The sequence below is a fragment of the Novosphingobium naphthalenivorans NBRC 102051 genome, assembly GCF_001590985.1.
Lineage (GTDB): Bacteria > Pseudomonadota > Alphaproteobacteria > Sphingomonadales > Sphingomonadaceae > Novosphingobium > Novosphingobium naphthalenivorans.
Genome location: NZ_BCTX01000018.1, coordinates 1 through 56,929, shown reverse-complemented (window position 1 = coordinate 56,929; position 56,929 = coordinate 1). Strand labels below are relative to the sequence as shown.

The 56,929-nt window shown below is 64.7% G+C and carries 53 protein-coding genes and 1 tRNA gene; 22 read left to right on the top strand and 32 right to left on the bottom strand.

The window, feature by feature from the left end; translation table 11 throughout:
* The first annotated feature begins 242 nt into the window (after positions 1-242).
* Positions 243-611 (top strand): hypothetical protein, encoded by a 369-nt coding sequence (locus NN5_RS25735; RefSeq protein WP_157081057.1) that lies wholly within the window; start codon positions 243-245, stop codon positions 609-611.
* 94 nt (positions 612-705) lie between these two features.
* Here the strand turns inward: NN5_RS25735 and NN5_RS08030 are convergent, their stop codons facing one another.
* The 9 genes from NN5_RS08030 to infA all read right to left on the bottom strand — a co-directional run bounded on the left by NN5_RS08030 (position 706) and on the right by infA (position 6,820).
* Positions 706-1,494: a hypothetical protein gene (locus NN5_RS08030; RefSeq protein WP_067733716.1), complete on the bottom strand. Its 789-nt coding sequence runs from the start codon at positions 1,492-1,494 to the stop codon at positions 706-708.
* 13 nt (positions 1,495-1,507) lie between these two features.
* Positions 1,508-2,236, bottom strand: a complete 729-nt coding sequence (locus tag NN5_RS08025; protein ID WP_245656344.1) for a TorF family putative porin — start codon at positions 2,234-2,236, stop codon at positions 1,508-1,510.
* Positions 2,237-2,386: 150 nt separating this feature from the next.
* Positions 2,387-3,448: a YeiH family protein gene (locus tag NN5_RS08020; RefSeq protein ID WP_067733692.1), complete on the bottom strand. Its 1,062-nt coding sequence runs from the start codon at positions 3,446-3,448 to the stop codon at positions 2,387-2,389.
* Positions 3,449-3,655: 207 nt separating this feature from the next.
* On the bottom strand, positions 3,656-4,546 hold the full coding sequence (locus NN5_RS08015) for a LysR substrate-binding domain-containing protein (protein ID WP_067733690.1): 891 nt from the start codon (positions 4,544-4,546) through the stop codon (positions 3,656-3,658).
* Between the two features lie 106 nt (positions 4,547-4,652).
* Positions 4,653-4,728, bottom strand: a tRNA-Phe gene (locus tag NN5_RS08010).
* 99 nt (positions 4,729-4,827) lie between these two features.
* Positions 4,828-4,995 carry a DNA gyrase inhibitor YacG gene (gene yacG, locus NN5_RS25035; protein ID WP_084384809.1) on the bottom strand — a complete coding sequence of 56 codons (168 nt, stop codon included), beginning with the start codon at positions 4,993-4,995 and terminating at the stop codon, positions 4,828-4,830.
* Positions 4,992-5,978 (bottom strand): Rne/Rng family ribonuclease, encoded by a 987-nt coding sequence (locus NN5_RS08005; protein WP_067733689.1) that lies wholly within the window; start codon positions 5,976-5,978, stop codon positions 4,992-4,994. The genes yacG and NN5_RS08005 overlap by 4 nt, the downstream gene beginning before the upstream one ends.
* A complete protein-coding gene (locus tag NN5_RS08000; RefSeq protein WP_245656342.1) occupies positions 5,971-6,594 on the bottom strand; it encodes a Maf family protein in 624 nt (207 codons plus the stop codon). Before NN5_RS08000 ends, NN5_RS08005 begins: the two co-directional genes overlap by 8 nt.
* Entirely contained in the window at positions 6,575-6,820 is a 246-nt protein-coding gene (gene infA, locus NN5_RS07995; protein WP_007014967.1) for a translation initiation factor IF-1, read from the bottom strand. The genes NN5_RS08000 and infA overlap by 20 nt, the downstream gene beginning before the upstream one ends.
* Positions 6,821-7,024: 204 nt before the next feature.
* On the opposite strand from infA, the gene NN5_RS07990 reads away from it, so the two are divergent.
* Together NN5_RS07990 and uvrC are read left to right on the top strand one after the other, a co-directional pair.
* A complete protein-coding gene (locus NN5_RS07990; RefSeq protein WP_067733687.1) occupies positions 7,025-9,937 on the top strand; it encodes a TonB-dependent receptor plug domain-containing protein in 2,913 nt (970 codons plus the stop codon).
* Between the two features lie 55 nt (positions 9,938-9,992).
* A complete protein-coding gene (gene uvrC / locus NN5_RS07985) occupies positions 9,993-11,936 on the top strand; it encodes an excinuclease ABC subunit UvrC (RefSeq protein WP_067733684.1) in 1,944 nt (647 codons plus the stop codon).
* Positions 11,937-11,965: 29 nt separating this feature from the next.
* Here the strand turns inward: uvrC and NN5_RS07980 are convergent, their stop codons facing one another.
* The 7 genes from NN5_RS07980 to hisG all read right to left on the bottom strand — a co-directional run bounded on the left by NN5_RS07980 (position 11,966) and on the right by hisG (position 19,874).
* Positions 11,966-12,832 (bottom strand): cupin domain-containing protein, encoded by an 867-nt coding sequence (locus NN5_RS07980; protein ID WP_067733682.1) that lies wholly within the window; start codon positions 12,830-12,832, stop codon positions 11,966-11,968.
* Positions 12,829-13,983: a GNAT family N-acetyltransferase gene (locus NN5_RS07975; RefSeq protein WP_245656340.1), complete on the bottom strand. Its 1,155-nt coding sequence runs from the start codon at positions 13,981-13,983 to the stop codon at positions 12,829-12,831. Before NN5_RS07975 ends, NN5_RS07980 begins: the two co-directional genes overlap by 4 nt.
* A 177-nt stretch (positions 13,984-14,160) precedes the next feature.
* The gene (locus NN5_RS07970) at positions 14,161-16,266 is read right to left on the bottom strand and encodes a sodium-translocating pyrophosphatase (RefSeq protein ID WP_067733680.1); all 2,106 of its coding nucleotides are present in this window, start codon (positions 16,264-16,266) and stop codon (positions 14,161-14,163) included.
* Positions 16,267-16,427: 161 nt separating this feature from the next.
* Positions 16,428-17,378 carry a thiamine-phosphate kinase gene (gene thiL / locus NN5_RS07965; protein WP_067733679.1) on the bottom strand — a complete coding sequence of 317 codons (951 nt, stop codon included), beginning with the start codon at positions 17,376-17,378 and terminating at the stop codon, positions 16,428-16,430.
* Between the two features lie 113 nt (positions 17,379-17,491).
* Positions 17,492-17,935, bottom strand: a complete 444-nt coding sequence (nusB, locus tag NN5_RS07960; protein WP_067733677.1) for a transcription antitermination factor NusB — start codon at positions 17,933-17,935, stop codon at positions 17,492-17,494.
* On the bottom strand, positions 17,932-19,221 hold the full coding sequence (hisD, locus tag NN5_RS07955; protein WP_067733675.1) for a histidinol dehydrogenase: 1,290 nt from the start codon (positions 19,219-19,221) through the stop codon (positions 17,932-17,934). The genes nusB and hisD overlap by 4 nt, the downstream gene beginning before the upstream one ends.
* Positions 19,221-19,874: an ATP phosphoribosyltransferase gene (gene hisG / locus NN5_RS07950; RefSeq protein WP_067733674.1), complete on the bottom strand. Its 654-nt coding sequence runs from the start codon at positions 19,872-19,874 to the stop codon at positions 19,221-19,223. Before hisG ends, hisD begins: the two co-directional genes overlap by 1 nt.
* Before the next feature lie 38 nt (positions 19,875-19,912).
* Here hisG and NN5_RS07945 point away from each other — a divergent pair, with 38 nt between their 5' ends.
* Entirely contained in the window at positions 19,913-20,995 is a 1,083-nt protein-coding gene (locus NN5_RS07945; protein ID WP_067733672.1) for a DUF2332 domain-containing protein, read from the top strand.
* Between the two features lie 12 nt (positions 20,996-21,007).
* Here NN5_RS07945 and NN5_RS07940 read toward each other — a convergent pair whose 3' ends face one another.
* Entirely contained in the window at positions 21,008-21,280 is a 273-nt protein-coding gene (locus NN5_RS07940; protein WP_174523882.1) for a BolA family protein, read from the bottom strand.
* Positions 21,281-21,319: 39 nt separating this feature from the next.
* Between NN5_RS07940 and NN5_RS07935 the strand changes: the two genes are divergently transcribed.
* Complete coding sequence (locus NN5_RS07935; protein ID WP_067733667.1) at positions 21,320-21,910, top strand: DnaJ domain-containing protein; 591 nt, start codon at positions 21,320-21,322, stop codon at positions 21,908-21,910.
* Positions 21,911-22,200: 290 nt separating this feature from the next.
* Here the strand turns inward: NN5_RS07935 and NN5_RS07930 are convergent, their stop codons facing one another.
* From NN5_RS07930 to NN5_RS07895, 8 genes are all read right to left on the bottom strand, one after another.
* Positions 22,201-22,677, bottom strand: a complete 477-nt coding sequence (locus tag NN5_RS07930) for a hypothetical protein (protein WP_245656338.1) — start codon at positions 22,675-22,677, stop codon at positions 22,201-22,203.
* Between the two features lie 120 nt (positions 22,678-22,797).
* Entirely contained in the window at positions 22,798-23,976 is a 1,179-nt protein-coding gene (locus tag NN5_RS07925) for a M48 family metallopeptidase (protein WP_067733663.1), read from the bottom strand.
* Position 23,977: 1 nt separating this feature from the next.
* Positions 23,978-24,721: a hypothetical protein gene (locus NN5_RS07920; protein WP_067733661.1), complete on the bottom strand. Its 744-nt coding sequence runs from the start codon at positions 24,719-24,721 to the stop codon at positions 23,978-23,980.
* A 312-nt stretch (positions 24,722-25,033) separates the two neighbouring features.
* Positions 25,034-25,525, bottom strand: coding sequence for a GFA family protein (locus NN5_RS07915; protein ID WP_067733659.1), 492 nt, complete (start codon positions 25,523-25,525; stop codon positions 25,034-25,036).
* On the bottom strand, positions 25,522-25,986 hold the full coding sequence (locus tag NN5_RS07910) for an SRPBCC family protein (RefSeq protein WP_067733657.1): 465 nt from the start codon (positions 25,984-25,986) through the stop codon (positions 25,522-25,524). The genes NN5_RS07915 and NN5_RS07910 overlap by 4 nt, the downstream gene beginning before the upstream one ends.
* Positions 25,987-25,997: 11 nt before the next feature.
* On the bottom strand, positions 25,998-26,651 hold the full coding sequence (locus NN5_RS07905) for a glutathione S-transferase family protein (protein WP_067733656.1): 654 nt from the start codon (positions 26,649-26,651) through the stop codon (positions 25,998-26,000).
* Positions 26,652-26,655: 4 nt separating this feature from the next.
* Complete coding sequence (locus NN5_RS07900) at positions 26,656-27,282, bottom strand: glutathione S-transferase family protein (RefSeq protein ID WP_067733654.1); 627 nt, start codon at positions 27,280-27,282, stop codon at positions 26,656-26,658.
* Between the two features lie 33 nt (positions 27,283-27,315).
* Positions 27,316-27,978 (bottom strand): glutathione S-transferase family protein, encoded by a 663-nt coding sequence (locus NN5_RS07895; RefSeq protein ID WP_067733652.1) that lies wholly within the window; start codon positions 27,976-27,978, stop codon positions 27,316-27,318.
* 65 nt (positions 27,979-28,043) lie between these two features.
* Here NN5_RS07895 and NN5_RS07890 point away from each other — a divergent pair, with 65 nt between their 5' ends.
* A complete protein-coding gene (locus NN5_RS07890; RefSeq protein WP_067733650.1) occupies positions 28,044-28,760 on the top strand; it encodes a winged helix-turn-helix transcriptional regulator in 717 nt (238 codons plus the stop codon).
* Between the two features lie 227 nt (positions 28,761-28,987).
* Positions 28,988-29,980 carry a cobaltochelatase subunit CobS gene (gene cobS / locus NN5_RS07885; protein ID WP_067733648.1) on the top strand — a complete coding sequence of 331 codons (993 nt, stop codon included), beginning with the start codon at positions 28,988-28,990 and terminating at the stop codon, positions 29,978-29,980.
* Positions 29,981-30,043: 63 nt separating this feature from the next.
* On the opposite strand, the gene NN5_RS27180 is transcribed toward cobS, so the two are convergent.
* Positions 30,044-31,753, bottom strand: a complete 1,710-nt coding sequence (locus NN5_RS27180; RefSeq protein ID WP_067733646.1) for a site-specific DNA-methyltransferase — start codon at positions 31,751-31,753, stop codon at positions 30,044-30,046.
* Between the two features lie 210 nt (positions 31,754-31,963).
* Between NN5_RS27180 and NN5_RS25730 the strand changes: the two genes are divergently transcribed.
* Positions 31,964-32,383 carry a hypothetical protein gene (locus tag NN5_RS25730; protein WP_157081056.1) on the top strand — a complete coding sequence of 140 codons (420 nt, stop codon included), beginning with the start codon at positions 31,964-31,966 and terminating at the stop codon, positions 32,381-32,383.
* A gap of 281 nt (positions 32,384-32,664) precedes the next feature.
* Here the strand turns inward: NN5_RS25730 and truA are convergent, their stop codons facing one another.
* Together truA and fmt are read right to left on the bottom strand one after the other, a co-directional pair.
* The gene (gene truA / locus NN5_RS07870) at positions 32,665-33,411 is read right to left on the bottom strand and encodes a tRNA pseudouridine(38-40) synthase TruA (RefSeq protein WP_067733644.1); all 747 of its coding nucleotides are present in this window, start codon (positions 33,409-33,411) and stop codon (positions 32,665-32,667) included.
* Complete coding sequence (fmt, locus tag NN5_RS07865; protein WP_067733642.1) at positions 33,408-34,316, bottom strand: methionyl-tRNA formyltransferase; 909 nt, start codon at positions 34,314-34,316, stop codon at positions 33,408-33,410. Before fmt ends, truA begins: the two co-directional genes overlap by 4 nt.
* Before the next feature lie 58 nt (positions 34,317-34,374).
* On the opposite strand from fmt, the gene recR reads away from it, so the two are divergent.
* Complete coding sequence (recR, locus tag NN5_RS07860) at positions 34,375-34,971, top strand: recombination mediator RecR (protein WP_067733640.1); 597 nt, start codon at positions 34,375-34,377, stop codon at positions 34,969-34,971.
* Here recR and NN5_RS07855 read toward each other — a convergent pair.
* From NN5_RS07855 to lepB, 4 genes are all read right to left on the bottom strand, one after another.
* Entirely contained in the window at positions 34,946-35,986 is a 1,041-nt protein-coding gene (locus tag NN5_RS07855; protein WP_067733638.1) for an SGNH/GDSL hydrolase family protein, read from the bottom strand. The genes recR and NN5_RS07855 overlap by 26 nt on opposite strands.
* The gene (era, locus tag NN5_RS07850; RefSeq protein WP_067733637.1) at positions 35,986-36,879 is read right to left on the bottom strand and encodes a GTPase Era; all 894 of its coding nucleotides are present in this window, start codon (positions 36,877-36,879) and stop codon (positions 35,986-35,988) included. The genes NN5_RS07855 and era overlap by 1 nt, the downstream gene beginning before the upstream one ends.
* 130 nt (positions 36,880-37,009) lie before the next feature.
* Positions 37,010-37,678, bottom strand: coding sequence for a ribonuclease III (rnc, locus tag NN5_RS07845; protein ID WP_067733636.1), 669 nt, complete (start codon positions 37,676-37,678; stop codon positions 37,010-37,012).
* Positions 37,679-37,691: 13 nt separating this feature from the next.
* The gene (gene lepB, locus NN5_RS07840) at positions 37,692-38,543 is read right to left on the bottom strand and encodes a signal peptidase I (protein ID WP_067733634.1); all 852 of its coding nucleotides are present in this window, start codon (positions 38,541-38,543) and stop codon (positions 37,692-37,694) included.
* 148 nt (positions 38,544-38,691) lie between these two features.
* Between lepB and pgi the strand changes: the two genes are divergently transcribed.
* From pgi to NN5_RS07775, 13 genes are all read left to right on the top strand, one after another.
* The gene (gene pgi, locus NN5_RS07835) at positions 38,692-40,212 is read left to right on the top strand and encodes a glucose-6-phosphate isomerase (RefSeq protein ID WP_067733632.1); all 1,521 of its coding nucleotides are present in this window, start codon (positions 38,692-38,694) and stop codon (positions 40,210-40,212) included.
* 131 nt (positions 40,213-40,343) lie between these two features.
* Positions 40,344-42,626: a S8 family peptidase gene (locus NN5_RS07830; RefSeq protein WP_084384811.1), complete on the top strand. Its 2,283-nt coding sequence runs from the start codon at positions 40,344-40,346 to the stop codon at positions 42,624-42,626.
* Between the two features lie 119 nt (positions 42,627-42,745).
* A complete protein-coding gene (gene gor / locus NN5_RS07825; protein ID WP_067733630.1) occupies positions 42,746-44,092 on the top strand; it encodes a glutathione-disulfide reductase in 1,347 nt (448 codons plus the stop codon).
* 52 nt (positions 44,093-44,144) lie between these two features.
* The gene (locus NN5_RS07820) at positions 44,145-45,200 is read left to right on the top strand and encodes a cytochrome c oxidase assembly protein (RefSeq protein ID WP_067733628.1); all 1,056 of its coding nucleotides are present in this window, start codon (positions 44,145-44,147) and stop codon (positions 45,198-45,200) included.
* A 152-nt stretch (positions 45,201-45,352) separates the two neighbouring features.
* On the top strand, positions 45,353-46,879 hold the full coding sequence (locus tag NN5_RS07815) for an acyl-CoA carboxylase subunit beta (RefSeq protein ID WP_067733625.1): 1,527 nt from the start codon (positions 45,353-45,355) through the stop codon (positions 46,877-46,879).
* 99 nt (positions 46,880-46,978) lie between these two features.
* A complete protein-coding gene (gene bktB / locus NN5_RS07810; protein ID WP_067733623.1) occupies positions 46,979-48,160 on the top strand; it encodes a beta-ketothiolase BktB in 1,182 nt (393 codons plus the stop codon).
* 4 nt (positions 48,161-48,164) lie between these two features.
* Complete coding sequence (gene mce / locus NN5_RS07805; RefSeq protein ID WP_067733621.1) at positions 48,165-48,602, top strand: methylmalonyl-CoA epimerase; 438 nt, start codon at positions 48,165-48,167, stop codon at positions 48,600-48,602.
* Positions 48,603-48,658: 56 nt separating this feature from the next.
* On the top strand, positions 48,659-50,797 hold the full coding sequence (gene scpA, locus NN5_RS07800) for a methylmalonyl-CoA mutase (protein ID WP_067733619.1): 2,139 nt from the start codon (positions 48,659-48,661) through the stop codon (positions 50,795-50,797).
* 17 nt (positions 50,798-50,814) lie between these two features.
* The gene (locus tag NN5_RS07795) at positions 50,815-51,621 is read left to right on the top strand and encodes a heme-dependent oxidative N-demethylase subunit alpha family protein (protein ID WP_067733617.1); all 807 of its coding nucleotides are present in this window, start codon (positions 50,815-50,817) and stop codon (positions 51,619-51,621) included.
* A 13-nt stretch (positions 51,622-51,634) separates the two neighbouring features.
* The gene (locus NN5_RS07790) at positions 51,635-52,909 is read left to right on the top strand and encodes an O-acetylhomoserine aminocarboxypropyltransferase (protein WP_067733706.1); all 1,275 of its coding nucleotides are present in this window, start codon (positions 51,635-51,637) and stop codon (positions 52,907-52,909) included.
* Between the two features lie 4 nt (positions 52,910-52,913).
* The gene (gene bioB / locus NN5_RS07785; protein ID WP_067733615.1) at positions 52,914-53,966 is read left to right on the top strand and encodes a biotin synthase BioB; all 1,053 of its coding nucleotides are present in this window, start codon (positions 52,914-52,916) and stop codon (positions 53,964-53,966) included.
* Positions 53,967-54,196: 230 nt separating this feature from the next.
* Entirely contained in the window at positions 54,197-56,218 is a 2,022-nt protein-coding gene (locus tag NN5_RS07780) for an acetyl-CoA carboxylase biotin carboxylase subunit (RefSeq protein ID WP_067733613.1), read from the top strand.
* 15 nt (positions 56,219-56,233) lie between these two features.
* Positions 56,234-56,605, top strand: coding sequence for a tRNA-binding protein (locus tag NN5_RS07775; protein WP_067733611.1), 372 nt, complete (start codon positions 56,234-56,236; stop codon positions 56,603-56,605).
* Positions 56,606-56,929 lie beyond the last annotated feature (324 nt).

Genomic DNA, 56,929 nt, shown 5'->3' with positions numbered 1-56,929 from the left:
CGACCTTCTTAGAAGCATGCCCCCTTCATAATACCAAGCTGGACGGCAGCAATGTCGGCGTCTCCGGAAAGGCAGCTTTCCGGTTAAAATGTTGAAATGCCGCCCTTCGCCTGAACGGTTGGCGGCTCTTGACGCCTGCCTAGGCGGGCTTTGCGGCTGAAAGGTCGGGGCTAGCGGACGGAATGCTAAAGGATCGTTAAATGAAATTGCGGAGACTGTGAGGGCGCAATGGATCAGTCATCATGAGAAAATTCTATAGCCTATTGATGATCGCAGTCTGCTCGGCTCAGCCTATTACAGCTATCGGCCATGAATCCTTAGTCGAATGTCGAGTGAGTGGCCACGCCGGTTGCAGCGATATCTGTGTTGGTTCTGGGGTACGTAACGATTCTATTTGGCTCACAATCAACCCGGATTCCCGGCTCATTGAGTTGAATGGACTGAAGGGGCACATCAGCGACAGCCGCCCGATCGATGCTTCCGAAGAGCATTTGATAGACTGGCAGTGGCAAGTGATTGGCCTCGATCACCTTCGCTACCGATCAGTTAATGGTCGGAAAATTGTAACATTGACTAATCACGAGAGCGAGTTGGAGTTTAGCTGCAACTGAATGGCCGGCTTGTCGGCGGGGCCGGAAGGTCCAATCTTGGTTGCAAATCCTCGATGGCTGCCATGAGCCCGCGCCGGACTTTGTCCCGCGACGCCTACCCCAGCACGATCGGCGGTCGCTCTATCCCGTGCATCTTGCGCAAATAGAGCCGCATGTCCTCGATCTGGCGGCGCAGTGCGGCCTCGGGCGTAGGCTCGGCGTCGATGACCGAGGCGGTGTAGGCGCAGGCCTCCGCTTCCCATGGCAGGAAATCGAAGCTTTCCTGCGCGTCGTGCATCCAGATGATCGGATAGGGGCGGCCGTACATCACCCCCTTCAGTTCCTCGCGTCCGACCAGATAGAGTGCGATGTCCGCGATGTTGGCCGCGCCGAGCAGTACTTCGACCAGATCGAGCGACAGCACGAGGCTGGCCGGACGGGCGAATTTGGAAAGGCGAAAGCCGAGATCGAGGTCCGGCCCGATATAGTCGAGGTGCGGCGCGGCATCGTTGGAGGATAGCTCCGGAATTTCCAGCGCGATGTTGTTCTCGGCGAAATCGGCCAGCCACGCGGTTCCCTTGAGGCGCAGCGGCAGCCTTTCGAAATGCTGCGCCTCGTAAAGCCGCATCGTGCGCAGAAGGACGCGCAGGATGCCGGTCAACTCTTCCGGGCTGGAAGGCTGCGCGGTGAAGATCACTTCGTCCCCCATGGCTTTCCAGACATCGACCGCCGGGGTTTCGTCCCCGTCGAGGAACTCGAAGGCCATCTGTCCGGCCAGCATCAGCGGGAAATGGGTGAAGAAGGTGCGGAACGTCTCCAGCCATCCCCCGGCCCCCCGGGCCGAGGCAGTGACCTTGAACTGGGTCGAACCGACCATGTCCACGGAGAGGAAGAGACGGTGCATGTTCATACCCGGATCAGAACGCGGCCGTGACCGATGCCATGACACCGGCTGTGGCAAGGCGGCCCGCCTGGTTTGCTCCCGAATAGTTGGAGTCGACATAGGACAGCGAGGCCGTCAGCGGCCCGGCAGCGTAGGAAATCCCCGCCTCCCAGTCCAACTTGTTGTCGTAGGCGTCGCCGTTTTCATAGCCGAAGTGGCCGAACAGGCTGGCCTTGGTATCGCCCAGCGGCAGTTCGCCCTTGCCGGCAACATAGAAATTGTCGCCGCCGAAATTGTCCTGCGAGGGAACCCACGCGATGTCCATGCCGACGGTTGCCGGGCCCGCCGCCGTGGTGAAGGAGCCCGAGAATTCGGCGTAATTGACACCGCTGCCGCCGGGGTAAAGGTAAACCAGCGCGGTCAGCGTGTAATCGATGGCGCTGGCCGAGCCGCTGTAGCCGCCATAGACGTCCAGCTCCATGTTCGAGCCGCCGTACGTCGCGATGCTGGACGCCCAGGTGCCGACGAACAGGCCGCTGTCATGGCTCACATCGATGCCGCCCTGGATCGCGGGATTCTTGTTCGAGGCGCTGATGCCGCGGAACCGGTAGTCGGACGTGAGCGAGACATTGGCGGAGACCGTGAAGGCGGATTGCGGTTCCTGTTCCGCATCCTGCGCCATGGCCGGCGCAGCGATCGTGGACATGGCAAACGTGGACATGGCAAAGAAGAGCAGCGGAACGGCCGGAATGGTCCTGTGCAATGCCTTTTCCCTTCGCCTGTCTTGTGCCGGATTGCGCAGGCGATAGGAAATTACGAATAAATAATCGTGAACGGCTGCACTGTATCTATTCGGAGCGGCGGGGTCGCGGCTGCTTGCTCGCGTGCCAGCGGGTGATGGCAGGCAAGGCGGTCAGGCTATGGCCAGCGCGCGGATCAGCGTGAGGCTGATGGCGCCGAGCACCAGCAGCGAGAGCACGACCGCGCCGGTGACGCGCCCGCCGGCGGAAGCCACCGTGCGCACATCGACGCCAAGCCCGAGCGCCGCCATCGATACCACCGTGAGGAACGTGGCGGCCGTGCCGGCGGGCGCGATCAGCGCGTGGGGCACCAAGCCGAGCGAGCGGACGGCGACCAGGACGAGGAAGCCGACGATGAACCAGGGCACAAGCTGGTGGAGGGCAGGGCGTCCGGGTTCGGGGCGCTCGCCCGCCGTTACATGCGGGGCGGGCTCGTCGGTCTCCTCGCGCAGGCGCGGGGCTACCAGCGAGAGCAGCAGGCAGACCGGCCCGAGCATGAGCACGCGAACCAGCTTGACCAGCGTGCCCATCTGTACCGCCGCCGGTCCCAGCGGCGCTGCGGCGGCCAGCACTTGCGGCACGGCATAGACCGTGAGGCCCGCCAGGGCGCCGTACTGCAGTCCGTTGAGGTGGAGCGCGATGCCGAGCAGCGGCAGGCCGAGCACGACGGCAACGCCCAGTACGGCCGTGAAACCGATCGAGGCGGCAACATCGTCACCATCGGCGCCGATTACCGGGGCGACGGCGGCGATGGCGGAATTGCCGCAGATCGAGTTGCCGCAGGCGACCAGCAGCGCCATGCGGACCGGCAGGCGCAGCAGCCGCCCGATCACGAAGCTCGCACCGATCGCCACGATCACCACGCCGGCAATACCCAGCAGCATCCATGGCCCGGCAGCCAGGATCGTGGCCGCGCTGACCGAGACGCCCAGCAGCACGACGGCCACTTCCAGCAGGAACTTGGCACTGAAGCTGATACCGGGAAACCAGCGCTCGTGCGGCGTCCACGCCGAGCGCAGTACAGTGCCGAGCAGGATGGCCAGCACCAGCGCTTCGAGCCAGGCCCGGCCAAACAGCGCTTCCTCCACCCGCTGCAAGGCAAAGGCGGCCCCGGTCACGGCAAGGCAGAGCAGCAGTCCGGGAACGAGGCGGTGGAAGGATGGGCGGGCGATCATGACGGTCTCCTTGTGACGGGAGACTGGTGGACCTTGAGGCTAAATCGTTCCAACGATCAATCTGCATCGTTTCAATCTCAATATGAGATTGATTGATGGTGGATGTGTATAGGAAATCGGCAGATTTTCGTTTTCCGCCTTGGTGCTTTGGGTCGAAAACGGTTCAGTCAGGCTGCCTGAACTGATTGGTATGATCGCGATTTTCGATCAGATGACCCAATCGGTCTGGGTTTCGTGGCCGAGTATCACGTCGAGCAGGGCACCCGCGGCCTTGCTGCGATAGCGTTCCTTGTGGCGGATGCCGAAAAACGGCCGCTCGGGCAGGTGGAACGGCAGGGCGTGGAGCGCGCGCGCGGCAATGGCGGGGCCGGCCACCAGCGTGGACAGCACGCCATGGCCGATGCCGGAGCGCACCGCCGCCAGCACCGCTTCGTTCGAAGGCAGGGTGAGAACCACGTTCAGGGCGCGCGGATCGAGTCCGCGGTCACGGATCGCCGCTTCGAACGTGGAGCGCGTTCCCGATCCTTCCTCGCGCATGACCCAGGGCGCGCTGGCCAGCCATTCGTTGGTGACTGCGCCGACAGGGTCCTGCCCGACCATCACCATCTCGTCCGCCGCGACCGCCCATTGCGCCAGCGCCGGATCGTCGATAGTGCCTTCGATAAAGCCCAGTTCGGCATCGCCCGCTTGCACCGCCCGCGCCGCGCCTTCGCTGTTGGCGATCGAAACCGACAGCTCGATGCCGGGATAGCGCCGGTGAAAGGCGGCGAGGCGTTCGGGGAGCCAGTAGCCGGCAATGGTCTGGCTGGCGACCAGCCGCAGGGTGCCGCGCTGGAGCCCGCCATATTCGGCCAGCGCCAGTTCGGCACTCGTGGCGCGGGCGAGCACCGCGCGGGCTTCCTCCAGGAACATGCGGCCGGCGTCGGTCAGCTCGATGCGCCGCCCGACCCGGTCGAACAGTTTGATTCCATGCCGGATCTCAAGCGCGGCGATCGCGCCGCTGGCCGCCGATTGCGTGACGTTGAGAGCTTCGGCCGCACGCGTAACGTGTTCGCGTTCTGCGACAGCGACGAAGATCCGCAATTGCTCAAGCGTCATGTGCAGCGATGTGCCCGGCGGCGACGCCTTTGGCAAGCGCTGCGCGAGGGAAACGGATATGGAGCTGTTTCTGCGGTTTAAACCACTATTTCCGCTTCGGAAAAAGTGGTGCCCGGGGACGGAATCGAACCGCCGACACCATGATTTTCAGTCATGTGCTCTACCAACTGAGCTACCCGGGCATCGCATCGTGCGGCGGTCCGTGGGGACCGGCGAGCGATTGGTTGCGGGCCTATGGCGAAGCGCGCCCGGCTTGGCAACCCCCTAATGAAGAGGAATTTTCAATCGTCCTGTGAATTGTCCGGAAAGCTGGGCGGGCCGGGCAGGGCATAGCCGTCGTCCAGCCATTGCAGGAGATCGCGATCACGGCAGCGTTTCGAGCAGAATGGGGCGTGTTCTGCCTTGCGCGGCTTGCCGCAGATGGGGCATTTTCGTTCGGACTTGGTCATGGGGCGACGGCCTGCGCGAATCCGCCGGTGAGTGCAAGACCGCGATCCTCGCGCCATTGCAGTGCGCGGCCGGTGCGCCGGGCGAGGTCCGCTTCCCATTGCGGCGTGATCGCGGCGCGCACGGCGGGCGGCACGGTGAGAAGCAAGGCGCCCGGTTCGCTGACCGCTTCGGCCTGACGCAGCAGCAGGCGCGCGGCGGCTCCTGCCGGATCGCTGCGGACGCGCTGCAGGATCGAGGGGCGGGTCAGCCGGGCCACGAGCTGCACGAAGCCGAAGCCGTTCATCGCGGTGCGCTGGTGCGGCCAGTGGTCCAGCGCGGCAGCGAGCGCCTCGTCCACGGCGCGCCGGTCGTCCTTGCGCTCCAGCGAGGGGAAATCGATGCCGATCGAGCCGGCCAGATCGAACCGGCCGATGGCCGAGGCGATGGCGGGGACGGCGGCCAGCGCGAGCGCCCGTGGCGGCAGCGTGCCGTCGATGTCGATCAGAGTCATGGCCGGGGTGGGCGTGACAACCAGCGCGCCGCCCTCGAACACGATCACCCCGTCGAGCGCTTCGCCGATCAGCTCTGCCCAGGGATCATCGGGGAAGCGGCGGACAGTGCGCACTGGCAGTCCGTCCGCCCGCAGGGATTCGGCCAGCGACGGAGCAGGATGCACGGGCAAGGCGCAGGCGCGGGCCTGCGCGCGCTTGAAGCGGCCGGTTTCGGCCATGGCAGCGCGAGTCACTTGCACGCGGACCGGTGCGCCTTCACTGGCCGAAGCGGCCAGGCCGTCCACCAGCGCTTCCTCGCCCGAGGCGAAGCGCACGGTGCCGCGCGGCGATCCGGCGCGGCGGGATACGAGCAGGGCGTCGGCCACTTCACCGGCGGCGAGGCGCCCCGGCCATTCGAGGCGGGCTGCCAGCACGTCTCCGCCCTGAGGGCCACCTTGGGTCAGGATCGCGCGGGCTTCGCCGATCCCGTCCTCGACGAGCCACTCAGCCAATCGCGAATCCCGCCGATTTCAGCAGTGCGCGGGTTTCGAACAGGGGCAGGCCGACGACGCCGGAATGGCTGCCGGAAATCCACGCGATCAGGCCTTCGGCGCTGCCCTGTATGGCATAGCCGCCCGCCTTGCCGTCCCACTCGCCGCCGGCGATGTAGGCATCGATTTCCTCGCGCGAGAGCGGCTTGAAGCGCACCACGGTTTCGGACAGGCGCTCACGCAGCGAACCGTCGGGCGCGCGCAGGGCAATCGCGGAAAGCACACGGTGGCGGCGGCCGGAGAGCAGATCGAGACAGGCGCGCGCAGTCGCCTCGTCTTCGGCCTTGGGCAGGATCCGCCGTCCGCAGGCCACGACCGTGTCTCCGGCGAGCACGAAGGCATCCGCTGCGGCGGCAGCCTGCGCCTTTTCGCGCGCCATGCGCCGGGCATAGTCGCGCGGCACTTCGCGCGGGACCGGAGTCTCGTCGATATCGGCGGCCTTGATCGCGTCCGGCGTCACGCCCAGGCGCGAAATCAGTTCGCGGCGGCGCGGGCTGGCCGAAGCCAGGATCAGGCGGAGAGCAGGGGCGCGGGCAGGCGCGTCCCCGGCAGGGGCCTCAGTACTGACCGGGGCCACCGCGACCGGGCATGAAGCGGTAAGTGATACGACCCTTGGTAAGGTCATAGGGAGTCAGCTCGACGAGCACTTCGTCGCCCACCAGCACGCGGATGCGGTTCTTGCGCATCTTGCCTGCGGTGTGACCCAGGATTTCGTGGCCGTTTTCCAGCTCTACGCGGAACATCGCGTTGGGCAGGAGTTCAACGACCCTGCCACGCATCTCGAGGAGTTCTTCTTTCGCCATCGGCGATCAATATCCGTTGTTCTGATGTGTCATCGCGGCGGCACATAGCGGCGGTGCGCCGAAAATGGAAGACTCGGCGGTTCAGCTTGCAGAAACTCTGCCTGCGACAAAATGTTACCTGGCGCCAGCTTGCCCGGAAAAAGCGGGAACGGCATCAGCACGGCCGGGATGGGACATGAATAATCTTGGCGGAGATTCCTTGCGGTGCGGTCCTTATCCCTGTTCAGTCTTGCGACGTGCCTGTGTATCCCGGCTCCTGCATTTGCGCAGGATGCCCAACCGTCACTGACCAAGGATGACGATTCCCGGGAACCGCTGGAAGTCCACGGCAACGAAATCCTCGTTCTGGCGCCGCGCATCCGCGGCCAGATCGAAGTGCCGCAGCAGCCGGTGCAGGTGTTCGACGAAGAGGACATCTCCGCTTACGGCGCGAATTCCATCGCGGACCTGATCGACGCGATTTCGCCGCAGACGACGAGCGGGCGAGGGCGCGGCACCGGGCGGCCGGTGATCCTGGTGAACGGGCAGCGCATCAGCAGTTTCCGGGAAATGCGCAACATCCCGCCCGAGGCGATCCGGCGCATGGAAGTGCTGCCGGAGGAAGTGGCGCTGCGGTTCGGCTATCCGCCGAACCAGCGGGTGATCAACATCATCCTCAAGGACCAGTTTGCCGCGGCGACGGCTTCGGGCGAATACAACCGGCCCGATCGCGGCGGGTATGACAATTACCAGCTGGAAGGCGGACTGTTCAAGATTTCCGGCCCGCGCCGCTACAACGTGACGGCCAAGCTCGACGAGACGACGATGCTTACCGAGGCGGAGCGGCAGGTGAAGCAGGCCGATTCCGGGTTGCCGACCGTTGCCGGGGATCCTGATCCGGCCCGTTACCGCAGCCTTGCCGATGCCAGTCACCAGTTCACGCTTGAAGGCACGATGACGCAGGGGCTGGGCGAAAAGGGCCTGGACGGGTCTATCACCGCCAGTGGCGGCTATATCCATACCCAGACCACATCCTGGTCCGGGCTCGACACGGCGACGCTGGCTTACGACGGCGAGAGCGTTCTGCGCACGCTGCCCGATCCGCTGACCACGCAGGTGGCTTCCGACGAATTCGACGCCAGTTTCGGCTACAGCAAGATGCTGGGCGACTGGACATTCAGCGCGACGGCTGACGGCAGTTATACCGATACCAGCACGCGTGTGGACCGGCGCCGCGATACCACCGCGCTGGTGGAAGCGGCCGCCGCGGGCGAACTGGCGCTCGACGGGGCGCTGCCCTTCGTGCCCGGTGCCGGCGTGGACACGGCGAACAACCGCGCGCTCTCGCTCACCAGTCTGGCGACGCTGATGGGCAAGCCGTTCCGGATGCCAGCGGGCGATGCCAGTCTGACCGTCAAGGCCGGGTACGATTTCAGCAGCACCCGCAGCGAGGACAGCCGCAATACGCTCGGCGCGGTCACTCTGCGGCGCGGGGACGTGCAGGGCGGGCTCAATCTGGGGCTGCCGCTCACCAGCAGCGAATTTCTGGGCGCCGTCGGGGCGATCTCGCTGAATTTCAGCGGCGGGCTCGACTATCTTTCCGATTTCGGCACGCTGACGGACTGGAGCGCGGGCCTCACCTGGTCGCCCACCGATACGCTGACGTTCCAGGCGAGCTACCTCGTCAACGAAGCGGCGCCGTCGCTGGCGCAGCTCGGCGCGCCGACCGTGCTCAATTACAATGTCGCGGTCTATGACTTCACCAAGGCGACAACGGCACTGGTCACGACCACGACGGGCGGCAATCCCGATCTGGTCAAGGAGAAGCAGCGGGACATCAAGCTGTCCGCGCAATGGAAGCTGCCGTTCCTCGACCGCTCGAACCTGATGGTGGAATATTTCCGCAACCGTTCCTCCAATGTCACCCAGTCGTTCCCGCTGCTGACGCCGGCGATCGAGGCGGCCTTTGCAAACCGGGTGACTCGCGACAGTGCGGGCAACCTGATCGCCATCGACCGGCGCGCGGTGACATACGACGAGGTTTCCAGTTCCAGCATCCGCTGGGGGATCAACCTGTCCGGCCGCCTGGGCAGCGACAGCGGCGGGTTCGCCGGGCGCGGGGCGCCGGAGCGCGCGCAGCCTGCCGCGCCGCCGCCAAGCGATGGCGCGGCTCAGGCGAGGCCGCCGCAAGGGGCAAGGCCGGGCTTCGATCCGTCGCGCTTCGAGGCGATCCGCAAGCAGTTGTGCACGCCGGGCGCCGAACCGGATCTGGCCGCCCTGCCGGAGGGCCTGCGCAGCCGTCTCGCCGGGGCGGACGGGAAGGCGGATCCCGAAAAGCTGGCGCAGTTCCGCGCTCGCGCCTGTTCGGCGGACGCTTCGTCCGCGCCGCGGTTCGATCCCGAGCAGTTCGCCCGCATCCGCGCGATCGTCTGCGCCGAAGGAACGCCCGATCTGGCGGCCTTGCCCGAACGGATCGCAGACCGGCTGCGCGGCGAGGACGGCAAGGTCGATCCGGCCCGTCTGGCGCAGACGCGTGAGAGGATGTGTCGCGCCGATGCCGGCCAGCCCGGCGGGCAGACGGGGCAGACGGCTTCGCGGGCACCGTCGGGCGGCGCAGGCGGGGGAATGCGCGGTCCCATGGGTGGCCCGCCGCGCGGTGGACGCTGGAACATCTCGATTTACCACACCTGGCGCTTCACCGACCGGGTGGACATCGCCGCGGGCGTGCCGGTTCTCGATCAGCTCGCAGGCGATGCGATTTCCGCCGGCGGCGTTGCCCGTCACGCGATCGAGTTCGAGGGCGGCCTGTTCAAGAACGGCGTCGGACTGCGCCTGAACGGCAAGTGGAACGCGCCTGCGCATGTCAACGGCACGGGTCTTCCGGGCAGTTCGGATCTGCGTTTCGGGGCCTATACCGTCGCCAACCTGCGCCTGTTCATGGACCTCGACCAGCGCGCCGGGCTGATCCGGCGCGTGCCGTTCCTCAAGGGCACGCGGGTGTCCTTCACGGTCGATCGCCTGTTCGATTCCCGCCAGAAGGTCACGGACGAGAACGGCGAGGTGCCGATTGCCTATCAGAAGGCCTTCCGCGAGCCGCTGGGCCGCGTGATCGGCGTCGATCTGCGCAAGCGGTTCTGAGGACAACGGCCCGGCAGGGCTACCGTTTCCCGCCTGCGCGTCCTATCTCGCGGCGATGGCGCGCACTCCTGCCGGATCTCCTGAACACCCCAAGGGGCTCGAACGCTTCAACGAGGAGCGGGCGGCCTATACCCTGCGCGGATCGGAGCAGCCCGACCTGCAGGCCGGAGCGGAAGTGATCCGCGACACGGTGCGCACGCTTCCCACCCGGCCGGGCGTGTACCGGATGCAGGATGCGCGCGGGGACGTGCTCTACGTCGGCAAGGCGCGGGTGCTGCGCAATCGCGTCGCCAATTACGTGCAGTGGGAGCGGTTGCCGATCCGGTTGCAGCGCATGGTCAGCCAGACGCGCTCGATGACGATCGTCACCACCAATTCGGAAGCCGAGGCGTTGCTGCTGGAGGCGCAGCTCATCAAGCGCTTCCGTCCGCCTTACAACGTGCTGCTGCGCGACGATAAATCGTTCCCGTTCATCCTGCTGCGCGCCGATCATGCTTATCCGCGGATCATGAAACACCGCGGCGCGCGCAAGGCCAAGGGCAACTATTACGGCCCTTTCGCCAGCGCCGGTTCGGTGAACACCACGATCAACGCGCTGCAGAAGCTGTTCCTGCTGCGCAGCTGCACCGACAGCTTCTTCGCCCGGCGCGACCGGCCCTGCCTGCTCTACCAGATCAAGCGCTGCTCCGCGCCTTGCGTCGGCCGCATCGACGAGGCGGGCTACGACGAGCTGGTGCAGGAGGCGAAGGACTTCCTTGGCGGCAAGTCGAGCGCGGTGCAGCGCAAGATCGAGGCGCAGATGGCCGAAGCCGCCGAAGCGCTCGATTTCGAACGCGCCGCGATGCTGCGCGACCGCTTGCGCGCGGCCACCTTCATCCAGGGCAGCCAGGCGATCAATGCCGAAGGGCTCGACAGTGCCGACATCTTCGCGCTGGCGAGCAAGAACGGCCAGATCGGGGTGCAGGCCTTCTTCATTCGCGGCGGCCAGAACTGGGGGCATCGGGCGTTCTTCCCGACGCATACCGAGGGGCTTTCCGAGGAAGAAGTGCTGCAAAGCTTCCTCACCCAGTTCTACGAGGAAGTGCCGCCCGCGCGCCTGATCCTCGTCGACCGCGATTTGCCCGAGCACGAACTCCTGGCCGAAGCCTTCCGCGAAGGGGCAGGGGGGAAGGTCGAGATCTCCGTGCCCCAGCGCGGTTCGCGGCGGAGGCTGATGGAGCAGGCTGCGCGCAATGCCGTCGAGGCGCTTGACCGCCGCATGGCCGAACGCGGCACGCAGGCGAAGATCATGCGCGAACTGGCCGAGTTCCTCGAACTGCCGGATATTCCGCAGCGGATCGAGGTCTACGACAACTCGCATATCCAGGGCACCAAGGCACTGGGCGCGATGGTGGTGGCGGGGCCGGAAGGTTTCCTCAAGAACCAGTACCGCAAGTTCAACATCAAGTCCGCGCAGACCAACGACGATTTCGCGATGATGCGCGAAGTGATGACCCGCCGCTTCGGCCGGGTACAGGAGGAAGACCCCGAGCGCGAGAGTGGGACATGGCCCGATCTCGTGCTGATCGACGGCGGCAAGGGGCAGATGAGCGCGGTGAAGGATGCGTTGGAGGAACTCGGCATCGAGGACGTGCCGCTGATCGCCATCGCCAAAGGGCCGCACCATGGCCGGGAGGGGCGCGAAGTGTTCCACTTCCCCGATGGGCGCGAGAAAATGCTGCCGGTGAACTCGCCGCTGCTGTTCCACTTGCAGCGCCTGCGTGACGAAGTGCACCGCTATGTCATCGGTGCCCACCGCGACAAGCGCAGCCGGGCCATTACCGCCAGCCCGCTCGACGAAATCCCCGGCATCGGCCCGGCGCGCAAGCGAGCGCTGCTGCTGCATTTCGGTACGGCGGGGAAGGTCCGGGCGGCCAGTCTGGAAGACCTGCAGCGCGCACCGGGGGTGAGCGCAGCGGTGGCGCAGACGATCTACGATTTCTACCACCCCGGCGGTTAGGGGGCGGTTAGGGGGCGGCTAGGGGGCGGTTAGCCCCCCGCGCCGAGCTTGCGCAGGATGCGCCAGCCTGCCGCCTTGCCGCGGTTTGCAGCAGGCCAGCGGCCGGGCGCGGAGGGCCGGAGGCCGAACCGGCGCAGCACGCCGTTGAACGCGCGCGCATCCGCTTCCGCGAAGCTCCATTCCGAGCGCCAGGTGATCGACAGCGAGACCGAGGGTTCCCGCCCGTTCTGTACGAAATGCGGTGCCATCACCGGCACGAACAGCGCCTCGCCCGCGGCGATCGCGAATTCGGTGCCGCCCGTCAGCAGGGCGTCGTCCCACCGCAGTTCGCGGCCGCCGCCAGTGTGATAGGTCTCATGCACTTCGTCGGGCGCGAAGCGCGCATCGCCCGCCGGAAACTGAGTCATCACCTTGGAGCCGCGCAGCTGGAGCAGGATATTGTGCTCCGGATCGAAGTGATAGGGCGTCACGCCCCCCGCCGAAGTGACGAAGACGAACGCCTGCGTCTTCAGCATCCGTCCAGTCCTCGCCTCGATCGCGGGGCGCAGTTCGTCGAGCAGTTCGGCCAGCAGCGCGGCATAGGCCGGGTCCTGCTCGATGTTCTTGAGCGCGGCCCAGGATGCAGAGCTTTCGATATTGCGGATTGTCTCGCCGATCGGGATGCCGGTGGGATCGGGCTTGCCGTCGATGCCCAGCGGCTGATCGCTGGCATTGTACTCGATCGAGGCTTCGGGCAGCGCTTCGGCCAGCCGGGCCAGCGCTTCCAGTTCGAACAGCGGATGCGCGCCCAGAGCGTGAGCCAGCTTGTGCGGGACTTCGGGATAATTCGCGGCGAACGTCTCTCGCGTCCGGGCATCGAAAACCGCGTCCGGCGTGATCGTGGCAGTTGCGTTCATGGCCTGGGTCCTGCGGGCTGGCGCGCCGTTTCGCGGCGCACGATATGGCGGAAGGCGGTGCGCCTCAGGCGTCCGCCGATAGCGATGGAAAGGCGCGAGACTTGGCGCCGCTCGCGCCAGATATGGTCGATCATCGGGTGATCGGCGGCGGCGCAACTGTCGCGCCAGATGACGCCGGCGTGCTCTGCAAGCGCGAGATTTTCCCGCTGCAGAAGCACGCCGGGCGAAAATCGTGCGTAAGCCTCGTCGAATGCGGTCTTGTAGGAGAAGGCACCGGGCGGCGTGACGAAAGTTGCCAGCATCGCGATCGGCCTGCCGTCGAGCGAAAGCGTCGCGCGTTCGAGGCGGCCGCGGCGGGCGGCGCCGAGCAGGCTCTCGCGAAACAGGGCGGCCGTGCCCTCGGCGCAGGCGAGGGCGGATCCGGCCCGGCCTTTCCATCCCGACCGTTCCAGTTCGAGAAAATCCGCGCACCACTGGCCGATGTCCTCCGGGCCGCCGGTGCGATGGAACCGGACTTCGCCGGCGTCGGACAGGCGCTTGGCCTGTCGTCGCAGTTCCTTGCGCTTCTTGGCGGAGAGCGAGGCTTCCCAATAGGCTTCGGGGGCAAGATCCGGCGCGAGCATGGCGCGCTCTTCGAAATGGACTGTTTCCGCCTGCCGGCCGCTGTGGTCCAGCACGGTTTCAAGCGCGGTCAGGATCGGGCCGGGGCCGATCAGACCCTGCAGATGAAGGAACAGCCCGGCGCCGGGGTGCCTGTCGGCCCAGTCCAGCACGGCCTGCCAGAAAGCGGCTTCGGCCCCGCGCCATACCAGAGGCAGGCCGCAGAAGGCGTTTTCGTGCACCCAGCTGGAGATGTTCGGGATCGGCCAGCGATAATACCGGCCTGCACGCCTGACGGGCAGCACGCCGGCCAGCATACCGTCCATTTCAAAGCGCAGGATCATGACGTCTTTCGTGGCGGGCAGATGCTGCAGAGAGGGCAGCAGATACCAGCTTTCGAAAAACGGATTGGGTTCGCTGGCATTCAGCGCCAGCGCGTCCCACGCCTCGATTTCCGGTTCGAGGGCACGCCAGGGGACGCAGGTAATCCGGACGGAAGGGCGGTATCCGGGCGTGTTCCAAGGAACCGGAATCTGGTCCTGAATACGCACAACTATTCGCCTGAATCCCTTGATCGGCGCAGGAAAGGGGCCTGCTGCCAGCGGCATAGCAAGCGGAAATCAAGGAATGGTTATTGTCCCGGCGCATGAAAGGCGGGTTCAGGTAAAAAAAGACCCCGCCGGCTCAAGCCGGCGGGGCCATGTAAAGGTTAAGCCGTCAGGCTTTTATCAACCAGCCGCCATGGCTGCGAGAAGCAGCAGCGCGACGATGTTGGTGATCTTGATCATCGGGTTCACGGCCGGGCCCGCGGTGTCCTTGTAGGGATCGCCCACGGTGTCGCCGGTCACGGCCGCCTTGTGGGCTTCCGAGCCCTTGCCGCCGTGATTGCCGTCCTCGATGTATTTCTTGGCATTGTCCCACGCGCCGCCGCCCGAGGTCATCGAGAGCGCAACGAACAGGCCGCCCACGATCACGCCGAGCAGCAGGGCACCGAGCGCGGCAAAGCCGTTCTCGGAACCGGCCACCGCCGTGATCGCGAAATAGACCACGATCGGCGCCAGCACCGGCAGCAGCGAGGGCAGGATCATCTCCTTGATCGCGGCCTTGGTGACGAGGTCGACCGTGCGGGCGTAGTCCGGCTTGGATTCGTGGGTCATGATGCCGGGGTTGGACTTGAACTGCTCGCGCACGTCGACCACCACGTCACCGGCGGCGCGGCCCACGGCGGTCATGCCCATCGCACCGAACAGGTACGGCAGCAGCGCGCCGAGCAGCAGGCCCACGATCACGTAGGGGTTTTCGAGGCTGAAGTTCACGGTCAGGTGCGGGAAGAACTCCCGAAGGTCGGTGGTATAGGCGGCGAACAGCACCAGTGCGGCAAGGCCGGCCGAGCCGATGGCATAGCCCTTGGTCACGGCCTTGGTGGTGTTGCCCACGGCATCGAGCGCGTCGGTCTTCTCGCGCACGCTGTCGTCAAGACCCGCCATTTCGGCAATGCCGCCGGCATTGTCGGTGACGGGGCCATAGGCGTCGAGCGCGACGACCATGCCGGCCAGCGCCAGCATCGCCGTGGCGGCATAGGCAATGCCCAGCAGTCCGGCGAACTGGTAGGCAATGACGATGCCCGCGACAATCACCAGCGTGGGCAGCGCGGTCGCTTCCATGGCAATGGCAAGGCCCTGGATCACGTTGGTGCCATGCCCGGTGACGGACGCCTTGGCGATCGAGCGCACCGGCCGGAAATTGGTGCCGGTGTAGTACTCGGTGATCCAGATGATCAGGCCGGTGATGGCAAGGCCCAGCAACGCGCAATAGAACAGGATGCGCCCGCTGAACGCCTGCCCCGCGATGGACGCTTCCATGTCGCCGAGCGTGTACTGCATGGCAAACCAGATCGCCGGAACGGAGAGTACCGCGGTGACAAGGAAGCCCTTGTACATGGCGCCCATGATGTTCTTTGCCCCAGCTCCATTGGCTCCGAGGCGGACGAAGTAGGTGCCGATGATCGAAGTGACGATGCAGACGCCGCCGATCAGCAGCGGGGTGGCCATCATCGCCATCAGGTTGTCCGCGCCTTTCAGCAGCAGCGCGGTGAGCACCATGGTGGCGCCGACAGTCACGACATAAGTCTCGAACAAGTCGGCGGCCATGCCGGCGCAGTCGCCGACATTGTCGCCCACGTTGTCGGCGATCACGGCGGGGTTGCGGGGGTCGTCCTCGGGAATGCCGGCTTCGACCTTGCCGACAAGGTCGGCGCCGACGTCAGCGGCCTTGGTGAAGATGCCGCCGCCGAGACGCGCGAAGATCGAAATAAGCGAAGCACCGAAGGCAAGGGCGGTCAGGGCTTCGACCACAGTGCGGTCTTCCCCGCCCACCGTATGGCCGCCGGGGCCGGTGAGATACCAGTAGAACACCGCGATCGCGAGCAGCGCGAGGCCCGCCACCAGCATCCCGGTGATCGCACCGGCGCGGAACGCGAGCGTCAGGCCTTCCTGCAGCCCGGTCTGGGCCGCTGCCGCCGTGCGCACGTTGGAACGCACCGAGATGTTCATGCCGATGAAGCCCGCGACGCCCGAGAGAATCGCGCCGATGACGAAACCCAGCGCCGAAATCGCGCCGAGCGTCACCGCGATGATCACCGCGACAACCACACCGACTACAGCGATGGTGGAATACTGGCGCTTCAGGTAGGCTTGCGCGCCTTCCTGAATGGCCGCTGCGATCTCCTGCATCTTAGCGTTTCCGGCCGGAGAGCCGAGCACCTGGCGACTGGTCACGAAGCCATAGACAATGGCCAGCAGTCCCAGGATAATTGCGATCGTGACTGGATTCACGTAACGCCCCCTTCCCATTATGTTTCGCTATTTCGACGGGTTTTCCCGCTCGAAGGCGAAAGGGCTATAGACAAGCCGGGGGACTGGCAAGCGGCTTATCCCGGGTTTTACGTAACCATGCGTTGCGCCGGATCAAAACCCGGCGATCGTCCCCGTCATCATCAATGCCTGTAACCGAGGCGTTCGGGAAGAGGGACGGCCTTTTCGTCGTGAAGCAGCGACAGTCCCGCACCCGCTGCTATCGCCCCGACCGCCGTGACCCGGCAATCCAGCGCCGCCGCCGCTTCCCGGATCTGCGCCGTGTGTTCGGGCGGGGCGGTAAACAGCAGGGTGTAATCATCGCCGGCCGTCATCGCCATGAGCCGGGCTTCGAGGTTGTCCCCGGCCGTTTCGCGAAAAGCCTCCGATAACGGCACGAGATCGGCGGCCAGCGTCATGGCCATGCCGCTGGCATCGGCCATGCGCTGCCCGTCGATCAGCAGCCCGTCGGACACGTCCATCATCGCCGTAACCCAGGGCGCGAGGGCCGGGCCGAGCCGGGTCTCGGGAGAAGGGCGGCGATAGCGCGCGGCCAGCCATTCAGCCGCTTCGGGCGCGGCTGCACGCCCGGTCAGCACGGCAAGGCCGAGCCCCGAATCGCCGATGGTCCCGCTTACCCAGACCCGGTCGCCGGGCTTGGCGCCGCCGCGCGAAGGGACGGCCCCGGTGGTCCGCCCCAGCGCCGTCAGCGAAAAACTGCGCGGCGCGCCCTCGGGCATCCGCACGGTATCGCCGCCGAGCAGGGGCATCCGGAAATGCGCGCAGGCCTCGGCCAGACCGTCGAGAAACGCGCGGTCCCAGGCGTCGCTACCCAGCGCGTGCGAATAGAGGCAACCGAGCGGTTCGGCGCCCTTGGCGGAAATGTCCGAGGCGTTCACCGCGACGAGCTTCCACGCCACGGAAGCGGGCGGATCGCCGGGCAGGAAATGCACGCTTTCCACCAGCGTATCGAGCGTGAGCACCAGCTTCTCGCCGCCGATCTCGATGACGGCCGCATCGTCCATCAGCCCGCGCGCGGCGGGGGTGCCGGCAATGCCACGCAGGGCCGCGATGAGGGCGAATTCGGAGGTCACCCGGTGCTCATGCCGGTCTATCCCGTTCGTGTCGAGCGAAGTCGAGACACGTGGGCACAGCGCTAAGCGTGTCTCGACTTCGCTCGACACGAACGGAAACTTGGGAACGCTGCTTAGCGAACCGCCTTGGCCACGGCATCCAGCACGCCGTTGACGAACTTCGCCTCGCGCGGCTGGAAGAAGGCGTGGGCCACGTCGACATATTCGCTGATCGCGGCCGCGGCGGGCACGTCGGCGCGGGCCATCAGTTCGTAAGTCCCCGCGCGCAGGATCTGCAGCATCGTCTTGTCGAGGCGCTTGAGCGACCAGCCTTCGGCGAGCTTGTTGCCCAGGAGGTCGTCGATGTCCTCACGCCGGGCAATGGCGCCTTTCACGACATCGTCGAAGAAGGCGATCTCGGCCTTGAGATACTGCTCGTCGTCGATCACCGCGCCGAGGCGGTGGCGGTGGAATTCATCGAGCAGGGTCGCCAGCGGAGTGGCTTCCATCTCGAACTGGTACAGCGCCTGAACCGCGCCGAGACGGGCGGCAGTGCGGGCTTTCTTGGATATGGTCATTGGCCGAGCCTTACGGAAATGGAGCGCGCGTGCGCGGGAAGCCCTTCCGCATCGGCAAGGGCCACGGCGGCGGGGCCAATGGCCTCCAGCGCCGCAGAATCGAGCTGAATGAAGCTGGTGCGCTTCATGAAATCGAGAACCGAGAGCCCCGAGGAGAACCGCGCGCGGCGCCCGGTGGGCAGCACATGGTTTGGCCCCGCGACATAGTCGCCGACCGCCTCCGGGGTCATCCGGCCGAGGAACACCGAACCGGCATGGCGGATCTGCCGCATCAGCGCTTCGGGATCGTCGGTGGCGATCTCGACGTGTTCGGCGGCCAGCGCATTGGCCAGCGCAGGGGCTTCATCGAAGCTGGCGACATCGATGATGACGCCGTTGGTTTCCCAGCTCGCACGGGCGGTTGCCTGCGTGTGCAGCGCTGAAAGTTCGACTTCCACGGCCTGCGCAACGGCTTCGGCAAAGGCCGCGTCGTCGGTGATGAGGATCGACTGCGAGGTCGGATCGTGCTCGGCCTGGCTGAGCAGGTCGGCCGCGACCTTGCGCGATTCGTTCTTGGCGTCGGCAATCACGAGGATTTCGCTGGGGCCCGCCACCATGTCGATGCCGACGACACCGTAGAGCTGCCGCTTGGCTTCCGCGACCCAGGCATTGCCGGGGCCGGTAATCACATCGACCGGCGAAATCCGGTCCGTGCCATAAGCGAGCGCGCCCACCGCATGGGCCCCGCCCACGCGCCAGACTTCATCGACCCCGGCAAGGTGCGCGGCGGCGAGCACCAGCGGGTTCACTTCGCCCCTGGGCGTGGGTGTGACGACGACGAGACGCTCGACCCCGGCGACCTTGGCCGGAATCGCGTTCATCAGCATCGAGGAGGGATAGGCCGCGCGTCCGCCCGGCACGTAGAGCCCGGCCGCATCGACTGCGCGCCAGGTGGCGCCGAGGCGCACGCCTGCACTGTCGGTATAGTCGCGGTCCTCGGGAAGCTGGGCGGCGTGATAGGCGCGGATGCGCTCCGCCGCCAGTTCCAGCGCCGAACGCAGCGTAGGATCGAGATCGTCGAAGGCCTTGCGGCAAGTCTCGGCATCGACTTGCCAACCGCTCTGGTCGAGGTCGTGGCCGTCGAACTTCGCGGTCAGTTCGGCCAGAGCTTCATCGCCGCGGGCGCGCACGTCCTTGAGGATCGCGGCGACATCGGCGGCGACATCGACTGCGCTCTCGCGCCGGTCGGCGACGACGCGGGCGAAAGCCTCGGCAAAGCCGGGATCGCTGGAGGAGAGCCGCAGCATCAGGCCGCTGCCTTTTCGCTCACCAGCGCGCGGAATGCCTCGACCAGCGCGGCCACGCGCTCGTCGGTCTTGAGTGCGGCGCGGTTGACGATCAGGCGCGCGGAAATGTCCAGAATGCGGCTCGTTTCAACGAGGCCATTCTCCTTGAGCGTGCGCCCGGTGGAAACGAGATCGACGATCCGGCTCGACAGGCCGAGCGACGGCGCCAGTTCCATCGCGCCGTTGAGCTTCACCACTTCGGCCTGCACGCCCAGCTTCTCGAAGTGGCGGCGGGTGAGGTTGGGATACTTGCTGGCGATGCGAAGGTGCGAGGGCAGGGGGCCGCCCACGTCCCCGACGGGCTCCGCCACCGACAGGCGGCAATGGCCGATATCGAGATCGACCGGGGCATAGAGGTCCGAATAGGCGAACTCTTCCACCACGTCCGAACCGACGATACCCACTTGCGCCGCGCCATGCGCCACGAAGGTCGCGACGTCGAAAGCGCGCACGCGGATCAGGCGCATGTCGCTGTTCTCACAGGCAAAAGACAGCGCGCGCGACTTCTTGTCGTGGAACTCGGCATCGGGCACAACACCGGCGCGCGCCATCAGCGGCAGCGCTTCGTCGAGGATACGGCCCTTGGGCACGGCGAATGTCAGCGGTTTCGGCATGGTGCGCGCATTTAGGGCGCAAGCGGCGAAAGGGCAACATGGCGCAGGACGAGAAACGCTTCACGCAGGGATTCGGCGGCGATGTGGCTCAGGCTTTCGCCAATCAGGTGGCCTATTGCCGGAGCAACGGCGCGCCCATCACGGCCCGGGTGGTCGCTGCCGTGGCGGCGGTGCTGGACGATGCCGGGCCCGGAGGACCGTTCCTCACCCGCATCCGCGATTGGCAGGGAATGCCGTTGGCCGATGCCCTGCCGCTGCGCGCGGCGGGCGGGCTTCACGCGCTGCACCTCTCGGGCCGCGAGCCGGCGCTGGCGCCGCTCTATGCCGGGGAGGCGGTGGACGATGCCGCGATCGTGCGCGATGTGATCGCGCGCCGTGACGAAGACCTGGTGCCCTGGCTCGATGGACCGCCGCAGACCAACGAGGCGGGCCGCTCGTCCAACTTCGTCGCCGCGATGCTGTGGCTCGCCGGGCAAGGGCTGCCTTCGCGGTTCGAATGCCTCGAAGTGGGATCGAGCGCCGGGATCAACCTGATGATCGACCGCTACCGCTACGATCTGGGCGGCGTGACCGTGGGGCCGCGGGACGCGGCGATGGTCTTCACGCCCGAATGGCGCGGCGCGCCGCCGCCGGACGGGCCGGTCTCGTTTGCCTCGCTGAAAGGCTGTGATGTCGCTCCGGTCGATCTGACCGATCCCGCGCAGGCGCTGCGCCTGCGGGCCTATATCTGGCCCGAACATACCGTGCGGTTTGCCCGTCTCGATGCCGCCATCGCGGCGGCGAACGCACAGGCGCCCGATCTGGTGGCGATGAACGCCGCCGATTTCGTCGAGCGGCAATTGGCCCGGCCGCAGGCCGAAGCCACGACGCGGGTGCTGATGCACTCGATCGTCATGCAATATGTGCCCGAAGACCAGCGCCGGCGGATCACTGCGGCCATGGAGGCCGCAGGCGCGCAGGCCACGCCGGACAAGGCCCTCGCGTGGATTTCCGTCGAGGCAGACCGCACCCTGCTCGGCCACGCGCTGCAAGTCCGGTACTGGCCCGGCGGTGAGGAGTGGCGGCTGCTGGCACGATCGCACGCCCATGGGGCGTGGATCGAATGGCAGGCTCCGGCCTGATCCGTCCCGGGCTTACTCGCCCGGTGCGCGGGCCTTGATGGCGATGGCGTGGACCCGGCCGCCGGGAATATCGCCCAGCGCGGCATTGACCATGCGCTGGCGCTGCAGGCGCGAGACGCCTGCGAACTTCGCGCTTTCGATCACGATGGTGAAGTGCGTTTCGCCAGTGCCGTCATCGCCCATATGGCCGCTGTGGCTGGCGGAATCGTTGATGATGTCGAGCACGGCCGGTTCGAAGGCCGCCGTGAGCAATTGCCGCATTTCCTGCGCGAGAGGTCCAGTCATGGGTTCCATTTAGGGACCCGATGCCCCATCTTGAAGCCGGTGAGACAACAGAGATTTCATGGCAGGGTCGAATCCGGCGGGCGCGAATGCAGTTGGCCGGGGTGCGAAGAGGCGGGTGAGTTCCGCGCGCCGGGCGGGCGGGCGTCCGGATTCGACGGACCGGGCGACTACCGTTGGTTCTGCCTTGGCCACGTGCGCGAATTCAACGCCGGTTACGATTACTTCGAAGGCATGGACGCGGAGGAGATCTTCCGCGCCCAGTCGCCGCTGCATGGCTGGGAAACGCAGACCCGCGCTTTCCGGCCCGACGCCGGTATCGACGGCGCTCCGCGCTGGGCCGACTTTTCCGACCCGCTCGAAGCCATCAGCGGCCGCGCCCGCGCCCATGTGAAGCGCCGCCAGGCGGACCTGAAGCCCGAAAACGCACGCTTCACCCCTGGCGAACGGCGCGCGCTCGAAGTGCTCGGCCTCGATGGTGCCATCGACCGCAAGGCCCTGCGCCTGCGCTACACCCGCCTGCTGCGCCAGTACCACCCGGACCACAACGGCGGCGACCACGGCCACTCGGAGCGGTTGCAGACGGTCGTGGAGGCCTATCAGGTGCTGAGGAAAGCGGCGGCGCTGGCTTGAGGAGCGACTGTTCGACTGACCGGTTACGGGCGGCCCGGAGAGTGCGCCGAAGGGCTGGAAAGTCGGGGTGAACTGCCATTTCCTTGTCCTTCCCGTGCAAGGGAGGCAAGGATGTCCGCTTTGCCGGTGGCTCGTTCGTCATTCATCGTTCAGCCAAGGAGGGGACGCGAGGCGAAATGCTATCCCACAGCATCGACAACTTGAGAGAAATGGAATGACCGAAATTCTGACGCAGACCGTGGGGCTCCCCTATTCAAGGTGAAGGTGGGGCAAGCCTGACGTCATCTAATTTACAGTTTTATTGAAGCAGCCAAGGCCCTGAATTTCTCGATATCCTTGTCGAAAAAGTAGATCACCGGTGCCTCGTAAGAGACGAGATAGAGCTGTCCGTTGATCATAGCGCCGACTGCTTCTCCTTTCCGGCGCACTTCGTCGTCGGCCTTGGTGAAGCTGTAGGTGAAGCGAATGCCGTTATGGCCGTCGAGAAGCGCGGGCACCTGCGTATCGATGGTCATCTGGTTGACGGCGAACTGGCTGCGATACGTCGTTTCCAGTAGCGTCGGTATGTCCGTGACCAGCATGTTCGCTGCGACCGTGGGAAGCGGGCGGTTCTTCTTGTCACGTTCACGCAAAAGCGGTGCGCCTGCGGGAACGCCGCCGAAGAACGTCACCTTGTTGAGCGCGTCGCCATCTAGCGTCCAGACCTCCACGTTCTTGCCTTCCCGCAGGCTCAGCTTGTTCCATTCGCCCGCGGTCGTGGCAGACATCCGGGACTTGGCAATGCCGGATTGTGGGCCGGCACCGACAAGTGAGTTGGCAAGGCACGGCGAAGATACGACCGCGAGAAGTGCGAGGGCTGCGAAAGCGGTGCGCGACATGGACCTACCTCAGTTCGGCAAAAGGGTTTTGATGATCGCCGCATCGGACGCATCAGGAGCTGCAGCCAGATAGGCGGAGAGCGCTGCCCGGCCTTCATCAACTTGTCCATTGCGGATCAGGGCGAGGCCCAGGTTTCTGTCGAGTTCCGGTCTGGCATAACCTGCGGTCTTTGCTTCCCGATAGAACTGACTGGCGAGCTGAAGATCGCGAGGATTGGCTCGTGCCCGATACAACTCTCCGCGGGCGAACAACAGTTCGGGAGTCCAGCCAGACCGTGCCGCAAGGTTCGAGAGGATGTAATCCGTCCCGCCGAAGTCGTTCAGCTTGTTCTGAGCAGCCAGAAATCGTGGAAGATATGGCGCAACGGCGACTTGCAGTTCCTGCGTTCGCGGATCGCCACCAGCGGGCAGTTTGTCCGCCATCTCAGACAAGTATGCCGCGCGGCTGAGCGAAGTCGGGTGCGTGTCGAAGAACCCCGCGCTGTACCTCTGCTTCGCCTTGAGCTTCCTGCCGCGTGCGGTGGCATCCTGCTCAGCCATGAGCGATTGCCATACCTCGGAAGCGGAATGGGCAGGGTAGCCCGATTGTGCCAGATATTGGAGGCCCAGAAGGTCTGCGGCTGTTTCCTGATCGCGGTTGAACTGAAAGATCGAGCCGACAAGGGATAACTGTGTATCGCCGGTCGGCGTGTTCGTGATGCCGCCAAGCACTGTCATCCATGCCATGACATCGGTGGTGGCTCGCCGGTTTTTGAACCCATTCAAACTATGCCGAAGTTCAAAATGTGCGAACTCGTGCCCGAGCACTGCAGCCAGTTCACCTTCGTTACGCACGCGCAACAGCAGGCCGGATTGCACTTGCATCGCGCCGTTGGGCATCATGGATGCGTTGAAACTGGGATTTTCGATGGCGTACACGCGGACGCCCGAGCAACGGTCCTGGCCGACGACCCGACATAAGACATCAAGCAGATACTTTTCGAGATTGCCATCGCGGACACGCAACGGGCTGTCACGTAGCTGGCGCTCAATCTCGTCCACCTGCATCCAAAGACCGCGTTCATCCACGCTCGTCGGTTCGTAGGCTGGCGTGTAGGGCGGGAGCACAAGCGAAGGATCCGCTGCTTGCGCTGACAATCCCGCAAGGCTCAGCAGAGTGCCGGCCAATAGTGCCAGATGCCGGCGCATCTCAGTTGCCCGCAACGGCTACGTCGCCGGGTTTGCCTGGAAAGCCTTCAAGCAACTGCGTGACACGCTTGTGAGCGCCTTCAGGTGTACGCACGTCGCCCCCCATCTGACGATCGGCGTTGAGCCATACCAGTTCTCCGGTCTTGAGATCGACGAGACCAGCGTGCCCGACGTGAACGCCAGAGGTCACGGCAACGCCTCCTAGGGCGCCGAAAATCTGGAGCACTTTACGGCCGGTCGAACCGTACTCGTCGTGTGTGGTGATGAACAGCGCGTAGTCCGCGCCGTCGAGAGACTTCAGCCTCGACAGGCCGTTGCCCATGCCCCAGTCGAAGCTCTTGCTGTGCTTCTTTGTGGGCAGCCGGTTCCCGGGAAAGAACTGATACTCGATCACCGAGTCCGCGACCGCGCTGAACAAGTGCGAGTATTGCGTAACCAGCGGACCATCGTCCGTCGCTTGGTCGGAATACTCCACCACGACGTTACCGAGCTTCAACTGCGCTTCGCCCAGTGCCTCGGTGAGATATTCGCGGGCCTGCGTCGTCCAGTCGGCGTTCGGCTCGAACATGCCTCCGGTCGACTGCGCGCCGACATCGATAACCGGCCGCATCAGAACGATGCGGACCGTGCCGGGCTTCAGTGTAAAGCCTTCCTTGCTCCCCGTTTTCTCCTGCGCCTTCGTCGGCATCGCTACGCAGATAGTCGCCGCGAGCACTGCAGTGCGCACCCAAGATGCAGTTTTCATGAGCCCCCTCATTGAATACTCTCCCAGTATCCATTTTCTTACGATAAGAAAAGACTCTCATTCTTTGGTTAAATTTCGTTCATCCGCTGTTTCCTGAGATTTCTGCCTGCCTGAACTTTCCGGGCATTGGGCGAATCCTAAGTACTGCTCGAAAATAGCTAATCATTGGCACTTGGTGTCATGTGAATGATCGACAGAGGACTCCGGCGTTACGGAATGACCGCAATGTCGGCGTATCTGGAAAGCCCTCATTCCGGAAAAACAGGGAAACGGCAGACCTCGGATTTGCCATCCCGACATGCGCAGCTTCCCTCACCTGCCGCGCAGCACTCTCCACCGCGCCGCGCCGTCCTCGCCATAGAGGTGCACCACGTCCCGGCCCGAATAGAACGCCGGGAACTGTTCCGCGCCTTCGGGGATTACGACCCAGGGCTGCTTGCTGTCGGTGAAGATGTGGACATTGGGCGGGCAGGCATCCGGATTGTCGAGCGTGCCGGCGCGGACGAAGGCGGCGTTTTCGCCTGCGCCGCCGTAATGGCTCCATAGCGCCACCTTGCAGGAGGGGCAGCGGAATACCGCCTGTCCCTTGCCGCTGGCCGAGGGCGTGTCGATGCGTTCGGGGGGGTGGCGTTCGGGGGCTTGGCCCAGCAGTTCGACTTCCGCGGTCTCGATCACGGCATTGAGGGCGAAGGAGGCTCCCGTCTCGCGCTGGCACCAGCGGCAATGGCAGCAGTGGACGACGATCGGCTGCGCCTTCAGCCGGTAGCGAACCTGGCCGCAGGTGCAGCCGCCTTCGGCGTTCATGCCGCTTCCCTTTCGCAGATTTCCGCCAGTTGGGCGGCGCAGGCTGTCCATCCGTCGAGGAAGCCCATCTCTTCGTGCTGCTTGCGGGTGTCCGCGCTCCAGTGGCGGGCCCGGGCGGTATAGCGCGTGCCGCTGCCTTCGGGCTCGATCTCCCAGATGCCGATCATGAACGGGCCGGAGGGTTGGAAATCGCCGGTGATGGCGTCGGTGGTCACGAAACGGTGGCCTTCCTCGAACGCGAGGTAGATCCCGTTCTGCGGCATTTCTTCGCCGTCCGGCCCGTAGAAGGTCATGTTGCAGACGCCGCCCGGGCGCCGGTCCTGCCGGTCCACCTCGGCCCGCCATGGGCGGGGGCACCACCACTCGTTCTGCCGTTCGGCCAGGACTTCCCAGACTTTGGCAGGCGGCGCTGCGATGAATCGCGTGACGGACAGTTCGTTGTTCTGGTTCTCTTCGGGCATCTCTCTCTCCTTCAGTCCCGATCCGGAGCGCCAAGCGGGAAAAACGGGCGGTAGGGCCGGGCCTCCTCCACGCACCGAGCCACTGGCGGCAGTTGCAGCAAGTGCGCGCGCCACTGGCGCAGGCGGGGATACGGTTCACCGATGGGATGGACCCAGTCGGCATAGAACAGCGAAGGCGCCGCCGCGCATTCGATCAGTGTGACGTGATCCGGCTGCGGGTAGGATGCCAGCCAGCCTTCCAGCCAGGCATAGGAGCGTTCCAGCTTGCCCCGTGCCTCTTCCACCCGCGCGTGGTCCGGGTTCTTGCCGTCGCGCAGATATTCGCCGACGGCATCCGCCATGGGATCCATCACGTAATTGTCGAACACGCGGTCGACCATGCGCATGGTGAGCGCCGCATCGGGATCGGCGGGGATCAGCGCGCCCGCCGCCGCGTGATGGTTCGACAGGTGTTCGATGATTGCCGTCGCTTCGAACACCAGCTTTCCGCCGTCGCGCAGCACCGGGAACTTGCCGAGCGGGCCGGCCGACTGGACGGCCTGCCCATTTTCGGGATGCTCGCCGTCGACCATGCGGAACGTGAACGCGATGCCCTCCGCATAGAGGGCGATCAGGGCCTTCCACGTGTAGGACGAGAAGGGGTGCCCGAAGAGTTCCAGGCGCACGAGCCTACTTCTTCATTTCCGCGATGAGCGCATTGTCGATCGCCTTGGCTGCCTTGTAGGCCGGGCGGGCCTGGCAGCGTTCGGCATAGGCGGCGAAGGAGGGCAGGGGCGGCAGGATGCCGAAGTTCAGGCCCCAGTCGACCGCGCTGCCGACATAGACGTCGGCCATGGTGAAGCGGTTCCCGCAGACCCAGGCCGTTCCCGACAGATGTCCGTCGAGCGTCCCGATCGTCCGGTCGAAGTTGCCCCATCCGGCCATGCCCTCCTGCTCCGGTGAGGGTTCGAACTTGAGCGCGCGCGAAACGATCGCCTGTTCCACCGGGCCGGCGGCGAAGAATGTCCACCGGTAGTAGTCGGCCATCTCGGCATCGCTGGGCAGGAGGTTTGCCTCGGGGTGCATCTCGGCGAGATAGAGGCAGATCGCCGCGGCTTCGGTCACGGTCCGGTCTTCGCCCTCGGCATGATGGACAAGCGTGGGGACTTTGCCCATCGGGTTCACGGCGAGGAAGGCTGCGGGCTTGGCCTGCCAGTCGACAAGCACCTGATCGTATTCGGCGCCCGCCTCATGCAGGGCCCAGCGGGCGATCTGTCCGCGGGACATCGGGTTGGTGTAGAATGTGTAGTCGGCCATGGCCGTTCTCCCAGAGTGATCCTGTGGCGTCGTTCAGGCCGGTTCGCGAAAGCCGGCGAGCTGGTCCGCCAGCGCCCGCTGGAACGCCGGGCGCGCTTCGGCGCGGGCCTTGAAGGCGGCGAGGGCGGGATAGGCGGAGAGCACGTCCGTATGATCGATATTGCGCAGAACGCAGGTCATCATGATGTCGGCGATCGAGAACGGCCCCGCAAACCACTCGCGCTCGCCCAGCGCAGCTTCGGTGCTCTTGAGCTTGCCCCGCGCCATGTCCACGAACACCGGCTGCGCATCGGCGGCCCAGGGCTGCCCGGCGAGGAAGAAGTCGAGATTGACGATCTGTATCAACGCCGGCTCGACACTGTTGAGCGCCGCCAGCAGCCAGCTCGTCGCCGCCCAGCGCTGCGCCGGATCGCGGGGCAGCAGGCGCTCGTCCTGTTCGCCCAGATAGAGCAGGATCGCGCCGCTTTCGAACAGGCGCACTTGCCCGTCGTCGAACGCGGGGACTTGCCCGAACGGCTGCCAGTCCCGGTACTCCGGGGGCTTGGGCTTCATCGCGTCGAGATAGTGCAGGCCATAGTCCCGTCCGATCTCCTCCAGCGCCCAGCGCACGCGCAAGTCGCGCACGAGGCCTCTGGCGAAAGGCGGCACATTGTCGAAGGCGGAAATGCGGATGGCCGCGGTATCGTCGATGGGCATCGTGATCCTCCGGGGGTGCGAATCGATCTTGCCTTACGCTGGCACTAACGTTACAAAAAGCAACCATGAAGTTGCAAAAAGAAACCAATTCGGGTCAGCCGGTGCAGGGAAATCGGCCAGTGCACGGAAAGTGGTATGGCGATGCCTGCGCCGCCGCGTTCGGGATGGAACTGATCGGCGAGCGCTGGACGCTGCTGGTGATTCGCGAGCTTATGCTGGGCGGGCGGCGCTTCAGTGACATCCGCGCCAGCCTGCCCGTGCTCAGCGCCAAGACGCTGACCGAGCGGCTGGAGACGCTGCAGGGCCTCGGCATTGTCGAGCGCGCGCAGCTGCCGCCGCCGGTTTCGGCGCAAGTCTATCAGCTCACCGAATGGGGGCGCGGGCTGGAGCCGGTGCTGCAGGCGCTGGTGCGCTGGTCGCTGCGCTCGCCGCTGTTCGATTCCTCGCTGCCGCTCACTCCGGTATCGCTGATGCTCTCGATGCGCACGCTGCTGAACCCGGCGAAGATCGGCGATCTTGAGGCCTGGGTGGCCTTCGACGTGGGCGGCGAGCACTTCGCGGGGCGCGTGCGGCACGACGGCCTCTCCATCCATCCCGCCGGCGAGGGTATGCTGTCGCCGGATATCCGCTTCAGTGCCGAAAGCGCCTCGGATTTCCTGCCGGTGTTCTATGGCAAGAAGACGCCGGGCGAGGCGGGCAACAAGCTCAAGGTTACGGGCGATCCGGCGCTGGTGCAGCGCTTCCTCGATCTCTTCGCGCTGCCGCCGAAGGTGGGGGGCTGAGGCCTCGATTTCCCGCGCCCCGAAGGGCAGTGCGAAGCATTAATGCGGGAATCCATCTCCTGACACCGGGCAAAACGACGGCGCCGGAGCTGGATCCCCGCCTTCGCGGGGATGACGAATGTTGGGAGCAATGGCTTCCCGCCCCCTCATTTTCAGAACAGCCCAAGCCGCAATACCGCCAAAGCTTATTGCGATGCAGCGCGCGGTCCTTTAGGCATTTTCCCACGATGACTGACTCTGCCCTTTCCCAAGCCGAAAACCGCGACGCCACTGTTCTGGCCGCGCCCGACATCGAACTCGACGTGCGCGAGACTTTCGGGATCGACATCGACATGAAGGTGCCCGCCTTCTCGGTGGCCGACGAGCGCGTGCCCGATCTTGACGAGACTTACGTCTTCGATCCGGACACCACGCTGGCGATCCTCGCGGGCTTTGCCTTCAACCGCCGCGTGATGGTGCAGGGCTACCACGGCACCGGCAAGTCGACCCACATCGAGCAGGTCGCCGCCCGCCTGAAATGGCCGTGCATCCGCATCAACCTCGACGCGCACATCAGCCGCATCGACCTGATCGGGCGCGACGCGATCGTGCTGCGCGATGGCTTGCAAGTCACCGAATTCCGCGAAGGCCTGCTGCCCTGGGCGCTGCAGCACCCGGTGGCGCTGGTGTTCGACGAATACGACGCCGGCCGCCCGGACGTGATGTTCGTGATCCAGCGCATTCTGGAGACCGAGGGCAAGCTGACCCTGCTCGACCAGAACCGCGTGATCCGGCCTGACAAGCACTTCCGCCTCTTCGCCACCGCCAACACGGTGGGCCTCGGCGATACCTCGGGCCTCTACCACGGCACCCAGCAGATCAACCAGGGCCAGATGGACCGCTGGAACCTCGTCGTCGGCCTCAACTACCTGCCGGCCGAGACCGAAGTCGCCATCGTCACCAAGAAAGTGCCGCAGATCGACGCGGGCACCATCGCACAGATGGTCAAAGTGGCTGACTTCTCGCGCCAGGGCTTCATGAACGGCGACATCTCGACCGTGATGAGCCCGCGCACGGTCATCACCTGGGCGCAGAACGCGGCGATCTTCAACGACGTCGGCTTCGCCTTCCGCCTCTCGTTCCTCAACAAGTGCGACGAGACCGAGCGTATGCTGGTGGCCGAATACTACCAGCGCGTGTTCGGGACGGAGCTGCCGGAGAGTGTTGTCGGCAAGGCTTGAGGGTTTGCGTGATTTAAGCAGTCAGTCCAAGTGTTTGCATCGGCACAGCCAAACCGTAGTCAGTTAGGCAGACCTTACGCGCGTTGGGTTTAGGTGTCGCACGACATCTGACTGTTTGGTCCCTGCGATCGTGAGCGGAAGCTCAGGCGAAAACGGGTCTGGCCTTTTTGGTGTCGGCTTCTTAGTTTTTTGGGCGAATGCCGACCGCTCTAAGCCCGGTGCATTAGGAATATCTGGTCTCTTTCGTTCTTCAAACCACTCTTCAATCGAAACGATTTGAAGTCTTGGCTTTCTACCTTGTGGCGTGTCTGTGAATCCTGCCTCCGATGCCTCTTCACGCATGTTCTTGGTCGGACGTTGCAGACAGACGAAAAGCCCTAGTTCGGCGCCTTCGCGCTCCAATGTGCCTCTGAAGTCCCGAACCATTGAGGGCGTGAGATTCTTTCCACCCTTTGCTGAAATTAGCATGCGGCCATAGCCGGATGAGCCAGGCCCTTTGGGGAAGTATATCTCTCCATCGATTCCCCGATCCCTACCTTTCTTAATTTCCCGAACGGCATGTGGGTCGAACAGGTAATTTGCCCACCACTGAAATTGATACTTGTCATGCTCTGCTAGGCGCTCAGCCTGCTCGAAATTCCGCGGGATGCCGAAGACGTCGAACTTTGCTGTTCCGCGGAACTCGTTTTTCATTCTGTCCTGAATTACGGTCACAGCGTGGTACGCAATATCAATTCCGATCCATTGGCGGCCGAGCCATTGGGCAGCTTCCACGGTGGTTCCGCACCCACAAAACGGATCGAGGATCAAGTCACCGCGATCCGTGGTCAATTCAATCAAGCGCTTCAGTAGCGCCATGGGTTTTTGCGTGGGATATCCTATGCGTTCGATCGCTTGGGAGTTTAGCGGGGCGATGTCGGTCCAAACGTCGCCGAGAGGAAGTCCGCGTTGTTTGTCGAGATATCGCTTGAATTGCGGCACTCTGCCGGGCGCAGTTTGGACGATCAGACCCTCCAAATCTGCCCGTTGCATCCGCTCTTTTGTCCAGCGCCAAACTCGTGTGACGCCCTTGAATTCATAGGTCAGGTTCGGTCGGTCTGAGTTTGGATTAATTAGGTTGTCCAATCGATATCGACGACCGTCCGCATCCTGATGGCAGTACTTAGTCGCTGTCTTTTCGGGCAAGTTTTCCTCATCGTAGGGTACAAAAGCATTGTCGCCGTTCCACTTGGCATTCTCGCCCGCGTAGAGCAGCAAAACATCGTGATTGCTGGGCAAGCGACGACTACTGTGAGACTTACCGGTCGAGCGCTGCCAGATGATTTCATTTCGGAAGGCCGTTGGTCCAAAGAGTGCGTCTAGGATAACTTTTAAATAATGGCTGGCCGTCGGATCACAGTGTAAGATGAGAGTTCCTTCATCTTTGAGGACTTGGCGCAGCTCGTATAGGCGCACTGTCATCATGACCAAATAGGCCATCATATCGCTCTTACCGAGCGCCGCACTTAATGCATCGATAAATCGGGCGGTTGATCCTCTTATGTGTTGATGGATGTCGTCGATTGCTTGGTCGGCTTCGGGGCCCCATTCCCAAGTATCTCTGAAAGCTTCAGCTTGGGCGCTTGCTTTGGTTCCGTCAGGCGTGCGGAATAGCACGTTGTATCGTGCGTTCGAATTGAAGGGCGGGTCAAGGTAGACAAGATCCACGGACTTCGCCGGAATATCGCCGTTCCGGAGCACCTCCAAGTTATCGCCGAAGAATAGCTTGCTCACGTCTTTCCCCCTAGCGAGACGTACATCCGTACTTATGCACAAATTATCCACAGGCGCTAGATATTTGGTTAATAGGATTTCTAAGTAATGAGTCCAAATTGGATAGCGTTCGGGTGCGGGGAATTAGATTGTTGGAGGCTTTAGCTGCCAATGGGTCATGCCCCGACAACCCATTTTCCTACACACCCCCGCCTGCGGTATCCTCTCCGCATGGCCCACATCGCGCACCCCCGTCCGCCCCGCCGTTCCAATGCCGAGTACCGCTGGAGCTGCCCCCGTATCCACTTGTTCCTGCGCGCGCTGGCGGCGAACGGGTCGGTCGCGGCGGCGGCGCGGGTGGTGGGGGTGAGTCGGCAGTCGGCCTATCGCCTGCGCCGCCGCCTCCCGCAGGACTTCGCAAAGGTCTGGGACGAGGCGCTGCAGATCGGCGCTCAGATGCGGGAGGCCGGGCTGCGCTACGACGCGCAAGGTGACACCTGGGTGCCGCAAGGTGACACATTTCCGGCACAAGGTGACAGGTCCGGTGCACAAGGTGACACTTTTCGGGCGCAAGGTGACACTGCGAGGGCCAAGGTGACAGGTTTTTCCTCTGGACCGTGTCACTCGTGTCAAGCGGGTGTCACCTTGTGAGGGGGCTCTTCCATGCTTCGTCATTGCGAACCCGAAGGGGGAAGCCTGTCCTGAGCGGCTGCTGCAAGCAGCCAGCCGAAGGGCAATCCAGGGCGGTTGGCGCGCGCTCTGGATTGCCGCGCGGCTTTGCCGCTCGCAAGGACGAAGAGGGAGGCGTTCTTCTCCCCTCCTCTTCAGGGGAGGGGCCGGGGGTGGGGACTCTCGACCGGGCGCAGTGTCTGGGGCACGGCCCCATCCCAACCCCTCCCCTGAAGAGGAGGGGCTTTATGGGCGCGGGTGTGTCAGCCCTCGGGATAGACCGCCCGCACGAAATAGAGCCCGTCGGGCGGGGCGTTGAGGCCGAGGGCTTGCCGGTCGCGCGCCTCCAGCGCCTCGCGCACCTGCTCCTCGCGCCAGCGGCCCATGCCGACCATGGCGAGACAGCCGGTCATCGAGCGGACCTGATGGTGGAGGTAGCTGCGCGCCTCGGTCTCGATCAGCACGCACTCGCCCTCGCGGCGCACGTCGAGCCGGTCGAGCGTCTTGAGCGGGCTCTGCGCCTGGCAGTGGACCGAGCGGAAAGTGGTGAAATCGTGCCGTCCGACCAGGGCCTGCGCGGCGCGGTGCATGGCCTCGGCGTCGAGCGGCTTGGCGACTTGCCAGGCCTTGCCGCGCTCCAGCGTCAGCGGCGCGCGGCGGTTGACGATGCGGTAGATATAGGCGCGGCCGATGCAGGAAAAGCGGGCGTGCCAGTCGTCCGCCACTGGCTCACAGGCGGTCACGGCCACCGGGTGCGGGCGCATCCGGGCGTTGAGCGCTTCCATCAGGCGGAAGGGGGTGAAGCTCTTCTCGACGTCGATATGGGCGCGCATGGCGAGGGCATGGACGCCGGTGTCGGTGCGCCCGGCGGCGTGCATCCGCACGTCCTCTCCGGTGACGGCATGGGCCGCGTCCTCGACCGTCTGCTGCACCGAGGGGCCATGCGCCTGCCGCTGCAGGCCCATGAACGGGCTGCCGTCGAATTCGAGAGTGAGGGCGAAGCGGGTCACGCGAGCCGGGTTCCCGCCGGGATTGGCTTGCCGCGCAGCAGATCGGCGGCGTCCATGGCGGGCTTGCCGGCGCGCTGGATGCGCGTGACGTGCAGGGCGCCGGTGCCGCAGGCGACGGTGAGGGCATCGTCGAGCGTGGAGCCGGGCTCGCCGCTGCCTTCGGCCGGATCGGCGGCGAGGACCTTGTACCGCTCGCCGTCGAGCTCGAAGAAGGCGCCCGGCGCGGGCATGAAGGCGCGGATCTGGCGCTCGACTTGCCCGGCGTCTTGGGAAAAATCGATCCGGGCCTCGGCCTTGTCGATCTTCTTCGCGTAGGTCACGCCGTCCTCGGGCTGCGGGACCGGGCGGTGGACCTTGAGATCGCGCAGGGTGTCGATCAGCAGGCGGGCGCCCTTGTCCGCCAGTTCGGCGGTCAGCTCGCCGGCGGTCTTGCGGTCGATCGGGGTGCGCAGGGTGGCGAGCATCGGCCCGGTGTCGAGCCCGGCTTCCATCTGCATGATGGTGACGCCGGTGGTGGGGTCGCCCGCCAGGATCGCCCGCTGGATCGGCGCCGCCCCGCGCCAGCGCGGCAGGATCGAGGCGTGGATGTTGAGGCAGCCGAGCCGGGGCGCATCAAGCACCGCCTGCGGCAGGATCAGGCCATAGGCGGCGACCACCGCCACGTCCGCCTCCAGCGCGGCGAACAGGGCCTGCTGCTCGGCGCCCTTGAGCGAGACGGGGTGGCGCACTGCGATCCCGCGCGCCTCGGCTTCCTTGTGGACCGGGGAGGGGGTCAGTTCCTTGCCCCGCCGTCCGCCGGGCCGCGGGGGCTGGCTATAGGCCGCCACGACCTCGTGCCCGGCCTCCACCAGCGCGACGAGGGCGGGCACCGCGAAATCGGGGGTTCCCATGAAGATGATGCGCATTGTGGGGAAGTCTCCGGGTCTCTTTCGCTTGGGGCTGCAAGGCCCTATCTCCCGATCCATGGCATCGCAAGAGATCGAGACGCTCACCGCCGCCCTGTCGCGCCTGCCCGGCCTCGGCCCGCGCTCGGCCCGCCGCGCCGTGCTCTGGCTGATCAAGCGGCGCGAGACGGCGCTGGTGCAGCTTCTGGACGCGCTGGCGGCCGTGCGCGAGACGCTGGTCGAGTGCGAGACTTGCGGCAATGTCGATACCGCCAACCCCTGCGGCATCTGCACCGATCCGCGCCGCGATAGGCGCGCGATCTGCGTGGTGGAGGAAGTGGCGGACCTCTGGGCGCTCGACCGCGCCAAGCTGTTCACCGGGCGCTATCACGTGCTGGGCGGAAGGCTTTCGGCACTGGATGGCGTGCGGCCGGAGGACCTCACCATCGACCGCCTGCTCCAGCGCATCGGAGAAGGCGGGATCGACGAAGTGCTGCTGGCGATGAACGCCACGCTCGAAGGGCAGACCACGGCGCACTACATTGCCGAGCGGCTCGAAGCCTACCCGGTGCGCGTCACCCAGCTCGCGCATGGCCTGCCGGTTGGCGGCGAGCTGGACTACCTCGACGAGGGCACGCTGGCCCAGGCGATCAGGGCGCGTCGGCCTCTGGGATGATGACCGGCGCCATGCCCTCTTCCGGCGCAGGCGTCGGAGCAGGGGCGGGCGCTGCCGGTTGTTCCGGTGTGGCCTCCGGCGCCGGCGTGATGGGCGTGCCTGGCGTGGTCCCGGCCTGGATCAGCCAATAGGCGATGCCATCGGCCGTGGCCTGCATCCCGGCCTTGTTGAGATGCCATTGCAGGCCCTGCTTGCCGTCGTAGCCTTGCGGCGAACCGATCATCCAGGGTTCCGGATCGCAAGGCGTGTGCGTGGCGGAAGCCTGGTTCATCTCGATGACGAGGGCACCGTTGGCGAGAGCCACCCGGCCGGTGATTTCCGCGAGCCGCCTGCCGATTTCGCGGATGATCCGGGCGTTGTCTTCGCTGACCGGGGTCACGGCGCAGAGCGATCCTGCGGGCGGCAGCGGTGAAAGGTACTGCACGAAGACCAGCCTTGCCTGCGGCGCGGCGGCGCGGACGCGGCGGGCGATCTCGTTGAGCTGCGCTTCGTCGCGGACATAGTCGGCCTCGGTCGGCACCTTTACCGGAGCGCAGGGCTTCGGCTTGGCACCCGAGGCGGTGAGGGCCTTGGCATTGAAGGCGCAAGTCGCGTTGAAGAGATTGCCGACGTAGTTGAGGTCGTTGCCACCGATCGTGACCGTGACCAGCCGGGTATCGGCAGTGACGGCGTCGATCTGCGGCGGGATGTCGCCCCAGGGGCCGAGAATGTGGCTGGTCATCGCGCCCGAACAGCTGCGGTCGACCAGCACCATGCCGAAGCGCTCGGCCAGCAGCGTGGGATAGTTGTTGAGGCTCTGCCCGCAGCGTGCCGGTGCCCCCGGCTTGCCGGGGGGAAGCAGCGGGCCGGCCGCATAGGATGAGCCCATCGCGACGTAGCGCGCGCCATCCAGGCTTTCCTCGACGGCGGCCGTGGCTTCCGCGGCGTCCACTTCCCTGGCCACGGCAGTGAGGGCAGTGCCGAAACCGAGCAGCAATGCCGTGCTGGCCGAAGCGGAAACGAAGAAGGTCTTCATCACTTCACCCAGTCCAGTCCGATCTCTTCGAAAATGTCGCGGGCGTCGGCCCAGTTTTCCTCGACCTTCACATGGAGGAAGAGGTGGACGGTCTGGCCGAGGATCTCCGCCAGTTCCTTGCGCGCCGCTTCGCCGATGGCGCGGACCTTGGCGCCGCGCTTGCCCAGCACTATGGCCTTCTGGCTGTCACGCGCGACGACGATCTGCTGGCGGATCTCCACCGAACCGTCACGCCGGTGCGTGTAGCTTTCCGGGCGGACGGCGGTGTCGTAGGGCAGTTCGTCGTGAAGCTGCTTGTAGAGCTGTTCGCGCGTGATCTCGCAGGCCAGCAGGCGTTCCGAAGCGTCCGAGACCTGATCCTCGGGATAGTGCCAGGGGCCTTCCGGCATCAGCTCAGCCAGCCGGGTCTTGAGTTCGGGCACGCCATCGCCGGACAGGGCTGAGACGAAGAACACTTCGTCGAATGCGGCCTTGCCGGTGAGTTCCTGCGCGAGCACCAGCAGCGGTTCCTTGGCACTGGCATCGACTTTGTTGAGCACCAGCAGCTTGCGTTCGGGCCGGTCCTTCAGCGTTTCCAGCAAGGGCTCCAGCTCATGGCGGCGCTGCTTGACGGCATCGACCACCAGCAGGATCGCATCCGCTTCCTGCGCGCCTTCCCAGGCTGCGGCGACCATCGCCCGGTCAAGCCGGCGTTTGGGCGCGAAGATGCCGGGGGTATCGGCAAGAATGATCTGCACTTCGTCTTGCAGGGCGATGCCCAGCAGGCGTGCGCGCGTGGTCTGCGCCTTGGCCGAGGTGATCGCCACCTTCTGGCCGACCAGGGCATTGACCAGCGTGGACTTGCCCGCATTGGGCGCGCCGATAACGGCGACGAGACCGCATTTTTCGGTCATGCTCGAAAACTGTCCTGTTCGTGATGTCGGTTGGAGGGTTGCCTCGCGCCCGGCAGGGGCGGCCATGGTTCGTGGGCCATGTTCCGCTCATTCCGGGCAGGGCAGAGAATGCCCGCACGCGGCGGAAAACTCAAGCGAACTTCCGCATGAATTCCTCGGCAGCCATGGTCTCGGCGTCCTGCTTGGAATTGGCTGTCGCCTGTGCGGACCCCACATTGTAAACCTGCACCTCGACGGTGAAGCGCGAGGCGTGATCGGGGCCGGAACGGTCGATCAGGCGGTATTCGGGCATACGGCGGCGGTTGCCGGCTGCCCATTCCTGCAATGCCGACTTGGGGTGCTTGCGCTTGCCGGTCTTGCCGGTCAGCGTGTCTGCCCACAACTCGCGCACCATGTCGCGCGCGGCGGCAAAGCCGTGCTCGGTAAAGCAGGCGCCGATCATCGCTTCCATCACGTCGCCGAGGATGTTGTCGGAATCCTCGCCGCCATCGTCGCGGGCCTGCTTGCCCAGCCGCATGTGCGGCCCCAGGCCGATCTCGCGGGCGATCCGGGCGCAAGTGACGCGGCTGACGAGCGCATTGAGGCGCTGCGAGAGACGCCCTTCGGCCTCGTCGCTGTTCTGATAGAGCCATTCGGCCACGGCCAGGCCCAGCACCCGGTCGCCAAGGAATTCGAGCCGCTCGTAATTGCGCTTTTCGCCGGTGGAGCCATGCGTCAGGGCAGAGAGCCAGAGGGCCTCATCTGCGGGGGCGTGGCCTGAATGCCGGGTCAGGAAAGCGCGGGTCTTGCCGTCAAGCATACCGGGAATGCACTTAGAACGTGCCTCCGATACGGCTCCAGCGTGCGGCTGTGAACCAGGTCCAGGGCTTGAGCCATTCGGCCGAACCGTCGGTCGAGAACATCATCACGGCGGCCTTGCCGACAAGGTTGCCCTGCGGGACCATCCCGATGCCTTCGCCTTCGATCGCCGGGAAGCGGCTGTCGAGCGAATTGTCGCGGTTGTCGCCCATCAGGAACATGTGGCCTTCGGGCACGATGAACACGCCGGTATCGTCCTGCGGAGTGCGGCCCAGGTCGAGCACGTTGTAGCTCTTGCCGTTCGGCAGGGTCTCGCGGAACTGCGGATAGTGGCACGAGGCAGTGCCGTCCTTGGCCATGCGCTCGAATTCGGGCGTGTAGCAATGGGTGTTCGGCGTGACCGGCACCACGAAATCCGCCACGGGCTGCTTGGGGATGGGCTTGCCATTGAGCCAGACCTGCCCGTTCTTCATCTGCACTTCGTCACCCGGCAGGCCGATGACGCGCTTGATGTAGTCCACATCGTCGCCCGGAGGGGCCTTGAAGATCACCACGTCGCCGCGCTCGGGCTGGCTTGCGAACACGCGGCCGGGGATCAGCGGCACGCTGAATGGCAGCGAATACTTCGAATAGCCGTAGGACCACTTGGTCGCGAACAGGTAGTCGCCATCGAGCAGGCGAGGCAGCATGGATTCGCTGGGAATGTTGAACGGCGAGATGATGAAGCTGCGCAGGACCACCACGCCCAGCACCAGCCACAACAGGAAGGAAAAGAAGCCTTCGTCCTTTTTGGCGTGCGCTTCGGCGCCCTGTCCGGCGGCGGGCTGTGCAGTCTGGGCGTCGCTGACGCTAGGGGTGTCGCTCATGCGCGAACCCTTGTTGCCAGCAGCGCCTCACGTCAAGTGCGATCCCGTTCAACACATGACAGGGATCGACATTTGAACAACTCATGCTTGGATTTAATTCGGGCAATCCGCATAAGGCACCTATTATTCCATCTGGAGGTATCGAGGCATGAGTGAAGCGGTCTGGAACAAGCTGAAGGGACTGGACAAGCCGACTCTGGTCCAGCTCTTCGCCGCCGATCCGGACCGTCTGGACACATATGCGAGTGCCTTCGAACTTGGCGACGACGAGAATTCCTGCGCGATCCGGTTCGACTGGTCGAAGACCCATCTTGATGCGGCACATGTGAGTGCGTTCGAGGACCTGGCCGCTGCGATGGACTTCGCCGGCCGGCGGGCGGCCCTTTTTGCAGGTGAGACCGTCAACACCACCGAAGGCCGCGCGGCCGAGCACAGTGCCCAGCGCGGTGTCGGCAAGGAAGAAAGCGTGGCGCTCGCGCACGAGTACCATCACCGCATGGCCGCAATCGTGGAAGCCATCCATCGCGGCGCGATGGGAGAGGTGAAGCATCTGATCCACATCGGCATCGGCGGATCGGCGCTCGGGCCGGCCTTGGCGATCGATGCGCTGGCGCGTGATGGGGCGATGGTGGATGTCCACGTCGTGTCCAACATCGATGGCTGCGCGCTGGAACAGGCGTTCGAGGCCTGCGATCCGGCCACGACGATGCTGGCGGTTGCCTCCAAGACTTTCACCACCATCGAGACCATGACCAATGCCGAAAGCGCGCTTGCCTGGCTGCGCGAGAACGGGGTCGACGATCCCTATGGGCGCGTCGTCGCCCTGACGGCCTCGCCGGAAAAGGCAATGGAATGGGGTGTCGATGAAACCCGTGTCCTGCCGTTTTCGGAAAGCGTGGGCGGACGGTATTCGCTGTGGTCCTCGATCGGCTTCCCGGTGGCGATGGCGCTGGGCTGGCCGGATTTCGCCGAGTTCCTGGCCGGGGCGGCGGCGATGGACGAGCATTTCCGCGATACCGACGGTCTGGCCAACCTGCCGCTGCGTGCGGCTTTCGCCGACCAGTACTACACGCGCCTGCGCGGTTGCCAGACGCGCGCGGTCTTCGCTTATGACGAGCGCCTGGCCCTGCTGCCCGACTATCTGCAGCAGCTTGAAATGGAATCGAACGGCAAGAGCGTTAAGGTAGACGGATCGCCGGTGGACGGGCCGACGGCGCCGATTACCTGGGGCGGAGTGGGCACCGATGCCCAGCACGCGGTGTTCCAGCTTCTCCATCAGGGCACCAATCTCGTGCCGGTGGATTTCATCGCATCGATCGCGCCGGGCCATGATCTGGCCTTGGCGCATCACCGCATCCTGCTGTCCAATTGCTTTGCGCAAGGCGCGGCGTTGATGGCGGGCAAGCAGAGCGACGATCCGGCGCGCGCTTATCCGGGCGACCGTCCCTCGGCGACGATCCTGCTCGACGAAGTCAGCCCCGCCACGTTCGGCGCGCTGATCGCATTCCACGAGCACCGCACTTTCGCCAATGCCGTGCTGATGGGCATCAATCCCTTTGACCAGTTCGGTGTCGAACTCGGCAAGGAAATCGCCAAGCAGATCGAAAAGGGAGACACTGCGTTCGATCCTTCGACGGAAGCGCTGCTGGCGCTGGCGGGAATCAAGTGAACCGTTGAGGTCATGGTTCTTTCGCCGGCGCACGAAAATTAGGGACTTGGAAGGAACAGCGGTCCAATCTGATCCGAGGTGCTTGTCCATGGCGTGACAGGCATCGATGGAATGGAAAACAGGGGATGCCCATGGCGGGGGCTTCGGCGATTTTGCGTGGTTCGGTGGCGGCAGGCGTTCTGGTGCTGACGCTTGCCGGTTGTGGCGGCGGCGGAAGTGCGGTGAATTCGACGCCTGCGCCCACTCCGACACCAACGCCGACGCCCACGCCCACGCCCACCCCGACGCCTACCCCTACCCCGACTCCGACAGCCACGCCTCCGGCCGGGTATGTGATCGTGCCGCAAAGCCAGCAGCCGACCCGGTCTGCCGAGGATGATGCCGAATACCGGCGCAACTACGTCTCGTTCGAATATGTCAACGCGCTCTATGCACTCGACAATGGCTGGACAGGGCAGGGCGTGCAGGTCGCCGTGCTGGATGACGGCGTCAAGGAAGTGTCCGAGCTTCAGGGCAAGATCTCCAGCCTCAGCCGCGACTATGGCACTGTCACCCAGAACGGGGTGACGACGGACCGTAATGTGATTGGCGACGATTACTCCGATCATGGCACGATGGTGGCCGGTGTCATTGCCGCCGCCAACAACGGCACCGGCGTTCAGGGGATCGCTCCGGGCGCCGAAATCGTCGCCTTGCGCATCAGCGAGATCAATCTGGACGCGGCCAATCCCGACGATCAGGAAACGCTGGGAATAGGGCTGACGGATGCCATCGATTATGCGGGCAGCCAGGGCATCAAGGTCATCAACGCCTCGATTTCCAAGGTCGATCCCACAACGCCGAGCCCCGGCTGGGCGCAGGCCGTGGCCAATTACCAGAAAACCGGAGGGCTGTTCGTCAATGCGGCCGGGAACGATAGCGCGGCCAATGCGGACGGGTATCTGGACCTCAATTCGAGCAACTCGCAAAGCTGGCTGTTCGTCGTCGCGCTGGCGGGCACGCAGACCAGCTACGAATTGACCGATTATTCCAACCAGTGCGGCGCGGCGGCCATGCACAATTGTGTGGCGGCGATGGGCACCAATGCCACGCAGGCGGTGGATGGATCGCTGGTCCTGTTCAGCGGCACCAGTTCCGCCACGCCGCAGGTGAGCGGCCTTGCCGCGCTGATCCTGAGCAAATGGCCGCAGCTATCGGGTGTCGAGGCCGGGCAGGTAATCGTGAACACCGCGCGCGATATTGGCGCTGCGGGTGTCGATCCTGTGTTCGGTCATGGTCTGATCGACGTGCAGGCCGCGCTTTCGCCCGTGAATCCTACTTTGTCGAATGGTGTGACGCAGACTTCGGCCCAGGGAGCGGTGATGGTCGTGCCGCAAGCCGTGGGGGCAGCGGGTCTTGCCAGCAAGGCCTTGGGCAGCGTGACTGTGCTCGATGCCTATGGGCGTGATTTTGCGGGCGACTTGTCCGGCCTTGTGGTGAGGCCCGGAAGCGACCGCAGCTGGCTCGACCGCCGGGTGGAAGTCCAGGCAAATGCCGGCTCGGCTTCACTGGCAACGCCGCAAATGCAGGCCAGCGCAGGGTTTACCAGCCTGCGCACTGGCCCCGGAGTAGGCGAAGTGCATACGATGCTTACGAATGGCCGGGTTGCGGTTCGCAGCGGCAAGGCATGGTTCACCGCCTCGCTCAATTCCGGCGATTCGGTGGCGGACGAATTCATGGGGCTGGCCCCGAGTTCGGATGCGGTCTTCGCTTATTCGCCGGTCGCCGATCTGTCGCTGGGTATGCGCTATCCGCTGGCGGGCGGGCAGCTTGGCGTGGAGGCCGTGGGCGGGAATGCCGGATACGGTTCCGCCAATGGTGCCGTGGTGTCCTGGGGCAAGGCAGGCACCCGGCTCAAGGCAGGGGTGCTGGACGAAAAACACGTCGTGTTCGGCACGCCGACGGGAAGCGGAGCGCTTCGCTTCGGAGATGGCGCGCGCACGGTGTTCGTCGAAGCGGCGCACCGGGCCCGGTTCGGCAAGTGGACGCTCAACGGCTACGCCAGCCTGGGCGCGACGCGGCTCAAACTGGCCGGTGACATGCTGCTGACCCGCGCGGATATGCTCGTGACCAACCGCTTCGGGCTGACGGCGAGCCGGCCGCTGCTGAAAGGGTTCGTGAGCTTTGGCGTGGTGCAGCCTCTGGCCGTCGTGTCCGGCAGCGGGGTCTATACCGTGGGGTCCCGTTACGATCTGGCCAGCCGCTCGCTGCTGTTCAGCAACCGGCAGGTGGACTTTTCGGGGCGTGTCGATCCGCTCCTGACGCTCGGCTACCAGCGCGGCGGCCCGCATTCGCAATTGCGGGTCGGGATTGCAGGCAATGCCAATGCGAGCGATGTCCGCGCGCTGGGAACCTGGCGGCTCACGCTGCCCTGACCTCTGCCGCGACGGTACGCGCGTTTCACGCGGCTTTGTGAAAGCCGGTTGGCAATCTGCAATGCCATGCCCCATATGCGCCCGCGACCGATCCCGAGACGCGCGACAGGAGCATCCGCATGGCCGAATACGATTACGACCTCTTCACTATCGGCGCCGGATCGGGCGGCGTGCGCGCCAGCCGTGTCGCGGCAGCCCATGGCGCCCGCGTGGCGGTGGCGGAAGAGTATCGGGTCGGCGGCACATGCGTGATCCGGGGCTGCGTGCCCAAGAAGATGCTCGTCTACGGCGCTCACTTTGCCGAGGATCTGGAGGATGCAAAGCATTTCGGCTGGGATATTCCCGAGGCCAAGTTCGACTGGGTGAAGCTGCGCGACAACGTGCTCAACGACGTCGACCGGCTCAACGGCCTCTATACCCAGACGCTCACCAACAACGAAGTCGAGATATTCCACGAGCGTGCGACGATCACTGGGCCGCATGAAGTGACGCTGTCGAGCGGTGAGAAGAAGACCGCGAAGTATATCCTGATCGCCACGGGCGCCCGGCCGCTGGTGCCATCGTGCCCCGGCCATGAACTGGGCATCACCTCGAACGAGGCCTTTCACCTCGATGCGATCCCCAGCCGGGTGCTGATTGCCGGCGCCGGCTACATTGCCAACGAGTTTGCTGGTATCTTCAACGAATTCGGCGCCAATGTGACCATCATCAACCGTTCGGATCAGGTGCTGCGCGGATATGACGAATCCGTGCGTGACCGTCTTCTGCAGATCTCGATCGCCAAGGGTATCGCGTTCCGTTTCAACGCCGAGTTCGAAAAGATCGAGAAGAATGACGACGGTTCGCTCAGGGTCTCGATGACCAACCACGATCCGATGGATTTGGATTGCGTGCTCTTCGCGACCGGCCGCGTGCCGAATATCGACGGGCTTGGCCTGGAAAACGTCGGTGTCGAGATCGACGGCAAGGGCGCGATCCGGGTGGACGCGCACTCGAAGACCAGTGTCGATCACATCTATGCCGTCGGCGATGTGACCAACCGCGTCCAGCTGACGCCGGTGGCGATCCGCGAGGGGCAGGCTTTTTCCGACACGGTGTTTGGCGGCAAGCCCTCCACGGTGGACTATTCCTGCATCCCGTCAGCCGTGTTCAGTCATCCGCCGATCGCTGCTGTCGGCATGACCGAGGACGAGGCGCGCGAAAAGCTCGGTGCGATCAAGGTTTACACCAGCGATTTCCGGCCGATGAAGAATGTCGTTGCCCACCGCGACGAACGCTCGCTGTACAAGATGATCTGCGATGCCGAGACCGATCAGGTCGTGGGGCTGCATATGATCGGGCCGGAAGCCCCGGAAATCATGCAAGCCGCGGCCATTGCCGTGAAGGCGAAGCTCACCAAGGCGGATTTCGACGCGACCGTGGCCGTCCACCCGACGATGTCCGAGGAACTCGTGCTTCTCAAGTGAGGCGAAAATGGCGGGGCTTGCATGAACGGGAAGGGGGCGTATCCCCTCTCTCATGCGAATTTCCCGATGGATGGCCGCGATTCCCCTCGCGTTGCTCTCGACCCCGGCGCTGGCGCACGGCGGGCATGTCCACGCCGGTGCCAATCCCTGGACGCTCTGGCAGATTTCGCCTGAAATCCTGCTCGGCCTTGCGATTGCCGGGCTGATCTACTGGCGCGGCAGCCGGCACGGCCTTGTCGACGAACGCTGGCGCATCGCGGCTTTCTTCGGCGGCTTGCTGGCGCTGTTCATTGCGCTGATCTCGCCGGTCGAGCGGCTGGCGGACCACATCTTCGCGGTGCATCAGGTGGAGCACATGCTGCTGCGCACGGTGGCGCCGATGCTGCTGTTCCTCTCGCGCCCGCAGGCCGCGATGGTGCGTGGGCTGCCGAACGGGGTGAGCAAGTTCTTTGCGGGCACCGGCTGGCTGCGCGAGGTCATCGACGTTCTGCGCTTCCCGCTGGTGGCGACCGTGCTGTTCCTGTTCGCCAGCTATTTCTGGATGCTGCCGCACTTCCACGACATGGCCATCCTCGACGAGCCGATCCATTACCTGTGGCACATCAGCCTGCTGGTGACGGGGCTGATCTTCTTCTCGGTGATCTTCGACCGCCGCACGGCGCCGCAAGGGCCGGGGCTGGGGACGCGTCTGGGCATGTTCGTGTTTGCCGCGCTGGGCAATATCGTGCTGGGCGCGTTCCTCACGTTCAAGACGGTTCCGCTCTACGATGCTTACATCGCGCTGGGGCACATGTGGCATGTTTCGATGCTGACCGACGAGCAGACCGGCGGGATCATCATGTGGATTCCGGGCACGATGATGTTCGCGGTGAGCGCGATCCTGGTGATCCACCGCTGGGGCAGCGAGGAGGATCGCGTCGTTACGCGCCGGATGCGCACCGGCCGCGAGATGACCATGGCCAGCGCAGGGGCGAACCGCACTCTGGCGATCGGGCTGGGCGGCTTCGCCTTGGTGCTTCTGGCGATCGTGTTCAGCGTGGTGGCCGTGATCGATCATCCGCACAGCAAGGCCCACGACTTCGGATCGGCCGGGCAGATGTGGGGCTGAGCCGGAACTGCGCAACAACATGACGGGAATGGGCGGATCGGCGTTACGATTTGTCTTAATCGAGCGATTAAAACGGTTGACCTGAGCGCATCAACCTGCCTTTAGCGGTGCCAGCAATTCATGCCGAAACCACCGCGGACAAGGGAAGCCTGATGTCAGCCAATATCGCCGAAATGGAAAGCCGCCGCGCCGCCGCCAAGATGGGTGGCGGGCAGCGCCGCATCGATGCACAGCACGCCAAGGGCAAGCTGACCGCCCGTGAGCGTCTGGAAGTTCTGCTCGACGAGGGCAGCTTCGAGGAAATGGACCTCTATGTCGAGCACGATTGCGTCGATTTCGGCATGCAGGACCAGAAGATCCCCGGCGACGGCGTAGTCACGGGTTCGGGCACGATCAACGGCCGTCTGGTCTATGTCTTCTCGCAGGACTTCACCGTGTTCGGCGGTTCGCTTTCGGCCCGTCATGCGCAGAAGATCTGCAAGGTGATGGACGCGGCGATGAAGGTCGGTGCGCCGGTGATCGGCCTCAACGACTCCGGCGGCGCGCGCATTCAGGAAGGCGTCGCCTCGCTCGGCGGCTATGCCGACGTGTTCCAGCGCAATGTGATGGCTTCGGGCGTCGTGCCGCAGCTCTCGCTGATCATGGGTCCCTGCGCGGGCGGTGCAGTGTACTCGCCGGCCATGACCGACTTCATCTTCATGGTGAAGGACAGCTCCTACATGTTCGTGACCGGCCCGGAGGTGGTGAAGACCGTCACCAACGAAATCGTCACGCAGGAAGAGTTGGGCGGCGCCATCACCCACTCCAGCAAGACGTCCGTTTCCGACCTTGCCCTCGAAAACGACATCGAGGCGCTGCTGGCGGCGCGCGATTTCATCGACTTCCTGCCCAGCTCCAACCGCGACGATGCGCCCGAGCGCCCTTGCGCCGATGCGTGGGACCGCATGGAGCCGAGCCTCGACACCATCATCCCGCCGAACGCCAACCAGCCCTATGACATGCACGAGGTGATCCGTAAGACCCTCGACGAAGGCGAGTTCTTCGAAGTCCAGCCGATGCACGCGGGCAATATCCTGTGCGGTTTTGGCCGCATCGAAGGCAAGACCGTGGGCGTGGTTGCCAACCAGCCGATGGTGCTGGCGGGCGTGCTCGACATCAACTCGTCGAAGAAGGCCGCGCGTTTCGTGCGCTTCTGCGATGCCTTCAACATTCCGATCCTGACTTTCGTCGACGTGCCCGGCTTCCTGCCCGGCACCGATCAGGAGCACAACGGCATCATCAAGCACGGCGCCAAGCTGCTGTTCGCCTATGCCGAAGCGACGGTGCCGAAGATCACTGTCATTACTCGCAAGGCCTATGGCGGCGCTTACGACGTCATGAGCTCCAAGCACTTGCGCGGCGATCTCAACTACGCCTGGCCGACCGCCGAAATCGCGGTGATGGGCGCCAAGGGCGCGGTGGAAATCATCTTCCGCGGGCAGGACGTGGATGGCATTGCCGCCAAGACCAAGGAATACGAAGACCGCTTCGCCAACCCCTTCGTGGCGGCCAGCCGCGGCTACATCGACGAAGTGATCTATCCTCACTCGACTCGCCGCCGCATCGCTCTGGGGCTCCGCAAGCTGCGCAACAAGGCGCTGGAGAACCCCTGGAAGAAGCACGACAACATTCCGCTGTAAGACGGGAAGGGGTGTCCCTTTTGCGAGTATCGCGATGGGAGATCGGGCGTCACAGGTCCGCTCCTGATCGAAATTGAACAAAGGATTGGAAGCCAGGTCATGGAAGAGATTTACATCATCGGCGGCGCGCGCACTGCTATCGGTTCGTTCGGCGGTTCGCTTGCTTCGTTCCGGCCCGCCGATCTCGGCACCATCGTCATGAAGGAAGCCATCGCCCGCGCTGGCATTTCGGCAGAGTCGGTGCAGAATGTGGTGGTCGGCACGGTCGTTCCCACGCAGCCTAAGGATGCCTATGTCTCGCGCGTGGCTTCGGTGAACGCGGGTGTTCCGGTTTCCTCGCAGGCGATGAACGTCAACCGCCTGTGCGGTTCGGGGCTTCAGGCGATCATCTCGGCAGCGCAGGCGATTGCGCTGGGCGAGCATCAGGTGGCCATCGGTGCCGGCTGTGAATCGATGTCCAATGCCGCGCACATGACCAATGCTGCGCGCAAGGGTGTCAAGATGGGCAACCTCGTGTTCGAGGATGCCATGCTGGGCGCGCTGCACGATCCCTTCGCGGACATCCACATGGGCGTGACTGCGGAAAACGTGGCCGAGCAGTGCCAGGTTACCCGTCAGGTTCAGGACGAACTGGCCGTGGAAAGCCACAAGCGCGCGGCCAACGCCATCGCCAACGGCTATTTCAAGGAACAGATCGTTCCGGTCGAAGTGAAGTCGCGCAAGGGCGTTGTCGTGTTCGATACCGATGAACACGTCCGCGCGGATGCCTCGCTGGAATCGATGGCGGGGCTGAAGGCGGTGTTCAAGAAGGACGGCTCGGTCACAGCCGGCAATGCTTCGGGTCTCAATGACGGCGCCGGTGCGGTGGTTCTGGCCAGCGGCAAGGCGGTTGCCGAACAGGGCCTCAAGCCGATGGCGAAGATCCTTGGCTGGGGCCATGGCGGCGTTGAACCCAGCGTCATGGGGCTGGGCCCGATCAAGGCGGTTCCGGTGGCGCTGGAACGCGCGGGTCTGTCGCTCGACCAGATCGACGTGATCGAGGCGAACGAAGCTTTCGCCGCGCAGGCTTGCGGTGTCGCCAAGGAGCTTGGCTTCGATCCGGCCAAGACCAATCCGAATGGTTCGGGCATTTCGCTCGGCCATCCGATCGGCGCGACCGGGGCGATCCTTACGGTCAAGTGCATGTACGAACTGAAGCGGACCGGCGGCAAGTACGGCCTGATCACCATGTGCATCGGTGGCGGGCAGGGCATCGCCATGGTCATCGAGAATGTGGGGTAATCTCATGAAACTCGGACGGATGAACCACATCGGCGTTGCTACGCCGGATCTGGATGCTTCGATCGCATTCTATCGCGACGTGATGGGCGCCACCGACATTACCGAGCCGTTCGTGCTCGACAGTCAGAAGGTGCGCGTCTGCTTCGTCAACACGCCCGGAGAGAACGGCACCGCCGGCACGCAGGTCGAACTGCTGCAGCCGACCGAGGCGGATTCCGCCGTGGGCAAGTGGCTGGAGAAGAACCCGCTCGGCGGCCAGCACCACGTTTGTTACGAAGTGCCCGACATTCACGCAGCCAAGGCGTGGTTCGAAAGCAAGGGCAAGCGCGTGCTGGGTGAACCCCGCATCGGTGCCCATGGCACCATGATCTTCTTCGTCCACCCCAGGGACATGGGCGGGCAGCTCACCGAGATCATGGAAACGCCCAAGGAAGCCCACTGATAGACATGACGGGCGCCGCGGCGAGGGACGCGGCGCCGGACTGAGGAACCGGACTTATGGCAGACATCAACGACTGGAAGGCGCTTGCGGACAAGGAGGTCAAGGGCAAGGACCTGACCTGGAACACTCCCGAGGGCATTGCGGTCAAGCCGCTCTATACCGCCGATGACGTCGCGACCGATCCGGGCCTTCCGGGCTTCGCGCCTTTCACGCGCGGCGTGAAGGCTTCGATGTATGCCGGGCGCCCCTGGACGATCCGCCAGTACGCCGGTTTCTCCACGGCTGAGGAATCCAACGCTTTCTACCGCCGCAACCTGGCCGCGGGGCAGAAGGGCCTGTCGGTCGCGTTCGACCTCGCCACCCACCGTGGTTACGACTCCGATCACCCGCGCGTGGTCGGTGACGTCGGCAAGGCGGGCGTGGCGATCGACTCGGTCGAGGACATGAAGATCCTTTTCGACGGCATTCCGCTCGGCGAAATGTCCGTGTCGATGACGATGAACGGCGCGGTGATCCCGTGCCTCGCGTTCTACATCATTGCTGCGGAAGAGCAGGGCGTGTCGCCCGACCAGCTCACCGGGACCATCCAGAACGACATCCTCAAGGAGTTCATGGTCCGCAACACGTATATCTATCCGCCCGAACCCTCGATGCGGATCATTTCGGACATCTTCGCATATACTGCGGATAACATGCCGAAATTCAACAGCATTTCCATCTCTGGCTACCACATGCAGGAAGCCGGGGCGACGCAGGTGCAGGAACTCGCCTTCACCATTGCCGACGGCATGGAATACGTGAAGTACGGCGTTGCCTCGGGCCTCGATATCGACAAGTTCGCGGGCCGCCTCAGCTTCTTCTTCGCCATCGGCATGAACTTCTTCATGGAAATCGCCAAGCTGCGCGCCGCGCGCACGCTGTGGTATCGCGCCATGACCCAGCTCGGCGCCAAGTCCGAGCGCTCGAAGATGCTGCGCACCCACTGCCAGACCTCGGGCGTCTCGCTGCAGGAGCAGGACCCCTACAACAACGTCATGCGCACCACGATCGAGGCGATGGCGGCGATGCTGGGTGGCACCCAGTCGCTCCACACCAACGCGCTCGACGAGGCGATCGCGCTGCCGACCGACTTCTCGGCCCGCATCGCGCGCAACACCCAGATCGTCATCCAGGAAGAGACCGGCATGTGCAATGTCGTCGATCCGCTGGGCGGCTCGTACTACATCGAAGCGCTGACGCAGGAACTGGTCGACAAGGCCTGGGAAATCATCGAGCGCGTCGAGAGCGAAGGCGGCATGGCCAAGGCCGTGGGCGCGGGCTGGCCCAAGGCGATGATCGAGGAAGCTGCCGCGGCCCGTCAGGCGCGCGTCGACAAGGGTGATGACGTCATCGTTGGCGTCAACAAGTACCGTCTGGCGCAGGAAGACGCGCTGGAGACGCTGGAGGTCGACAATCATGTCGTCCGCGAAGCCCAGATCGCCCGCATCAAGAAGACTCGCGAAACCCGCGACGAGGCCAAGTGCCAGGCCACACTCAAGGCGCTGGCCGAAGGCGCCAAGGGCACTGGAAACCTCCTCGCTCTCGCCGTCGATGCCGCGCGGGAGCGTGCGACGCTGGGCGAGATCTCGGATGCGATGGAAGCCGCGTTTGGCCGCTACGGCACCATGCCGAAGCCGGTGAAGGGCGTCTATGGTGGTGCCTATGCCGGTGACAGCCGCTATCAGCAGGTTCTGAACGGCGTTGAAGCCGTGACCACCCGCCTTGGCCGCGCGCCCAAGCTGTTCGTGGCCAAGATGGGGCAGGACGGTCATGACCGCGGCGCCAACGTGATCGCTTCGGCCTTCTCTGACATGGGCTTCGACGTTGTTTCCGGCCCGCTGTTCCAGACTCCGGAAGAGGCCTGCAAGATGGCGCTCGACAACAACGTCGATGCTGTTGGCGCCAGCTCGCTGGCGGCCGGTCACAAGACGCTGATCCCCGAACTGATCGGCCACCTCAAGGATGCCGGCCGCGCCGACATCAAGGTTGTCGCCGGCGGCGTGATCCCGCCGCAGGACTATGACTTCCTCAAGAAGGCGGGCGTGCAGGGCATCTATGGCCCGGGTTCGAATGTGGTGGAATGCGCGGCAGATATGCTGCGTCTGCTCGGCCACAACATGCCGCCCGTCGGCGACGAGCTCGAAGCGGCCGAGTAAGGCGGGACCGGCTCCATATGCCCCTTGGCTTTTCCGTCGAAGCGCTGGTGCCCGGCGCGCGGGTCTCTGATCCGCCGCGCATGGGCCTCGTGCGTCTTGGGGAAAGCGAGTGGCTCGATCCGGTGCCTGACCTTGCCGCGCGTGCGGCAGCATTCGACGCTCATCCCGACAGTGTGCTGGTTACACCCGAAGCGGAACCGGGGATTGCCGAACTGGCTAACCTGCTTGGGGTTCCCGGCGGGATCGAGGCTTGTGCCCGGTCGGTCTGGGAAGACCTGTGCATCATGGTCCAGCCCGCTCCCGGGGAGCCGTTCCGGCTTGCGGCAGCGGCCGTCGGCTTTCCGACCGATTGGCGCATTGCGGAAAAGCTGGGTCAGCCGGTCCATGCCGTGCACGCGCCGATCCCGGGCTATGCCCAGTATCTGGCCTCGGGCGTCGACAAGTTCATGAACGGGCTGCAGTCGTTCAACCTGTTCGGGCGGAACAACGCTTTCGTCGTCCCTTCGGGCAATCTGCGCTACATGCCCGAGGCGCCGATGGCCCAGCGCTTTGCCCATGTGACGGCGGAGAACGCTGGCGATACGCTGTTCGTGCGCTGTGAGCGGGAGGCGCTGCGGCGCCTGCCCAGGTCGCGCGCGATCGTCTTCACGATCGGCATCTACGTGGAGCCGCTGCACGCGCTGAGCGATGCGGCAGTGACGCATATCGCGTCTTCTCTTGCGGGATTTGGCGAAGCCGAACTGGAACGGCGCGGCGCTTCGCACTATGGCGCGGCTCTGGCGCACTATGCAGCCGCGCGTGCCGGAAACCGGCAGGCGGCCTGAGGAGGAGAGGATCATGACCCACAAACTCGAAACGATGACGGTCCATGCGGGCTGCGAGCCCGATCCGACCACCAAGGCCCGCATCACGCCGATCTACCAGACCGCCAGCTATGTCTTCGACGATGTCGATCATGCCGCGCGGCTGTTCAATCTGGAAGAATTCGGGAACATCTACACCCGGATCATGAACCCCACCAACGGCGCGCTCGAAGGCAAGATCGCCGCGCTCGAAGGCGGCGTTGCCGCGCTGGGTGTGGCCTCGGGCCATGCCGCGCAGCTTCTGGTGTTCCACACGCTGATGGAGCCCGGCTGCGAGATCGTTGCTTCCAAGAAGCTCTACGGCGGCTCGCTCAACCAGCTCGGCCAGTCGTTCCGCAAGATGTCGTGGGAAACCACCTTCGTCGATGCGGATGATCCTGCGAATGTCGCGGCGGCCATCACCAACAAGACCCGCGCGGTCTTTGTCGAAAGCCTCGCCAATCCGGGCGGCGTCGTCACGGATATCGAGGCCATTGCGAAGATCGCGCATGACGCGGGCGTGCCGCTCATCGTCGACAACACGCTGGCGACCCCGGCCCTGTGCCGCCCGATTGAGTATGGCGCGGACGTGGTTGTCCATTCGGCCACCAAGTTCCTCAATGGTCACGGCAACGCCGTTGGCGGGCTGATCGTCGATTCGGGCAAGTTCGACTGGATGGCCTCGGACAAGTTTCCGACCATCAGCGAGCCGAACCCCAGCTATCACGGCATGAAGCTGGGCGAAACGTTTGGCAACATCGCTTTCATCATCGCCTGCCGCACGCTCGGCCTGCGCGATCTTGGCCCGGCCATGGCACCGATGAACGCCTTCCTCGCGCTGACCGGCATGGAAACGCTGGCGCTGCGCATGGAGCGCCACTGCGCCAACGCGCTGCACCTGGCCCAGTGGCTGCAGGCGCACCCCAAGGTGTCCTGGGTCAACTACGCCGGCCTGCCTGAAAGCCCCTATCACCAGCTCGCGCACAAGTACCTTGGCGGCAAGGGCGGCGCGGTGTTCACCTTTGGCGTGAAGGGCGGCTATGACGCGGGCGTGAAGCTCGTCTCGCAGGTTGAGCTGTTCAGCCATCTTGCCAATATCGGCGATACCCGCTCGCTGATCATTCACCCCAGCTCGACCACGCACCGCCAGCTTGAGGAAGGCGCGCAGATCGAGGCGGGCGCCGGTCCGGACGTGATCCGCGTTTCGGTCGGCATCGAGCATATCGACGATATCGTGGCCGATCTCGCACAGGCCCTGGAGCACATTTGATCCGATGACCGAAGCCCCCCACACCGAACCCCGTACCGACTGGACGCGCGAGGAAATCGCGGCGCTGTTCGACCTGCCGTTCACCGAGCTGGTCTTCCGCGCCGCCGAGGTTCATCGCGCGAACCATCCGGCCAACGAAGTGCAGCTCTCCACGCTGCTTTCGATCAAGACCGGCGGCTGCGCGGAAGACTGCGGCTATTGCTCGCAGTCGGCTTCGGCCAATTCGGGGGTCAAGGCGACCAAGCTGATGGACGTGCAGGCCGTGCTGCAGCGCGCGGCGCAGGCGGCCGATCAGGGCTCGACCCGCTTCTGCATGGGCGCCGCCTGGCGCAATCCCAAGGACCGCGACATGCCCGCCATCATCGAGATGGTGAAGGGCGTGCGCGAGATGGGCATGGAAACCTGCATGACGCTGGGGATGCTCACGCCCGAGCAGGCCGGGATGCTCAGCGAGGCGGGCCTCGACTACTACAACCACAACATCGACACTTCGCCCGAGCGCTATGGCGAGATCACCACCACGCGCACGATGGAAGACCGGCTCGACACGCTTTCCAACGTGCGCATGGCCGGGATCAACGTCTGCTCGGGCGGCATCGTCGGCATGGGCGAGACGCGCGAGGACCGGGTGGGCTTCATCCACACGCTCGCCACGCTGCCCGATCATCCGCAGTCGGTGCCGGTGAACGCGCTGGTGCCGGTCAAGGGCACGGTGCTGGGCGACATGCTGGCCGATACGCCGCTCGCCAAGATCGACGACGTGGAATTCGTGCGCACCGTGGCGGTGGCACGCATCACCATGCCGCACTCGATGGTGCGCCTCTCGGCAGGACGCGAGTCCATGTCCGAGATGACGCAGGCGATGTGCTTCATGGCGGGCGCTAACTCGATATTCACCGGCGACAAGCTGCTGACCGCGCCCAACGCCGGCGACGATACCGATGCGGCGATGTTTGCCCGGCTTGGCATCAAGCCGATGGCCATCAGCGAGACGCAGGCTCAGGTGGAAGCGTCGCGCATGCCCAAGGGCTGCGTGAAGCTGGAGGCGGCTGAGTAAGTGACACTCACCCTTTCTCGTCATCCCCGCGAAGGCGGGGATCCAACCGGCTTGGCGCCCAAACGCGGTGTCAGCTGGACCCCCGCCTTCGCGGGGCTGACGGGGTTTGGTGAGAAATAGGATGAATCTACGCCCAGTGGTCTTCGGTTTGATCGCCATAGGGTTGCTGACTGTTTGGATGTATTACGCCGGCATTTTCATGCACGGCGATTGAAGTTGGAGGAACGGGTTTGTTTAAGAAGATCCTCATCGCAAACCGTGGCGAGATTGCCTGCCGCGTCATCAAGACCGCCCGCCGCATGGGCATCCAGACGGTGGCCGTCTATTCGGACGCTGATGCGCGTGCCCCGTTCGTGCAGATGGCCGACGAGGCCGTTCACATCGGTCCGGCACCTGCCGCACAGTCGTACCTGATCGCCGACAAGATCATCGCCGCCTGCAAGCAGACCGGCGCCGAGGCGGTGCACCCGGGCTACGGCTTCCTCTCCGAGCGCACCTCGTTCGCCGAGGCGCTGGCCGCAGAGGGCATCGAGTTCATCGGCCCACCCGTCAATGCGATCGCGGCGATGGGTGACAAGATCGAGTCCAAGAAGCTCGCCAAGGAAGCCGGCGTCAATGTCGTGCCGGGTTATGTCGGCGAGATCGACGACACCGAGCACGCGGTGCGCATCTCGAACGAGATCGGCTATCCGGTGATGATGAAGGCTTCGGCCGGCGGCGGCGGCAAGGGTATGCGCCTGGCCTATTCCGAACAGGACGTGCGCGAGGGCTTCGAGTCCGTGAAGCGTGAGGGCCTGAACTCCTTCGGTGACGACCGCGTTTTCATCGAGAAGTTCATCCTCAACCCGCGCCACATCGAGATCCAGATCCTCGGCGACAAGCACGGCAACATCCTCTACCTGAACGAGCGCGAATGCTCGATCCAGCGCCGCCACCAGAAGGTGGTCGAGGAAGCGCCGTCGCCGTTCGTGACGCCCAAGATGCGCAAGGCCATGGGCGAGCAGTGCGTCGCGCTGTCGAAGGCCGTGGGCTACTATTCGGCGGGTACGGTCGAACTGATCGTCTCGGGCGCCGACCCGACGGGCGAGAGCTTCTATTTCCTCGAAATGAACACCCGCCTGCAGGTGGAGCACCCCGTCACCGAAGCGATCACCGGCGTCGACCTCGTCGAGCAGATGATCCGCGTCGCGGCGGGCGAAAAGCTGGAAATGACGCAGGACGATGTGAAGATCGATGGCTGGGCTATCGAGAACCGCGTCTATGCCGAAGATCCCTATCGCGGCTTCCTGCCTTCGACGGGCCGTCTCGTGCGCTATCAGCCGCCGGTGGATGGCTGGAGCGATGACGGCGCCGAAAACGGCCGCCGCGGTATCGATGGCGTGCGCGTGGACGACGGCGTCTATGAAGGCGGCGAAGTCTCGATGTTCTACGACCCGATGATCGCCAAGCTGATCACTTGGGGCGAAACGCGCGACGAGGCGGCGGACAAGCAGATCGCCGCGCTCGACGCGTTCGAGCTGGAGGGCCTCGGCCACAACATCGACTTCGTTTCGGCGATCATGCAGCACCCGCGCTTCCGCTCGGGCGAACTGACCACCGGCTTCATTGCCGAGGAATATCCGGAAGGCTTCACCGGTGCGCCTGCATCGGACGCGTTGAAGGTGAAGCTCGCCTCGGTTGCCGGTTTTGTTGCCGCTGCCCGCGCCGACCGCGCGCGCCGTGTCGATGGCCAGCTCGCCACGCCGCTCGATCCGCCGTCGGAATGGACGGTCACGATCGGCAAGGAAGCGTTCGAGGTGGTGATCGACGAGGATGCCGTCACGGTGAACGGCACCGAAGTCGAGCTCGAACTGGAATATACGCCGGGCGATCGCTTCATCGATGCCGAAGCCGATGGCGAGGACATCACGATCAAGATCGAGCCGACCCGCACTGGCTTCAAGATGACCACGCGCGGCGCGATCCACCAGATCACCTGCCTGCCCACCAGCATTGCCGCGCTGAGCAAGCACATGATCGAAAAGATCCCGCCGGATCTTTCGCGCTTCCTCATCTGCCCGATGCCCGGCCTGCTGGTCTCGCTGAACGTTGCCGAAGGCGACAAGGTCGAGATCGGCCAGCCGCTCGCGGTGGTCGAGGCGATGAAGATGGAAAACATCCTGCGCGCCGAAAAGGCGGGCGTGGTGAAGTCCGTCAGCGCCAAGGCCGGCGAGAGCCTCGCGGTCGACGCGATCATTCTCGAACTGGAGTGAAGCCCGGAGGCCCGTATGCACCTCGATCATGACCCGGCCGCGCCTGCTGGCAGTGAAATCACGTTCGACGACTTTCTGAAAGTCGACATCCGTGTGGGCACAGTAGTGGCGGCCGAGGTCTACGAGGGCGCGCGCAAGCCGAGCTATCGGTTGCGGATCGATTTCGGTCCGGGCGTGGGCGAGAAGAAGAGCGTCGGGCAAGTCGCGGCGCTCTATTCGCCCGAGGAATTGATCGGACGGCAGGTCGCTGCCGTGGTGAACTTCCCGAAGCGGCAGATCGGCAAGGCCGTGTCCGAAGTGCTTACGCTTGGATTTGCCGACGAGGAAGGGCGTGTGACGCTCTTCTCGCCGGACAAGGCCGTGCCGAACGGATCGCGGCTGTTCTAGGCTATCTAGAGGCTGATCACCTCTGAATGAGCCATTTGTCATTGCGAACGAAGCGAAGCCTGTCCTGAGCGGCTGCTGCAAGCAGCCAGCCGAAGGGCCGTGCCGTGATGCTCTGGATTGCCGCGGCCCTGCGGGCCTCGCAATAACGATTCAGGGTAAGCTGATCGCACTCTAGTGTGGTGGAAACGAAGTTCACCTCATAGTTCGTCGCTCCCGCGAAGGCGGGGGCCCCGCTGCTTTTTCATACGCTGTGCTGCAGAAGCGGGATCCCCGCCTCCGCGGGGATGACGGGGATAATGATGCGAACTTCTGTTTCAGGTGACT

What these genes read in the sequence shown, in the direction of transcription:
- NN5_RS08015 (WP_067733690.1), bottom strand. Translation starts at nt 4,546, where the DNA reads ATGACGCTTGAGCAATTGCGGATCTTCGTCGCTGTCGCAGAACGCGAA.
- yacG (WP_084384809.1), bottom strand. Translation starts at nt 4,995, where the DNA reads ATGACCAAGTCCGAACGAAAATGCCCCATCTGCGGCAAGCCGCGCAAG.
- mce (WP_067733621.1), top strand. Translation starts at nt 48,165, where the DNA reads ATGAAACTCGGACGGATGAACCACATCGGCGTTGCTACGCCGGATCTG.
- fmt (WP_067733642.1), bottom strand. Translation starts at nt 34,316, where the DNA reads ATGCGCATCATCTTCATGGGAACCCCCGATTTCGCGGTGCCCGCCCTC.
- NN5_RS07830 (WP_084384811.1), top strand. Translation starts at nt 40,344, where the DNA reads ATGGCGGGGGCTTCGGCGATTTTGCGTGGTTCGGTGGCGGCAGGCGTT.
- NN5_RS07910 (WP_067733657.1), bottom strand. Translation starts at nt 25,986, where the DNA reads ATGCCCGAAGAGAACCAGAACAACGAACTGTCCGTCACGCGATTCATC.
- recR (WP_067733640.1), top strand. Translation starts at nt 34,375, where the DNA reads ATGGCATCGCAAGAGATCGAGACGCTCACCGCCGCCCTGTCGCGCCTG.
- NN5_RS07775 (WP_067733611.1), top strand. Translation starts at nt 56,234, where the DNA reads ATGCACCTCGATCATGACCCGGCCGCGCCTGCTGGCAGTGAAATCACG.
- NN5_RS07920 (WP_067733661.1), bottom strand. Translation starts at nt 24,721, where the DNA reads ATGAAAACTGCATCTTGGGTGCGCACTGCAGTGCTCGCGGCGACTATC.
- NN5_RS08020 (WP_067733692.1), bottom strand. Translation starts at nt 3,448, where the DNA reads ATGATCGCCCGCCCATCCTTCCACCGCCTCGTTCCCGGACTGCTGCTC.
- NN5_RS07790 (WP_067733706.1), top strand. Translation starts at nt 51,635, where the DNA reads ATGACCCACAAACTCGAAACGATGACGGTCCATGCGGGCTGCGAGCCC.
- nusB (WP_067733677.1), bottom strand. Translation starts at nt 17,935, where the DNA reads ATGACCATATCCAAGAAAGCCCGCACTGCCGCCCGTCTCGGCGCGGTT.
- NN5_RS07900 (WP_067733654.1), bottom strand. Translation starts at nt 27,282, where the DNA reads ATGGCCGACTACACATTCTACACCAACCCGATGTCCCGCGGACAGATC.
- bioB (WP_067733615.1), top strand. Translation starts at nt 52,914, where the DNA reads ATGACCGAAGCCCCCCACACCGAACCCCGTACCGACTGGACGCGCGAG.
- NN5_RS07855 (WP_067733638.1), bottom strand. Translation starts at nt 35,986, where the DNA reads ATGAAGACCTTCTTCGTTTCCGCTTCGGCCAGCACGGCATTGCTGCTC.
- infA (WP_007014967.1), bottom strand. Translation starts at nt 6,820, where the DNA reads ATGGCGAAAGAAGAACTCCTCGAGATGCGTGGCAGGGTCGTTGAACTC.
- era (WP_067733637.1), bottom strand. Translation starts at nt 36,879, where the DNA reads ATGACCGAAAAATGCGGTCTCGTCGCCGTTATCGGCGCGCCCAATGCG.
- NN5_RS07795 (WP_067733617.1), top strand. Translation starts at nt 50,815, where the DNA reads ATGCCCCTTGGCTTTTCCGTCGAAGCGCTGGTGCCCGGCGCGCGGGTC.
- NN5_RS07895 (WP_067733652.1), bottom strand. Translation starts at nt 27,978, where the DNA reads ATGCCCATCGACGATACCGCGGCCATCCGCATTTCCGCCTTCGACAAT.
- uvrC (WP_067733684.1), top strand. Translation starts at nt 9,993, where the DNA reads ATGGCGCGCACTCCTGCCGGATCTCCTGAACACCCCAAGGGGCTCGAA.
- pgi (WP_067733632.1), top strand. Translation starts at nt 38,692, where the DNA reads ATGAGTGAAGCGGTCTGGAACAAGCTGAAGGGACTGGACAAGCCGACT.
- gor (WP_067733630.1), top strand. Translation starts at nt 42,746, where the DNA reads ATGGCCGAATACGATTACGACCTCTTCACTATCGGCGCCGGATCGGGC.
- lepB (WP_067733634.1), bottom strand. Translation starts at nt 38,543, where the DNA reads ATGAGCGACACCCCTAGCGTCAGCGACGCCCAGACTGCACAGCCCGCC.
- cobS (WP_067733648.1), top strand. Translation starts at nt 28,988, where the DNA reads ATGACTGACTCTGCCCTTTCCCAAGCCGAAAACCGCGACGCCACTGTT.
- NN5_RS08030 (WP_067733716.1), bottom strand. Translation starts at nt 1,494, where the DNA reads ATGCACCGTCTCTTCCTCTCCGTGGACATGGTCGGTTCGACCCAGTTC.
- hisG (WP_067733674.1), bottom strand. Translation starts at nt 19,874, where the DNA reads ATGCCGAAACCGCTGACATTCGCCGTGCCCAAGGGCCGTATCCTCGAC.
- NN5_RS07815 (WP_067733625.1), top strand. Translation starts at nt 45,353, where the DNA reads ATGTCAGCCAATATCGCCGAAATGGAAAGCCGCCGCGCCGCCGCCAAG.
- NN5_RS07890 (WP_067733650.1), top strand. Translation starts at nt 28,044, where the DNA reads ATGAAGTTGCAAAAAGAAACCAATTCGGGTCAGCCGGTGCAGGGAAAT.
- scpA (WP_067733619.1), top strand. Translation starts at nt 48,659, where the DNA reads ATGGCAGACATCAACGACTGGAAGGCGCTTGCGGACAAGGAGGTCAAG.
- NN5_RS07925 (WP_067733663.1), bottom strand. Translation starts at nt 23,976, where the DNA reads ATGCGCCGGCATCTGGCACTATTGGCCGGCACTCTGCTGAGCCTTGCG.
- rnc (WP_067733636.1), bottom strand. Translation starts at nt 37,678, where the DNA reads ATGCTTGACGGCAAGACCCGCGCTTTCCTGACCCGGCATTCAGGCCAC.
- NN5_RS25735 (WP_157081057.1), top strand. Translation starts at nt 243, where the DNA reads ATGAGAAAATTCTATAGCCTATTGATGATCGCAGTCTGCTCGGCTCAG.
- NN5_RS07940 (WP_174523882.1), bottom strand. Translation starts at nt 21,280, where the DNA reads ATGACTGGACCTCTCGCGCAGGAAATGCGGCAATTGCTCACGGCGGCC.
- hisD (WP_067733675.1), bottom strand. Translation starts at nt 19,221, where the DNA reads ATGCTGCGGCTCTCCTCCAGCGATCCCGGCTTTGCCGAGGCTTTCGCC.
- NN5_RS07930 (WP_245656338.1), bottom strand. Translation starts at nt 22,677, where the DNA reads ATGTCTGCCACGACCGCGGGCGAATGGAACAAGCTGAGCCTGCGGGAA.
- NN5_RS07980 (WP_067733682.1), bottom strand. Translation starts at nt 12,832, where the DNA reads ATGAACGCAACTGCCACGATCACGCCGGACGCGGTTTTCGATGCCCGG.
- NN5_RS07915 (WP_067733659.1), bottom strand. Translation starts at nt 25,525, where the DNA reads ATGAACGCCGAAGGCGGCTGCACCTGCGGCCAGGTTCGCTACCGGCTG.
- NN5_RS07945 (WP_067733672.1), top strand. Translation starts at nt 19,913, where the DNA reads ATGGCGCAGGACGAGAAACGCTTCACGCAGGGATTCGGCGGCGATGTG.
- NN5_RS07820 (WP_067733628.1), top strand. Translation starts at nt 44,145, where the DNA reads ATGCGAATTTCCCGATGGATGGCCGCGATTCCCCTCGCGTTGCTCTCG.
- NN5_RS25730 (WP_157081056.1), top strand. Translation starts at nt 31,964, where the DNA reads ATGGCCCACATCGCGCACCCCCGTCCGCCCCGCCGTTCCAATGCCGAG.
- bktB (WP_067733623.1), top strand. Translation starts at nt 46,979, where the DNA reads ATGGAAGAGATTTACATCATCGGCGGCGCGCGCACTGCTATCGGTTCG.